This window comes from Streptomyces sp. NPDC002328, assembly GCF_042890065.1.
Classification (GTDB): domain Bacteria; phylum Actinomycetota; class Actinomycetes; order Streptomycetales; family Streptomycetaceae; genus Streptomyces.
In genome coordinates this window covers 57,672-114,601 of sequence record NZ_JBIARQ010000002.1, presented here as the reverse complement: position 1 = coordinate 114,601, position 56,930 = coordinate 57,672, and the positions used below count along the sequence as shown (strand labels likewise).

Below are 56,930 nucleotides of genomic sequence, written 5' to 3'. Positions count from 1 at the left end.
GCGAGCCGGTCCTCCAGCAGAAGACGGCGTGCGGTCGTCCAAGGGGCCTCGCCGCGCAGGTCCGCCGACTCCTGGACCGTCCGGCCGACGTACCCGCCGAGACCGGGGTCGCCGACGCCGGAGATCTCGATCGTGCCCCAGTCGACGGGCACGCCGTGGCAGCCGTCCGCGCCCACGACCTCCAGATCGTGGCGGATCCGGGCGGCGGTCCCCTCGTCCGCCAGCCGGGCGAGGACCGCCTCGGGGCCGCCCTCGCCCGCCCAGCTCGGCAGCAGGGCGGCCAGCGTCGTGCAGCCGGACGTGTAGGGGTAGGTGTCCAGGGTGATGTCGGCGCCGGCCGCCAGCGCCTCGTCCAGCAGGGACAGCAGTTGCGGGGCCCGGCCCTCGTTCACGCCGAAGTTCAGGGTGGCGTGGGCGAGATGGAGCGGACAGCCTGCTCGCCGCGCCAGCTCCACCGTCTCCCCGTACGCCCGCAGCGCGCCCGCGCCGTAGGAGCGGTGGTGCGGGCAGTAGAAGCCGCCGTACGACGCCACCACCCGGCACAGCTCGGTCAGTTCGGCGTCCCCGGCGTACATGCCGGGCGTGTAGGTCAGCCCGGACGACATCCCGACCGCGCCCTGCTCCAGGCCCTCCGCGACCAGTCGCCGCATCCGCTCCAGCTCCCGGGGCGTCGCCGCCCGGTCCTCCCAGCCGACGGCGAGCGCGCGCACGGTCCCCTGGGGGATCAGATAGGCCGCGTTGACCGCGATGCCCCGGCCGTCGAAACCGTGGTCCAGCCGGTCCAGGTACTCGCCCACCGAACGCCAGTCGAAGTCGACGTCGTCGCCGTGGCCGTTCCAGCCGCTGATCGCCCGGCGCACCCCGGCGAGCGTCCGGTCGTCGACCGGGGCGTACGACAGGCCGTCCTGGCCCAGGACTTCGAGGGTCACGCCCTGCGCGGCCTTGGCGCTGTGGTCGGGATCGCGCAGCAGCGCCAGATCGCTGTGGGCGTGCATGTCGACGAAGCCGGGGGAGAGCACGAGGCCCTCCGCATCCAACTCGCGCGTCGCCCGCGGCCGTTGGCAGCCGGCCGCCGCGGCCTCCTGGACGATCGCGACGATCCTGCCGTCGTCGACCACCACGTCGGCGCGGTACGAGGGACCGCCCGAGCCGTCGACGACGTCCGCGTCCCGGATGACGAGGTCCTCCACCCCGGCCCCCTCAGAAGAACGTGCGGATGTAGTCGACGACCGTGCCGTCCGCCTCGGCCAGCGGGATCAGCGGCCACTTGTCGAAGGACGTGCACGGATGGGACAGGCCGAGGCCCACCCAGTCGCCGACCTCCAGATCCGCCTCCGGCAGGGTGCGCAGCCAGGCGTGCTGGTCGGACAGGGCGGTGACGGAGACGCCCGTGGCGGGCCGCTCCACGCCGTCCCGGCGGATCACCTGGGCGAAGGGGAGGTCCAGGTCGTGGGCGGCGTCCCGCTTGCCCGCGTTCACGAACGCCTGCTCGGGGGAGGGGCGGGAGACCACCTGGGTCCACAGCCGGAACGCCGGCTCCAACGCGCCTTCCCCCGGGACCCGGTTGAACGGGGTGAGCTTGCGGTAGTGGCCGTCGTCGTGCGAGACGTACGCGCCCGAACGCAGCAACTTCAGCACGGGGAGCGAGAGTTCGGGGATCGTCGCGAAGACGTCGGCGACCGCGTCGAACCAGGCGCTGCCGCCCGCGCTGACCACGATCTCCTCCGCGCCCGCGCCCGCGAACCGGCCCGCCTCGTCGAAGCCGACGGCCAGGTCGACCAGACGCCGCAGCCAGGCGTGCACCCGCTCCGGGTCGGCCCGCGGCACCTCGCCCTCGTAGCCGGCCACGCCGACCAGCCGCAGGGTCGCCGTGGCGGCCACCGCGTCCGCCACCGCCGCGCACTCCGCCTCCGTCCGCACCCCGGTGCGGGCGCCCTCCCCGGCGGCCAGTTCGACGACGACGTCCAGGGGCCGGCGCGCCCCGCGCAGGGCCGCGTCCATCAGCTCCACCCCGCGCACCGAGTCGACGTAGCAGACGAGGCGGAAGGCGTCGTCGGCGTCGAGCTCGGCCGACAGCCAGCGCAGGGCGGCGGGGTCCACCACCTCGTTGGCGAGGAAGACCCGCTGGACTCCGAACTCCCTTGCCACGCGCACCTGGTGGGGGACGGCGAGGGTGATGCCCCAGGCGCCGTGGTCGATCTGGCGGCGGAAGAGCCGCGGGGCCATGGAAGTCTTGCCGTGCGGGGCGAAGGCGAGGCCGTGACGGGCCGCGTACGTCTCCATGAGGCGGAGGTTGTGCTCCAGACGCTCGGCGGACAGGGTCAGGACCGGGGTCGCGAAGCCGCCGGTGAAGAGGTTGCGGCGCTGGGCGGCCAGCTCGCCGACGGTCAGCCCGTCGGCGTCCGGAGGGAGGCCCTTGAAGCGGTGGTCGACACGTTCCTCGGCCAGACGGGCGAGGGCTTCGCTGCTCATGCGGAGCCTCCAGATCCGGAGCGTTGCACTCTCTGTAACGTTCATTGCGTATGTCGCTGACTGCTGTCTAACATCCCGCCCGACGCGGGGTCCACGAACACGGGGTCGTCTACCGCCAGTCCGACCAGCGCTACCGCATCGGCGTGCGCCTCTTCGCCCTCGCCCAGGAGGCGATGGAAAACCTTGACCTCCGCGAGATCGCCCACCCCATCTGGTGCGGCTAACGAGCGGTGCGGGCACACCGTGCAGGACCCTGAGTGAAACCCGTGCAGGACCCCGAGTGAAGCCCGATCAGGACCCCGAGTGAAAGGCGCGACCATGACCGAGAAGACCGCTCTCACCCCCGCGACCCACACCGCCCCGCCCGCGAAGTTCTCGCACGGGGTCAGGAAGGGCAACGTCCTCCAGGTCGCCGGCCAGGTCGGCTTCCTCCCCGCGGTCGAGGGGCAGCCCCCCACGCCCGCCGGCCCCACCCTGCGCGAGCAGACCCTCCAGACGCTGGCCAACGTCAAGGCCATCCTCGAAGAGGGCGGGGCGAGTTGGGACGACGCGATGATGATCCGCGTCTACCTCACCGACGTGGACCACTTCGCCGAGATGAACGAGATCTACAACGCCTACTTCGAGGCGCAGGGCCTCACCCGGCCCCCGGCCGCCCGCACGACGGTCTACGTCGGCCTTCCCGCCGGGCTTCTCATCGAGATCGACGCGCTCGCCGTGCTCGGCTGAGCGCCTGAAGTAGGCGTCTCATAACGAAGTTCGGGGCTGACTGTGTCCGGCACAGGATCGTCGACCATACTGCCCGGTGTGGAGCAGCGCATAGGTTCGAGCAGCCAGCCCCTGGAGGGCGCCGGATTCGACCCGGCATTCATCCCCGGGCTCACGTCGCCCGTGACCGCGGAGCCGGAGGACGGGAAGCCGGCGGAAGAGGAGCCGGAGGACGAGACGCCGGAAGGCACGAAGGCGAAGAAGGCCGACGGCGGGACGGACGGGGCCGACGAGTCCGACACGCCCGCGAAGGCCGGGAAGGCCGCGAAGGCCGGGTCGGCGGCGGACCGGGCCGATGAGGCCGATGAGAGCGCCGAAGCCGACGACGAGGCCGACGACGAGGAGGCGACGCCCGACGGGCCCGTCTTCGAGGCCTCCGACCGTCGGGCGCGGATCGTCGCCGACGCCAGGGGCGTCCGGCTCCGCCTCGACGAGGAGCAGTGCGAGTTCCGCTGGGACGAGATCGGCGCCGTCGAGACGGAGACGCCGCGCTTCGGCAAGCGGTACACCGTCACGGTGCACACCCCCGACCGCCGCTGGTACCCGATCGAGATCGAGGCGACGGCCAGGGGCCGCTTCACGGAGTGGGACGAACAGCTGGACGCGGTGCTGGACGCCTACTTCGACGACGACGCCGAAGAAGAAGAGCGCGAGGCCGACGCCCAGTAGCCCCGCCTAGGCGCAGTACTGGGCCTGCTTGCCGATGGACCGGTACATGCAGTCCGCGTTCTCCAGCAACTGCAGCACCGCGTCCTTGTTCCGCGCGGTCTCCCGCTCGATGACCTCGTCGGGCGGGTAGAACCCGCCGCCGCTCGCCGAACCCGGGTACATCTCGAAGGTGTACCCGAAGATCTTGTGCGTGCCCCAGAGGTAGTCGTCGATCGACCCGTCCGTGATGTACAGGTCGCTCGACTGCTCGGGCGTGTAGCCGTTGCTCGCGGCCATCGAACGGCCCACCGTGGCGAAGGCGTTGCGGTCGTCCGCCGTCATCCCGGTGGTGGTGTCCGAGTAGGTGTAGCCGAACGGCCACAGCACCAGCTCGCTGTACGTGTGGAAGTCGATGCCGGCCTTGATCTGCTGCACGCCGCCGACGACCCGGCCGCGCACGAAGTCGGAGACGACCTTCACCTCGGGCGCCGACTCGGCCGCCGTGCCCCGGTAGGTCTCGGAGGACGTCGACGTCGACGATCCGCCGCAGCAGCCCCACCGGTAGGCCCAGTTGCGGTTGAGGTCCGTACCGACGTACGAGGAACCGGAGTTGGGCTGGCGGTTCTTGCGCCACGAGCGGTAGGAGCCGGTGGCGACGTCGTACTCGCCGCCGTCCGGGTTGATGTCCGGGATGATCCAGATCTCGCGGTTGTTCACCATGTTGGTGACACGGGAGTCGGTGCCGTAGCCGGCGCCCAGCTCGCGGATCAGGTAGAGCGCCATCTCGACGGTGAGGTGCTCACGGGCGTGCTGGTGGTGGGTGAACAGCACCTCGGGCTCGGCCTCGTCGGCGGCGACGTTGTCGCTGATCTTGACGGCGACGATGTCCCGGCCCTGGTACGACTTCCCGATCACCCGCTTGCTGATGATGTTCGGGTAGGCCGCGATGCGCTGGTCGATCTCCGCGGTCATCTCGGCGTAGTTGTGGTAGCGGGAGTCGGCGGACGGGAAGTCGTACAGCCGCACCTCGCCCTCGGCGGTGCGGTCCGGGGCGGCCCCCACCGGCGCGACCTCGTAGCCCTGCGCGCGCAGCTTCTTGATCTGGTCGGCGCGGCCGGAGACGACGACGGTCTCTTCGTCGGCCTCGTCGACGCTCACCCCGGAGGCGGCGATCGCGGTGCGCGTCTGCGGGGTGCTGTGGTGGACGTGGATCTCGTACTGGCGGATGTCGTCGGCGGACGGGACCGCCTTCGGCGCGCTGCGGGCGGAGGCGTCGGTGGCGTTCGCCGAGAGGGGTGCGGCGAGCGCGAGGGCCATCAGGACGGCGAGAGCGGCGGACCGTCTGCCGCTGCGGGCGGGGCGGGGAGCGCCGGTTCCGGGGTCGGCGCCGGTGCCGGGGTCGGCGCCGTGCGCGCCTGAGCCGCGAATGCGGAGTCGCATGAGTTCTCCTCGGTTCTCCAGAAGTCCGGGGTCGCCGGACGCGTGGGGGAGTGGAGCGGGTGGTACCGCGTGCGACGTGCGTTCGTGCATGCACGCGTGTGTGTCTGCGTGCGTGCTGCCGTTGTGCGTTCGCTGTGTACGGCGTGCGGGGTGCCGCTCATGGTCGGGGTGTGACATGGTCAGGTCAAGAGTGGACGATGCGCCGACGGGGCCGCCGTGGCCGGAAACATGTGGCGTACAGCCCGCCGAACAGCCGCGCAGTGTACGGGGGAAGGGGCCGCTCGGCGGGTTCCTGGCCGAAGGTCACCCATGGGTGTGAAGCCCGCGTGCATATATGTACGGCCCGGGGAAGGCTGGGGATCCGCGCAAGGACAGGCCCCGGGGGAGTCGCACCCTCTGGCTCCTCGCACCACACCCCAAGGACAGGCTGATCATGGGCGGATCAGCGCCACGGCGGGACTGCCACCTGCCGGTGGAGACGACCAGCTTCGTCGACCGGCGCCGCGAACTGGTCGAAGGGCGCGAGCTGTTGGCCAGGGCCCGGCTGGTGACCCTGACCGGGCCCGGCGGCGTCGGCAAGACCCGCCTCGCCGGGCGGATCGCGGCCCGGGTGGCCCGCGCCTTCCCCGACGGTGTGCGCTTCGTGCAGCTCTCCGGGCTGTACGACCCGGCGCTCGTGCCGCTCGCCGTCGCGGACGCGCTCGGCCTGCGCGACCACTCCGACCGGCCGGCGCTGGATGCCCTGGTGGAGCGGGTGCGGGAGCGGAGGCTGCTGCTGGTCGTGGACAACTGCGAGCACCTGCGGTCGGCGTGCGCCGAGCTGGCGGCGGCGCTGCTGCACGGCGCCGCCGGGGTCCGGATCCTCGCCACGAGCCGTCATCGGCTGGGGCTCACCGAGGAACACCTCATGGACGTACGGCCGTTGCCCGTGCCCGATCCGGACGGGGACCTCTCAGCGGCCGACGGCTACCCGGCGCTGGCCCTGTTCGCCGACCGCGCCGCGGCCGTCGTCCCCGGCTTCCGGCTCACCGCCGCGAACCGGGCGTCCGTCGCCCGCCTGTGCCGCCGGCTGGACGGGCTGCCGCTCGCGATCGAACTGGCGGCGGTACGGATGCGGGTCCTGGACGTCGACCAGCTGCTGGCCCGCCTCGACGACCGCTATCGCCTGCTGACGGCCGGCGGCCCGACGGTCCCCGCCCGGCACCGGACGCTGCGGGCGGCGGTGGACTGGAGCCACGAACTCTGCGACGAGCGGGAGCAGTCGGCGTGGGCCCGGTTGTCCGTGCTGCGGGGAAGCTTCGACCTGGAGACGGCGGAGGCGGTGTGCGGGGCGGGCACGGAGGCCGGTGAAGGGGCCGGAAGAGCGGGAGGTGCCGGGAGAGGGGGAGGGGCCGGGGGAAGGGCCGGGCGAGGGGGAGGGGGAGCGCGGGCGGGACCCCTCAAGTCCTGTGCGGATCAGTCGTGTTCACCCCTGGACGAAGGCGGCTGCGGGGTTCTCGAAGCTGTCGCCGGGCTCGTCGACCAGTCCGTGCTGGCCCGCGAGGCCACCGGCGCCGGCGTCCGCTACCGCCTCCTCGACACCCTGCGCGAATACGGCCTGGAACGCCTCCGCGCGCACCCCGGCGAGGAGCGGGCCGCCCGTATCCGGCTCCGCGACCACATGCAGCGCCGCGCCGCCGCCTGCGAACGCGACTGGTTCGGCCCCGACCAGCCCGCCATCGCCGCCCGCCTCCACGCCGACCAGGACAACCTCCGCGCCGCCCTCGACTTCAGCCTCACCGCCCCCGGCGAGGCCCTCGCCGGGCTGCGGCTCGCCGGCACCCTGTGGTTCCACTGGCACGCCTGCGGCGCGCCCCGCGAGGGCCGCTACTGGCTCGACCGCGCCCTGGAGGCCCACCCCGAGGACGCTCCCGAGCGCGCCCGCGCCCTCTGGGTGGCCGGCCTCCTCGCCGGCTGCCCCGAGGACCTCACCCGCGGCCGCCGCCGCGCCGAACAGGCCCGCGCCCTCGCCCACCGCCTCGACGACGCCGCCGAAGCCGCCCACGCCGACTACGTCGTCGGCGTCATCCGCCTCTTCAGCGACGACCTCGACGGCGCCCTCGACCACTTCCGGACCGGCGTCGCCCGCGGCCCGGTCCCCGGCCAGCACTTCAGCCTCGTCGGCCTCGACCGCGTGGAACTCGCCTGCGCCCTCAACTTCCTGGGCCGCGCCGACGAGGCCATCGCCGTCTGCGAGGACACCCGCCGGCTGTGCGCCGAGCACGGCGAACGGTGGGTCCTGTCCTACGTGGAGCGCATGCTCGCCCTCGCCCACACCGTGAAGGGCGACTGGCGGCAGGCCGAACGGCACGGCCAGGAGGCGCTGCGGCTCAAGCTCGCCGTGCACGACGTCATCGGCATGGCCCTCACCCTCGACCTGCTGGCCCGCGTCGCGGCCGAACGCGGCGCCCACGAACGCGCCGCCCTCCTGCTCGGCGGCGCCGACAGCGCCTGGGCCGACGTCGACCGCAGCCGCTTCGGCTCCGCCGCCCTCAACTCCACCCGCCGCAGCAGCGAGGAACGCGCCAGCCAGGCACTGGGCGCGACCGCCTTCCGACGGGCCTACGACCGCGGCGCGGCCCTCCCCCTCGCGGACGTCGTCACCCACGCCCTGACCACGAGCCCGCCGACGCCCCCGACCTCGCCGTCGCCCCCGACCTCGCCGTCGCCCACGGCCCCGCCGTCACCCCACACCCCGCCGCCACCCCCGCGCCGCACCCCCTTCCCCGGCCACCCCCGCCCCCCGCACGGACGGCTCCCCATCGCCTCCCTCATGAGCCCCCCGGCCCCGTCCCTGCCCCCGTCCCCGCCCCCGCCCCTCACACCGGTCGTACGAGCCGCCCCCGACGGCGTCCGGCTCACCCGCCGCGAGGCCCAGGTCGCCGAACTCGTCGCCGAGGGGCTCGCCAACCAGCAGATCGCCGATCGGCTGGTCATCGCCCGCCGCACCGCCGAGGGCCATGTCGAACGCATCCTCAGCAAGCTCGGCTTCAGCAACCGCAGCCAGATCGCCGCCTGGGTGACGGCCCAACGCTGACCCCGGCCGCCGAGACTTCCCGTCCGCCCCCACCCACCTCAACCAACGCCAGATCGGGACCAGATGACCGCTCACCCCGCCGACCTCTCCCCACCCTCCCCGCCCCACGGCGAGTTCGACCACCGCATCGCCGCCCCCGCCACCGACGACGCCTTCCTGGCCGTCGCCCTGCCCTTCCTCGCCGAAGGCCTCGCCGCCCCGCAGGAACCCCCGCCCGTCGCCATCGCCGCCCCCGCCAAACTGGACCTCCTGCGCGACGCCCTCGGCGCCGACGCCAAGGACGTCGGCCTCGTCCCCCACACCGACTGGTACACCGGTTCCGCCGCCAACGCCGTGGCGCGCGCGGCAGGCCACCTCGCCGCGCACGCCGGCCCCGGCGGCCGCATCCACCTCCTCATGGAGCCGGTGTGGAACGGCCGCGCCGGACGCTCGCCGCGCGAGAGCGCCGAGTGGATCCGCTACGAGGCCCTCGCCAACCTCCTCTTCGCCCCGACCGCCACCACCGCCCTGTGCGTCTACGACACCCGCACCGCCGGCTCCGCCCTCCTCGCCGCCGCCCGCCGCGCCCACCCCGACACCGAGGTGTACGAGGACCCGCTGCGGCTCGCCGCCGAGCTGGACGCCGTACCGCTGCCCCCGCCGCCGCCCGACGCGCTCCGGCTGCCGGCCGAGCCCGCGCCGGACGCCGTACGGGCCTGGGCGGCCGGGCGCGGACTGGGAGACGCCGACGCCGGCCTGTTCGCGACGGCCGTCACCGAGGCGGCCTCGCTCGGCCCGGTCGCCGGCGCCCTGCTGTGGGGCGAGGCCCCCGGCTGCGTCTGCGAACTGGACCTGGCCCACCGCGTGGACGACCCGCTCGCCGGCTTCGTCCCGCCGCCCGCCGCCGCCCTGGAGGCGGGCCAGGGGCTGTGGTTCGCCCGCCAGGTGTGCGCCTACGTCGACCTCCGCGAGATCCCGGGAGGGGGGACGTCCGTACGCCTCCAGTACGGGCTCTCGAACGGGCCCCAGCACGGGCACCAGCACGGCCTCCGGTACGGGTGAGGAGCAGGTACGGAATCGGGTAGTCCTCCCCGTGTGCGGGCCGTCCGGGGCGGTCATCCTGTCCCCATGCTGGAACTCTCCGGGGGGCGCCTCCCGGATCCCGGTGCCGGGCCCGGTTCCGTACCCGGTTCCGAACCCGGTCCTCCGTACGGCGCCTGTCTGCAACCACCCCTGGGCGCGGGGGACATGAGCGTCGAGTACGACCCCCGGCCCTCCGCCGTCGGCGAGGCGCGCGCGGAAGTGCGCCGCCGGCTGGAGGGGTGGGGGCTGGGCGATCGCGACGAGCTGGTGGACACCGCCGTCCTTCTCGTCAGCGAACTCGCCACCAACGCCCTGCTGCACTCGGCGAGTCACTTCCGGCTCGCGCTGTCCGCCGCGCACGGCGTCCTGCGCTGCGAGGTGACCGACACCGGCCGCCGCACCCCGCAGGTGCTGGACGCGGGCTGCGCGGAGAGCGGCCGGGGGATGTTCCTGGTGGAGGCGTTCGCGCGGCGCTGGGGCTGCCACCAGGACGGGCCGGGCAAGACCGTCTGGTTCGAGCTCGGCACCTGCGGGTGCGGCGGCTGCGGCCGGCTCCAGCCGTAGGCCGACGCCGGCCGCAGCCGCCGGCCCCGACCCCCGTCCCGGCCGTCCGTGAGGGTTGCGTTCGCGCACGTCCTCTTGTGGCCGTGTCGCCTTTGAGGTTTCTTGACCTTCATGGCGGACACCACGGACACCAAGGAAATCACCCCTCCCCGCAAGTCCAGTTGGCGCTACATCGGGCCCGGCATCGTCGTCGCCGCGACCGGCGTCGGCGCCGGCGACCTCGTCGCCACCCTCATCGCCGGCAGCAACTTCGGCTACACCCTGCTGTGGGCGGCCGTCGCCGGCTGTCTGGTGAAGATCTCCCTCGCGGAGGCGGCCGGCCGCTGGCACCTGTCCACCGGGCGCACCCTCTTCGACGGCTGGGCCAGCCTCGGCCGCTGGACGACGTGGTTCTTCGTCGTCTACGTCGTCGTGTGGGGCTTCGTCTACGGGGCGGCGGCGATGTCGTCGAGCGCGCTGCCGCTCCAGGCGCTGTTCCCCGGCGTGATGGACCTGGAATGGTGGGCCATCGCCTGCGGGCTGGTCGGGCTGGTCTTCGTCTGGTTCAACAAGTACGCGGTCTTCGAGAAGGTCATGACGCTCCTGGTGGGCGTCATGTTCGCGGTGACGGTCTATCTGGCGATCCGCGTCACGCCCAACCTGCCCGAGGCCTTCGCCGGGTTGCTGCCGGTCCTGCCCGACGAGAAGGACTCCGTCCTCAACACCCTCGGCCTGATCGGCGGCGTAGGCGGCACCATCACGCTCGCCGCCTACGGCTACTGGGTCAACGCCAAGGGCTGGACCGACACCGGCTGGATGAAGGTGATGCGTCTGGACAACCGGGTCGCCTACGCCACCACCGGGATCTTCGTCATCGCCATGCTCTTCGTCGGGGCGGAGCTGCTGCACTCGGCGAACGTGGCGATCGCAAGCGGGGACAAGGGGCTGATCCAGCTCGGGGACATCCTGGCGGAGGAGTACGGTCCGGCCACCGCCAAGTTCTTCCTCGTCGGCTTCTTCGCCACCTCCTTCACCTCCCTGATCGGCGTCTGGCACGGCGTGAGCCTGATGTTCGCGGACTTCGTCGCCCGCTACCGCAAGCACGGCGGGACGACGGGCACGGCGGGGGCCACGGGCACGACCGGCGCGGAGGTGGCCTCCGGCGAACGGGAGCGCTCATGGCCGTTCCGCCTGTACCTGCTGTGGCTGACCTTCCCGCCGATCGTGCTCCTCTTCCAGGGCCAGCCCTTCCGGCTGATCATCCTGTACGGGGTGCTGGGCGCGGCGTTCCTGCCGTTCCTCGCGGCGACCCTGATCTGGCTGCTCAACTCCACGCGCACGCCCCGCGAATGGCGCAACGGGCCGCTGAGCAACGCGATGCTCGCGGCGGCCGGGCTGCTGTTCCTGGTGCTGTGCGTGAAGCAGGTCTGGGACCAGCCGTGGGCGGACTTCTTCTAGCGACCCGAGGGGACCGGTCCGCGGACCGGTCCCCTGACCGTGGCAGATCGTTCCCCGCGGTGCGGGTCAGCCCCTGACGATGTCCCACCTCTGGTCGAGCGCGATCTCCCGCAACTGCTCCATGCTCAGCGCGGGTTGCTTCCGGCTCGCGCCCGACCTCAGGTCGGCCGCGTTGTAGGCGCTGATCACCACGCGCCTGCCGTCCTTGCGCATGGTGTCGACGGTCCACGTGACGACACCCTCGCGGCCCTTCTCGTCCGGCTTCTGACGGATCGTCACAAGCGTGCCGTCGGGAAGTGTCTCCGCGCCGCCGTAGAGCTCGTCGGCGACGTCCTGCATGTTCAGCTGCACGTTGATCTCGACATAGCTCCTGCCCTTGCCGTCGTCGACGACGACGTACGCGTACTCCGGGGCCTGTCCGCCGCGCGCGACGACCTTCGAGCCGTCGGGCATCGAGGAGGTGAGGACGCCGATGAGCCGCTTGACCACCACGTCCGAATCCGCGCCCGGCGACGACGGCGGCGCGGACGGCGGCACGGGCATCGCGTCGATGATCCGCCGCCACTCCGTCGCCGAGGCGAGCTTCTTCAACGCCACCACGTCCAGCGGGGGTTCGGGACGGCTGACCGGCTTGTCCTTCTGCGCGGGGGCGTTCCACTCGGACACGCTCACCCGCTGCCCGGCCGGCGTGACCAGCTCCGCGCCCCACGACTTGGTGTCCACACGCCGGTCGGGATACTCGTACCCCTTGTAGACGGTGATCGCGGACCCGTCCGGCAGCTTGGCGGTCTCGCAGCTCTCGTCCGCGGACGGCGGCCCGGCCACGGTGTCCTGGCACGGCATCACCTCCTTCGCCGGGTCGAAGCCACCGGTCACCGGGAGCCGGTCCAGCCCCACGGAGACGGCCGCGGCGCCCTTGCCGTCGTCGTACACGACAGCGGCGTACGGTCCCGGCTGGTCGTGGGTGCCGCGGCCCTCCTGGCCGCTGAACGTGCCGTTCGGGAGCAGCTCCTCCAGGGTCCTGACCACCTCGCCGGCGGGGATCCCGCCCGCGCCGGGCGTGGCCGTGGCGCTCGCCGCGACGGAGGCGGTGTCGGACTCCGCGCCGGACGGTACGAGCAGGGCCCCGCCCACCCCCACGAGGGCGAGGCCTGCCGCACCTCCCGCGACGGCGGCCTGTCGCCGCAGCCGCAGCCGGCGGCCGTGCGCCCGGCCCGCGGCGGCGAGCGCCGCCCGGTCGGTGTCGAAGGTGCCGCCCGCCTGGCGCAGGGCGGCGGAGAGCTGGTCCTCGAAGGGGTCGTGGGAGTCGTCAACGGGCATGGCACACCACCGTTTTCCGTGGTTCGAAGTGATGAGGGAAGGTGTGGGGGTCGTGTGCGGGCGCGACACGGCTACGGTCGCGCGTACTCGCCGATGTCCTCGCCCAGCAGCTCGCGCAGCCGGCCGAGGGCCCGCACGCACCGCGTCCGTACGGCGGCGGAACTGGCGTTCATGGCGCCGGCCGTCTCCTCGACGGACCGGTCCTCCCAGTACCGCAGGACGAGCACGGCCCGGTCCTTGGCGGGCAGCCGGCCGAGGGCCTGCATCAGCGTCAGCCGCAGCGTGACGTCGGCGCCCGCGCAGGCGGCGCGTTCGGGGACGACGTCCACGGCGCGCTCACCGCTGCTGCGCCGGCGCTGATGGGCGAGGAAGGTGCGAGTGAGGACCGTCTGGGCGTACGCGGCGGGGTTGTCGGCGCGGGAGACGCGCCCCCAGCGGACGTACAGCCTGCCGAGGGTCTCCTGAACCAGATCCTCGGCGAGGTGCGTGTCCCCCGCGGCGAGCAGACAGGCGGACCGGTACAACTGCCCCGCCCGCGCCGCAGCGAACTCCGCGTACTCGTCCGCGCGGGCCTGTCTCATGTGCTCCCCCAGCTCCGTGGTCCGTCCGTGCCGTCCTCACCCTCATCGATGCGACGGGCCCCGGAAATGTTTCAGAGGGAACGCCGGTTTTCCGTGCGCCCGTGCCGCGGGCCGCAGTTGCCGCGCTCCAAGGGTGAGGGGAGACTGAGGAGAGAGGGGGATTTCCTCAGGCTGCGGGCCGCGGGCGGCGGCACCGGAGGACGCCGCCAGGCCGTGTCGTCACCGGCCAGGGCGCTCGCGCCGTACGAGAAGGGGCGAGTGCCATGTCACGTCGGTACTACATGCGTGGCAATCTGGTCGAGGTCGAGCAGCTCGACGACGTCGTGGCGGTGAGGATGGGCGCGGACGCCCGGCGCGGAACCGGCGCCGAGGCGGAGGAATCCCTCGGGACCAGCGCGCGAGGGGCCATGCGCGCGGCCGGGATCGACGAGGAGACCGCCGACGCCTTCAACCGCGCGGACTGGGTGTTCGTCCGGCCCAACCGGGAGACCAGGGAAGCCTTCACGGCGCACGAGGCCCTCCCCGAGGCGGACGCCGCCGGCACGGTCGTTGTGCGGCCCGGCGGCAGGATCGGCATCGCGACCGACGTGCTGAACGTCCAGCTGTCGCCGACGCTTTCGCGGGAGGAGGCCGAGCGCGAGCTCGAGGCGGCCGGCCTGAGCGTGATCCAGCGGCTCGGTTTCGCGAAGAACCTGTACGAGGTGCGCGCCACGGCGGCCGAGGACTCCCTCGCGGCCTCCGTCGACCTGCACGACAACGACCTCTTCGTCTTCGCCGAGCCGTCGTTCGTCGAGCACGTCCCGGGGCGGTTCCACCCCAACGCGCCCCGCTACGCCGAGCAGTGGCAGTGGAACAACGCCGGCGCCGACGGCGGGACGCCGGGAGCCGACGTCCACGTCGAAGCGGCGTGGGACCGCACCTTCGGGACCGGGATCCGCGTCGCCGTGATCGACAACGGCTTCGACGCGGGGCACGAGGACCTCGCCGACGGCGTGGGCGCGATGTCCGGCTTCTACGACGACGGCGTGCCGAAGGCGACGTTCGTCCAGGGCGCCTCGGGCATGCCCGACAGCGGCCACGGCACGTTCTGCGCCGGCATGGCCGGAGCCCGGATCGGCAACGGGGTGGGCGGTGTCGGCGCGGCCCCCGAGTGCGAGCTGATGCTGGTGGCCTGTCTGAACGACCAGGTCGGCCCGCAGACGACGCTGGCGCGCGCCGTCGCCTACGCGGCCGACCCGTCCCTGGAGGTCCCGGGCGCCGACCCGCAGGACGGGGCGGACATCCTGGTGTGCAGCCTGGGGCCGAACGGCGCGGAGTGGGAGCTGAGCAGCACGCTGGACCTCGCCCTGGAGGCCGCCGCCGCGAACGGCCGGGCGGGCAAGGGGCTGCCGATCTTCTGGGCGGCGAGCAACGGCACGGACGTCGACGTCTCCAAGGACGAGGTCGTCTCCCACCCCGATGTGATCGCGGTGGTGCGGTCCACCAACCGGGACCTGGAGGACCACGCGGCCCGCGGCCCCGAGGTGGAGCTGATCGCCCCCGGCGTCGACGTCCTGAGCACCAGGTCCGGCGGCGGCTACGGCACCAGCACCGGCACCAGCTTCGCCGCCCCCTGCGCGGCGGGCTGCGCCGCCCTGGCGATCGCCGTCAATCCCGAGCTGACGCGCGACCAGCTGCGGGCCGTCATGCACGAGTCGGCCGACAAGATCGGCGGCAGCGGAGTGCTCTACGACGCGGACGGCCACAACGACGACTACGGCTTCGGCCGGGTCAACGCCGCCCAGGCCGTGGACCTCGCCAGGGAGTTGGCGTGATGGGCACGGAACCGGCGGTCGTCCGCTGTCACGTGGTCGCGGAGAACACCGAGGCGCTCCGGGAGTTCCTCCGGGAGACCGGGGCCGACGTGGGGTGCCACGCCGTCGCGCGCGGCACCCGGGGCGGCGTCGGGCTGGACGTCTACTTCCGGGAGGACCGGCTCGACCGGGCGCGGGCGGCCAGGTCGGCCCCGCTGGTGGACATCACGCCGGTCGAGAACGTCACGGAGAACTGGCTCGCCCGCAGGGAAGAGGTCGGCGGCGGCGACCGCTTCGCCGCCCGGGACGCCCGCCCGCACGGCCTCGGCCGCAAGGAGTGACCATGTACCTCAACGTGACCGAGATCGAATCGGCGATCACCGCCCTGCACGCCGCCCACCCCGGCGCGACGGAGGTCCTCGTCCCGCCCCACACCACCCATGAGGGCCGTACGACACGGCTGCTGCGGATCGGGACCCGCGAGGCGGGGGAGGCGGACGGGATCCTGGTGCTGGGCGGGATGCACGCCCGGGAATGGGTGCCGCCCGACGCGCTGATCTCGCTGGCGGCCGACCTGCTGGAGGCGCACAGCCTGGGCACCGGGCTCGGCTACGGCGCCACGTCGTTCACGGCGGCGCAGGTCGCGCGGGTCGTGGAGCACACCGGGCTGTTCCTCTTCCCCTGTGTGAACCCCGACGGCCGGGCGTTCAGCCAGACCGTGTCGCCGATGTGGCGCAAGAACCGCCGGCCGGCCCCTCCCGGGCACGCGGGCGCCTCGTGCACCGGGGTGGATCTCAACCGCAACTTCGACTTCCTCTGGGACCACACGGCGAAGTTCGCGCCGGACGCGGAGGTCCGCACCTCGGACGACCCGTGCGATCCGCAGGTCTACCGAGGGCCCGCGCCCGCCTCCGAGCCCGAGACGCGGAACGTGGTGTGGGCGCTCGACACCTTCCCCCGGATCCGCTGGATGGTCGACGTGCACAGCGCGGTGCCGGTGTTCCTGCACAACTGGGGCTCGGACCGCAACCAGTCGCTCACCCCGTCCGACAACTTCCGCAACCCCGCGCTCGACGGGGTGCGGGGGCGGCCGGACGACGGCATCGGCGAGTTCATCCCCGAGCAGGACCTGAAGACCGCGGTCGAGCTCGGGGAGCACATGAACGGCGCGGCGCGCGGGGTGCGCGGAGCCGACTACGGGGTCGAGGCGGCGTACGGGCTGTACGCCACCTCGGGGACGAGCGACGACTACGCCTACAGCCGGCACTTCACCACGCCGGGCGCCACGAAGGTGATCGGCTGGACGATCGAGTGCGGCACCTCCTTCCAGCCGGCGTTCAGCGAGGCCGAGCAGGTCATCCGGGAGGTGTCGGCGGCGCTGCTGGCGCTCGCCGCCGACGCCCCCTCGGTGACGGACGACCTCATGGGCTGAGCCCCGCGGCCCCGCCGCGCCGGGTCACGGCAGCGCGTGTGTCACGGCAGCGCGTGCACGTGCGGTCCCACCGCGCCGGACCACGCGTTGCCCGCCGTCGCGTCCCAGTTCGTCGACCAGGTCATCGCGCCGCGCAGGTCGGGATAGGTCCGCGGCGGCTTGAAGGAGCCGCAGTCGGTGCCCCTCGTCAGACAGTCCAGCGCGCTGTTGACGACGCTCGGCGGGACGTAGCCGCTGCCCGCGCCCCGGGTCGAGGCCGGCACGCCCAGGCCGACCTGGGAGGGGGCGAGGCCGTTCTCCAACTGGATGCAGGCGAGCGCGGTGAGGAAGTCCACGGAGCCCTGGCTGTAGACCTTGCCGTCGCAGCCGAGCATCGAACCGCTGTTGTAGTACTGCATGTTGACGACCGTGAGGATGTCCTTCACGTTCAGCGCGGTCTGGAAGTAGGAGTTCGACGGCGACTGCATGTCGATGGTCTGCGGTGCCATGGTGAGGACGAGCGAGGGGCCCGCCTTCGCCGACAGCGCGCGCAACGCCTGGGTCATATAAGTGGCGTTGAGGCCGTTCTCCAGGTCGATGTCGACACCGTCGAAGCCGTACGTGCGCATCAGCGCGTACACCGAGTTCGCGAACTCGGCGGCGGACGCCGCGTCGTCGACCCTCACCCTGCCGGTCTCGCCGCCGACCGACACGACGACCTTCTTGCCGGCGGCCTGCTTGGCCCGGACGTCGGCCTTGAACTGGTCGACGGTGTAGCCCTTCAGGCCGGCGGAGTCCAGGGTGAAGTCCACCGCGCCCGGGGTGGCCGTGGCGTCCGCGAAGGCCACGGCGATGATGTCGTACTGGGCGGAGACGTCGGAGATCCGCTGGACCGTCGCGCCGTTGTCGAAGTTCTGCCAGTAGCCGGTCACGGCGTGCCGGGGCACCGAGCCGCCGCCTTGGCCGGGCGGGGCCGTCCGGCCCGTCACCGCCGCCGACCTCACCGACTCGCCGGCCGCGTTCGTCGCCGTGACCTGGAAGGCGTAGGAGGTGGCGGCGGCGAGGCCGGTCACGGTCGCCGAGGTCCCGGTCACCGCCGTGACCTTGGTGCCGTCGCGGTAGACGGAGTAGCCGGTCGCGCCGGACACCGCGGCCCAGGACAGGGACACGGACGACGACGTCGTGCCGGAGACCGCGAGGCCGGTCGGCGCGGCCGGGACCGCCGGGCCGGGGTCGCCGCCCCCGCCGCCGTCGGGGCCGTACACCGAGACGTCGTCGGCGAGGTAGGCGGCCTGGCCGTACCAGCCGTGCAGGTACACGGTGACGGACGTGGTCGAGGGCCCGGTCGTGAACCTCGTCGTCAGCTGCTTCCAGACGGCGGAGTCCGGGGTCCAGGCGGACACGTCCGTCGTGCCGGTGCCGGTGGCGCCCAGGTAGGCGTAACCGCCGCGGACCCAGGCGCTCAGGGTGTAGGCGGAGCCGGGCCTGACCGCGACCGTCTGTGCGCAACGGGCGTTGTCCTGGCCGGCCGGGGTCGCCTTCAGGGCGGCGGCGCCGCCGTGGACGGGGGCGGATACGGTCGTTCCGCTTCCCGCGGAACAGTTCCAGTGGGTGAGGCCGGACTCGAAGCCGGCGTTCCTCGCGTTGTCGACGTCCGCGGCGGACGCCTGAGCCGCGCCCGCCAGGGTCAGGGCGAGAGCGGCGGTCACCGCTGCCGACCAGAACCGCGTCGATGTTTTATGTGGGGACATGACAACAAGTTGGTCCAGACCAATTCTGTTGTCAAGGGGTCCGGTCGTGGAGAGCCGGTGTGCGCAACCTGCCCCGATTTGCCGCCACTTGCGCCGAAGACAGTTCTCGAGCAGCCGCTGAAAGCTGTTCACCCGCCACAAGTGCGTGGTTACAGTGCTGAGGTAGTCACGCAATGAAGTCACCCCGGTGCACCGGAGTAACGCCCGGTGGACCGGAGAGCGGGAACTCGGGGAGCTGCGCGTGCCAACTGCCATTGCCGTGACCGGCGCCGATCTGGCGCTGCCGCCACAGGACGAACGGACCCTGCCCGCCGCCGTCCTCGACGGGCTCGACCGCCGCCCCCTCGACGAGGCCGTGGCCGCCGTGCAGAGCCTGATCGACCAGCACGGCCATGTGGTCGTCCTGTACTCGCGGGCCACGCCCCCGGCCGTCGAACAGCGGCTGCACACCGTCCGCTCCCTGCTGGAGAGCGACCGCGTCGCCCTGTTCCGCCCCGAACTGCCCCCGCTCGCGGTCGCCGTCCTCGCCCGCCAGCTGCGCCAGCTCGCCTCCTGCGACCTCGGCCCCGGCGTCCTCGCCTCGGCGGGCCGGCTGCTCACCCACTACCTCCACGCCGGCGCGCTCCTCGCCTCCGTCGCCCGCCTCGACCGCGTCCCCGTCGGCCTGAAGTCGCACGCCAGGTCCTGGATGCCGGGCAGCCAGTTCGGCGTCCTCGCCCACCCCCAGCCGCAGTTGGTCAAGGCCGGTCCCGAAACCGTCCTGCCCGGACCGGAGTTCGGCACCTGGATGCTGGTCGGCCGCGGACAGCTCCAGTCCGACTGGGTCAGCGGCGTCCTCGCCCCCGCCTGGCACGCCCAGGGGCTGCGCGAGACGGAACTGCCCGCCGAGTCCGCGCGCTGGTGGGGCACCGGCCGGCTGATCGAGTTCTGCGCCTACCTGCCCGACCTGTCGGTCCTCTACCAACTGGTCGCCTCCGTACGGCAGACCGTCTGCCACTGGTGCGGCATCGACGTCATCGGCGACCGCTGCGTCTTCTGCTCCGCCACCCCGCCGCCCGCCTCCGAGATCACCGCCCGCCCCGTCCGAGCGCTCACCGCGGGCGGCTGAACCAGCCCCACCGCCCCGACCGTGTGTCCGTCCCGCTCGACCCGACCCCCAACGAGGTTGCACGGCTCATGAACTCCCGTCAGCGCCGCGGCGTGATCCTCCTGCTCCTGTCGGTGTTGTGCGCCCTCGGCGCCTTCGCCGGCGTCCTCTCCGTCATCGACGACGTGCAGTCCAAGGTCGGCCCGGAGGTCGCGGCGTACCGGCTCCGGACGAACATCGCGCCCTACACCCCGCTCACCGCGTCCCAGTTCGAGAAGATCGAGATGCCCGAGCGCTGGCTCTCCGAGAACGCCGTCACCGATCTCGCCGCCATCCGCGGCAAGATCGCCGTGACGACCCTGAAGAAGGGCTCCCTGCTCCAGAGCGACATGGTCGTCGACCAGCCCGCCCTCCAGGCCGGCCAGCAGGAGGTCGCCATCATGATCGACGCGGCCACCGGCGTCGCCGGCAAGATCACCCCGGGCTCCTCGGTCAACGTCTACGCCACCTTCGAGGGCGCCAAGGAGAGCGACCCCGACCAGTCGAAGATCATCGTCACCAACGCCCGCGTCCTCGACGTCGGCGAGCTCACCGCGCTCCGGCCCGACGCCGACGACCGCGGGCGGCAGCCCACCGACGCCGTCCCCATCACCTTCGCGCTGTCCACCCTCGACGCCCAGCGCATCACGTACGCCGAGTCGTTCGCCAAGCGCGTCCGGCTCGCCCTGGTGGCGCCCGGCACCCCCGCCACGGTCCCCGAACAGGACCGGACGTACGAACTCGCCACGGACAAGTGAGAGGCCGCCGCCATGCCCACGAGGATCCTCCCGGCCGTCGGCGACGCGGACGCGGTCCGCTCCCTCACCACCCTGCTCAGCCAGCTCCCGGACGCCGAACCCGTCACCCCGGTCGCCGACTCCACCCAGCTCGTCGACACCCTCGCCCGCCTGGCCGCCGAGTCCGTCGACGAACTCCCCGAGGTCGTCGTCGTCCACGAGCGCATCGGCCCGGTCCCGGCACTGGAACTCGTCCGCGAGGTCGCCCTGCGCTTCCCCGCCGTCGGCGTCATCCTCGTCACCACCGACGCGAGCCCCGGCCTCTTCCAGGCCGCCATGGACGCCGGCGCGCGCGGCCTGGTCACCCTCCCGCTGAGCTACGAGGAACTCGCCAGCCGCGTCCAGGCCGTCGCCCAGTGGTCGGTCGGCGTACGGCGCCATCTCGGCCACGGCGGCGACGTGTTCACCGGCGTCGGCGGCACCGTCGTCACCGTCGGCGGGGCCAAGGGCGGGGTCGGCGCGACCCTGACCGCCGTCCAGATCGCCCTGGCGGCCCAGGCCTCCGGCCGGTCCACGGCCCTCGTCGACATGGACCTCCAGACCGGCGACGTCGCCTCCTACCTGGACGTGCAGTTCCGCCGCTCGGTCGTCGACCTCGCCGCCATCGCCGACATCTCGCCCCGCATCCTCGCCGAGGCCGTCTTCCGCCACGACAGCGGCGTCGCCCTGCTGCTCGCCCCCGGCGAGGGCGAACGCGGCGAGGAGGTCACCGACCGCGCCGCCCGCCAGATCGTCAGCGCCCTGCGCTCCCGCTACGAGGTCGTCGTCGTCGACTGCGGCGCGCAGCTCGGCGGGGCCGGGGCCGCGGTCGTCGAGATGGCCGACCTGGCCCTGCTCGTCACCACCCCCGACGTGGTGGCGGTCCGCGGCGCCAAACGCGCCGTCCGCATGTGGGACCGGCTCCAGATCCGCAAGGCGGAGGAGACCACCGTCGTCGTCAACCGCCTCAGCCGCGGTACGGAGATCCAGCCCGCGCTGATCCAGCGGATCACCGGCACGCCCGTCGCCGCGACCGCGATCCCGGCGAACTTCAAGGAACTCCAGGCGGCGGTGGACGCCGGCCGCGTCGACGCCCTCGACGCCAAGGGCGCCGTACGCCAGGCGATGTGGGCGCTCGCGGGCGAACTGGGCCTGGTCAAGGCACCGGAGGCCACGCTCGCGCGCCGGGGCGACGGCCGGACGCGCGGCACGGACAAGGCGCGCGGCGGGGACAAGGCGCGCGGCGGCGACCGGGGGGCGGCGGGCTTTCGGCGGCGGAGGGGGTGAGGGCGATGGCGGCGGGGGCGGCGATGGCGGCGGAGTCGGCGGAGGTGGCGACGGCGGCGGGGTCGGCGGAGGTGGCGATGAGGGCGGCGGCGCGGCCGAGGGCGACGGCGCGAGCGCGAGCGATGGTGCGGGCTCGGGCGGCGGCGCGGGCGCGTTTCGCGCGCGACCGGGGTCAGGTCACGATCGAGTTCCTCGGCATGGCCCCGCTGATCATCGTGACCTTGGTGGTGGTGTGGCAGTTCGTGCTGGTGGGGTACACCTACACGCTCGCTGGGCATGCTGCCGACGAGGGAGTGCGGGCGGCGACGGCGGCGGCTCCGGGGGAGCGGTCGGCGGTGTGCGAACAGGCGGCACTGAAGAACCTGCCGCAGGCGTGGAAGGGGAGCGCCGTGGTGAGCTGTGGCGGCAGCGGCTTCGTGACGGCCGACGTCACCCTGCGCGTCCCCGTCCTCTTCCCCGGCGCGATCGACTTCCCGTTCGAGGTGCGCGGCCACGCGGGCGCCGTCGAGGAGGACGACGGTGACTGACACGCCGAACGCACGCCGCGCGCACCGAGTCCGCGACCGAGGCCAAGTCGCCCTGGAGTACCTCGGGTTCCTCCCGATCCTGCTGCTGATCGCCCTGGCCGCCGTGCAACTCGGCCTGATCGCCTACGCCGCCCAGCAGGCCGGCACCGCGGCCCGCGCGGGCGCCCGCAGCGCCTCCCTCGACAACGACGCACAGGGCGACTGCGCGCGGGCGGTGAGCAGTTGGCTGAACCCCCGCTGCGCGCCCTCCTACTCCGGCGACGAGGTCAAGGTCACCGCCGAGGTCACCATCCCGTCCGTCATCCCCGGCATCGGGGACTTCGGCACCGCAAGCAAGTCGGCCACCATGCCGGTCGACCACTGAAGCAAGGCAGGAGGACCGACAGATGAGCCTTCGGGCCCGCATCACCTCCCCCGAGGAGAGCGGCGGCCGGGGCGAGGACGGCCACCTGGTCTCCTCGTACCGGGCGAAGCTGCTGGAGGAGATCGACCTCGCCGAGATGAGCTCGCTGGCGGCGGCCGAGCGCCGGGCGCGCCTGGAGCGGGTCCTCGGGCACATCATCAGCCGTGAGGGCCCGGTGCTGTCCACGGTCGAACGCTCGCAGCTGATCCGCCGGGTGGTCGACGAGGCGCTGGGCCTCGGCATCCTGGAGCCCCTCCTCGAGGACGCGTCGATCACCGAGATCATGGTCAACGGACCGGACGCGATCTTCGTGGAGCGGGCCGGCCGGGTCGAGCAGCTCCCGATCCGCTTCGCCTCCGACGATCAGCTGATGCAGACGATCGAACGGATCGTCTCGACCGTCAACCGCCGCGTGGACGAGACGAATCCGATGGTCGACGCCCGTCTGCCGTCCGGTGAACGCGTCAACGTCATCATCCCGCCGCTGTCGCTCACCGGCCCCACCCTCACCATCCGCCGCTTCCCGCGCTCCTTCACCCTCCACGAGCTGATCGGCTTCGGTTCGCTGGACGAGCCCATGCTGTACCTGCTGGCGGGCCTGGTGCAGGCGAAGTTCAACGTGATCGTGTCCGGTGCCACCGGCACCGGCAAGACCACCCTGCTCAACGCCCTGTCCGGGCTGATCCCGGACGGCGAACGCATCATCACCATCGAGGACTCGGCGGAGCTCCAGCTCCAGCAGTCGCACGTGATCCGTCTGGAGTCACGGCCCCCCAATGTCGAGGGCAAGGGCCGTATCACCATCCGCGACCTGGTCCGCAACTCGCTGCGGATGCGCCCCGACCGGATCGTGGTCGGCGAGGTCCGCGGCGGCGAATCGCTCGACATGCTCCAGGCCATGTCCACGGGCCACGACGGCTCCCTGGCCACCGTCCACGCCAACAGCGCCGAGGACGCGCTGATGCGGCTCCAGACCCTGGCGTCCATGTCCGACGTCGAGATCCCCTTCGTCGCGCTGCACGACCAGATCAACAGCGCCGTCGACGTCGTCATCCAGCTCACCCGCTTCGCCGACGGCGCGCGCCGCATCACCGAGATCGCCCTGCTGGAGAGCCACGGGGGAGAGCCGTACCGGCTGGCGACCATCGCCCGCTTCGACGCCCGGCCGATGTCGGCGGACGGCCGCGTCCACGGCGTCTTCCAGTACTTCCCGCTGCCGCGCCGCACCGCCGACCGCCTCTACATGGCGAGCCAGCCCATCCCGCAGGCCTTCGGAGTGGCCCGCACCCTCGACGAACTGACGACCAGGGAAGCCCGGTAGCCGCCATGGACCTCGACACCCTCATCTCCCTCACCACCGGCGCCGCCCTGCTGACCTGCGCCCTGGCCGTCGCGGGCGTGCACGTCTACGCCCGGGGCCGCGCCCAGCGCGCCGAACTCGTGGAACGGCTCTCCTACACCGGGCAGATCGCCACGACGGGACGGCGACGCCGCTTCCGCGACCTGGACCGGCGGCTGCGCCGGACGAAGGCGGGCCGCAGGCTGGAACTGAAGCTGGCGGCGACCGGGCTGGACGTGACGCCCGCGGAGTTCTTCGTCTGCATGCTGGCGGCGGTGGCCGGGCTGTGGCTGATCGGCCAGGCCACCCTGGCTCCCTTCTTCGGGCCGCTGGCGGGACTGCTCGGCGTCTGGGCGGCGTGGCAGTTCCTCAACTGGCAGCGTCAGAAACGCATCGAGCGCTTCATCAACCAACTCCCCGAACTGGCCCGCATCCTGGCCAACGCGACCAACGCGGGCCTCGCCCTGCGCACCGCGATCGGCATGGCGGCGGAGGAGCTGGAGGCCCCGGCCGGCGAGGAACTCGCCAAGGTCGCCAACCAGTTGGCGGTCGGCCACTCCCTGGACGACGCCCTCGGTGAACTGGCCGACCGCCTGCCCTCCCGCGAACTCGTCGTCCTCGTCACCACGTTGGTCCTCTCCAACCGAGCCGGCGGCCAGGTCGTCGGAGCCCTCCGCAACCTGACGGAGACCCTGGAGGAACGCAAGGAGACCCGACGCGAGGTGCGGACACAGCTGTCACAGGTGAGCATGACGTCATATGCGGTGCCGGCGTTGGGGGTCGGGGCGCTGTTCCTCATGAACAGTGTCGAGGACGGCACGCTGGACCGCATGACGGGCTCGGCCGTCGGCCAGGCCTGCGTGATCATCGCCTTCGCCCTTTACGCCGTCGGCTTCGTCCTCATCCGCCGTATGTCCCGCATCGACGTCTGAGGGGGCCCACGGTATGGAACTCCTGCTCGCACTCCTCATGGGCATCGCCGTCTGGGGCGTCTTCGCCGGGATCCGCATGTACCGGGCCGAGGCGAAACTCCCCAGCGACCTGGCGCTGGCCCTGGAGGTCGGCTCGACCCGCACCGGCGCGGTGGGCTCGCTCGTCGACCGCCTCGGCATCCGGTACGCGCCCGCGGTGCTCCGGCTCATGGGCCCCCGGCAGGTCGCCCGCTACCGGCGGCGCATCGACCTCGCCGGCAACCCCGGCGGTCTGACCATCGACCGCTACGCGGCCCGCCGCGCGGTCTACGGCGCGATCGGCGGCCTCGGCGCGCTCGCCGCCCTCCTCCAGGGCAGCTTCTTCGTCGCCCTCGTCATGCTCGCCTTCGCGGCCTTCTGGTCCGAGGTCGGCATCTGGTCCGCGATCCGGGTCCGCAAGGACGCCATCGAACGGACCCTGCCGGACTTCCTCGACGTGCTCGCCGTCGTGGTGAGCGCGGGCCTCGGCTTCCGCCAGGCCCTGGACCGGGTGGCGTCCCGCTACGAGGGCCCCTGGGCGGACGAGATCCGCATCACCCTGCGCCAGATGGACCTCGGCGTGAGCCGCCGCGAGGCCTTCGCCGAACTGCGCCGCCGCAACGACTCCGAGCAGGTCGCCATGTTCGTCACCGCGCTCCAGCAGGGCGAGGAACTGGGTGCCCCGATCGTCGAAACGCTCGTCTCCATCGCCAAGGACATGCGCCGCACGGACGCGCAGAACGCCCGCCGCAAGGCGGCCCGCGCCGTCCCCAAGGCCACCCTGATGATCACGACGTTCATGGTCCCGGCCACGATGCTCCTCCTCGGCGCGGGCATGCTGCTCGGCTCCGGCACCGACTTCAGCTCGATCACGGGCGAGTAGGGGGACCGGGCGATGGCCGTGACGGCGACGACGAGGGGGCGCGGAGGGCTGTTGCGGGCGCGGCTGAAGCCGGGGCCGGGGCTGGGGCTGGGGCTGCGATGGCGGCCGGGTCAGCGGTCGTGGCCGGGGCGATCCGGCGACGACGTGCGCGAGCAGACCCCGAAGACCGCGTTCGGAGAGGCTGAGGGAGCCGGGCAGACCGCTCCACCCCTCCCCCTCCAGATCAACGCCCTCCAGGCGATGTGCCGGCAGGTCGCCGGCTTCCGTCTCGCCATGATCGCGCTGGCCGCCCCCGCGGCCCTCCTCAACGCCTCCCCGGGCCTGGGCGCCCGCCTGGTGGGCGCGGCCGTCGTCGTCACCTTCATGGGCTCCTACGTCCTCTTCCGCGACTGGGAACGCTTCGGCCCCCTCCTCCTGCGCCACCCCACCCTCCTGGCCGTGGACACCCTCTTCGGCACCCTGCTGCTGATCTCCGCCGGCCCCGACACCACCCTCGCTTACGTCAGCGTCTGCACCCCGCTGCTCGCCGGCATCCTTTACGGCTGGCGCGGCGCGGCCTGCTTCGCCTCCCTCCAGTCGCTGATCCTGCTGCTCGTCCACGCGACGCTGGAGCGGGAATCGGGCGCCGGCCTCGCCGAGAGACTGGTGCTGCCCGGCTTCTGCCTCATCACCGGCGCGGTGGGCTCCAGCCTGCGCGGCCTGATGTTCCGCTTCGGCACGGCGACCCAGGCGCTGACCGCCGTCAAGGCCCGTCTGGCCGTCACCGAGGCGGTCGCCGCCGAACGGGCCCGGCTCGCCCGCGAGCTGCACGACTCCGTCGCCAAGACCCTGCACGGCGTGGCCCTCGCGGCGGACGGCCTGGCCCGCTCGGCGGGGTCGGCGCACCTGGACCCGGACCGGGTACGGCAGCAGGCCGAACTCGTCGCCCGCGCCGCCCGCCGGGCCGCCGCCGAGTCCCGTGAACTCCTCACCGACCTGCGCCGGGAGTCCGATCCGGACCACGGCATCGACGTCCTGCCCGAACTCGCCGCGTGGACCCGTGATTTCGCCGAACGCACCGACCTGCCGGCCACGTACCACTCCACGGGCGAGCGCGCGTCGCAGCCCGTCCCGCCCGCCGTCGCCCGCCACCTCCTCACGATCGCCTCGGAAGCCATGGAGAACGCCCACCGCCACGCCCACCCGACCCGCGTCCAGGTACGCGCGGGCGTGCACGGCGATCTGCTCCGCGTGAGCGTCCTCGACGACGGCTGCGGCCTGCCGGCCGGCACCACCCTCGAACAGTTGCGCCGCACCGGTCACTTCGGCTTGGTCGGCATGGCCGAGCGGGCCGCCTCCGTCGGCGCCCGCCTCACCGTCGGCCGCGGTCCGGACGCCCGCGGCACCGAAGTCCTCCTGGAACTCCCGCTCGACGCCCTGACATCGTCACCGCCCTGACCGATGTCACCCACCCCTGACCCGCCCCTGCGCACGCCCACTTCACGAGAGGAGGCCACCCCGATGCCGGACCAGCCGCCGCCTTCCGCGCCGCTCGCGCCCGAGGCCTTCCCGACGCCGCCCCGGCCCGCGCCCGTACGGGTGATCGTGGCCGACGACAACCCGGTGGTCCGCGCGGGCCTGACCGCGCTGCTCTCCGACCGCGAGGACATACACGTCGTCGCGGAGGCCGCCGACGGCCGCCAGGCCTACGAGGCGGCCCTGCACCACCGGCCCGACGTCGTCCTCCTCGACGTCCGCATGCCCGGCGTGGACGGCCTCTCCGCCCTTCCCCACCTGGTGCCGATCGCCCCAGTGGTGATGCTCACCTACAGCGACGAGTCGGAGATCGTCCAGGAGGCCCTGCGCCGAGGGGCGGGCGGCTACCTGGTCCACGGGGAGTTCACCGTGGAGGAACTGCTCTCCGCCGTGCGGGACGTCCGACGGGGCCGGGCCCACTTCACGCCGACGGCGGCCACGGCCGTCCTCGCCCAACTCCGCGCCGGTGCGACTGCACATGCTGACGTAACCTCAGCAGCCCCATTTATGGGAACTTCTACGGAACCGCTTTCGCAACTGCAATCGCCTGTGGGACAGTCACGCAGAGGGTTCCGACTCAGCGCGAGGGAGGCGGAGATCATGGACCTGATCGCATCGGGCGTGAACAACCAGCAGATCGCCGCCATCTGCTTCATCAGTGAGAAAACGGTCAAGAACCACATCAACCGCATCTTCGCCAAGCTGCACAGCAGCAGTCGCGCCGAGGCGGCCGCCAAATGGCTGGGGACGGCGGTGACGAGGTGAAGGCACGCCGTGAATCATCGACTTGGGCCCGACCTTGGGCCCTGGGACCCTCCCCGCTCTCCCTCCTCACGTCCTACGTTCCTTGTGCCGGCAACGCCGCAAACGGAGAGGAACGCCATGAGCGACCTGATGCTGAAGACCGCCGTCGTGGCCAGGGCCCGGGTGAGCGGCTGGGCCGACACGACGGCACAGGCGCTGCGCCGACGCGGCGACCGGGGGCAGACGGCGGTCGAGTACCTGGGCATCATCGCAGTGGTGGTGGCGATCGTGGTGCTGATCGCGAACACGAACCTGGGCCAGACGATCGTGGACAAGCTCAGGACACAGATCTCCAAGGTGGCCCCCTGATCCCACCGCGCGGGCACGGCGATTCAGGGCAGGTCTTCCCCATCTACATCACGGTGGTGGCGGGCCTGCTCTTTCTCGCGTTCGCCTTCTTCGCGGTCGGCCAGGCGGCGGTGAACCGCAACAGCGCGCAGACCGCCGCCGACGCGGCTGCGCTGGCGGCCGCTCAGGAGACCAGGGACGAGCTTGCCGATCTGTGGGTGCTGGCCGTTCTCGATCCGACGAAGTGGCAGAGCATCTTCGACGGCTACGGTGGAAGCAACGCGTGTGACCGAGCGATGCAGTTGGCCGCGATGAACGATGCGACGGCCCAGTGTTCCCCTGACGGCCGTCTGGGATACCGGGTCAGGGCTGAGGCGAACAAGCCCATCGGGGAGTCGGTCGTGCCGGGAACCGCGGGCAGGCACGCGCACGCCGACGCGGTCGCCGTGATCGAGCCGCTGTGCCAGCCGACCGACGACGTACTGCCGACGCTCACCTGCGACGACGGCGACGACTGGGTGCTGGACCCGGACGACCTGACCGAACTGCCCGGACCCGAGGACCTGTTCCACGTCCACTTGGTCAGCGGCTGACGAAGGAAGCAGATGATGAACATGCGATGCACGGCGAAGGCCCGCAGGGGGTTGGTCGCGCTGGCGGCGGTGGCCGGGCTTGCCCTCGGCTCGGTCGCGTGCGGGAGCGGAGGCGACGGCGACGACAAGGAGCCCCGGAGCTCGTCGTCCGCCTCCAAGCCCGGAGGATCGCAGCCCGGCCCGCAGGAAGGACAGTCCGATGCGCCCCTCGCCGAGTTGAAGGGCCCCAGCGGGCTCCTTCTCCGGGTCACGTCCGTGGTGCGTGACTCCGGTGGCTTCGTCACGGTGAACGGCGCCCTGAAGAACGACAGCGGTACCGAGGCCGTCATCCCGTCCGCGCTGAGCGGCAATGAGACCGAGATCATCAACAACGGACTGTCCCTCGGCGGAGCCACCCTCGTCGACTCCAAGAGCAAGAAGCGCTACTACGTCCTCCGCGACACCGAAGGCCGCCCCCTCACCACCACCGGCTTCTCGACGCTCAAGGCCGGTGAATCCATCGACGTCTTCCTCCAGTTCCCGGCCCCGCCCGCCGACACCACCGACGTCTCCTTCCAGCTCCCGCTGTTCCCCAGCGCGGTCGTCAAGATCTCCGGGTGAGGCCGCCATGTCCCCACGTCTCACCCTCGCGGCGGTCACGGCCACCCTCGTGATCGTCGGCACGGTCCCCGCCGCGCACGCCGACACCGCTCCCAGCGTCCCCCCGGGCACCGAACCGACCGCCTCCGCCCCCGTGCAGGTCGACCCCAACGACCCGGACCTCAAGCTTCCCGAGGGCGGCACTCTCGCCGAGCCCAAGGTGCTGGACATCAAGCAGGTCGTCGAGGACGAGTCCGGCGACGAGCGCCGCGAGGACACCAACGCGGACGTGACGTTCGCCCTCCAGGCCGAAGTCCTCTTCGGCAAGGACAGCGCGAAGCTCGGCCCCGAGGCCAAGGCCCGCGTCGCCGCGATCGCGGCGGAGATCAAGAAGCAGAACACCGCCCTGGTCCGCGTCTTCGGCTTCACCGACAACCTCGGATCCTCCGCCCACGGCGACGTCCTCTCGAAGCACCGCGCCGACGCCGTCCAGGCGGCGCTCGCCGGTGATCTCAACAACCCCGGCATCACCTTCGAGGTCCGCGGCTACGGCGAGCAGTACCCCATCGCGGACAACTCCACCGAAGAGGGCCGCAAGAAGAACCGCCGAGTAGAGGTCACTTTCCCGCGCACCGCGAGCTGACGACGGCCCACTGCCCGACGAGCCGAACGAGGCTGTCCCATGCCGCCGAAGCTCCTGAAGAATCGTCAAGCTACTGTGCCCCGATGCGCTACTTGGCGGAGCCTTTCATCATCGGGACCTTGAGGCGGGGCCGTTCGGTCGAGCAGTTCCTCGGGCCGGTCGGCTCGTCCGATCGCCCCGGTGTGAGGTATGCCGAGGTCCGGGCGGCGAGGACGTCGTACGAGGTCTGGGTCCATGCCGTCGAAGATGCCGGGCACGAGGGCTTCCTCGACCTGGACGCCTTCCCGCCGTTCGATCAGGACGCCGAGGAAGAGGACTTCGGTCAACTCCTGGGCAGGGCTGAGGACCCGCAGGTCGCGCTGGTTCTTGCTGAGGAGCGCACGGGGGCTGTTCGCGGGCGATGGGTCAGCCCGGGTGTCGTGCAGGACGAGTACCGCGACTTCGTCCGGGCCGGTCGTCCGTCCGGTACGTCGCCGGACGGGCATCCCTGGGCCTGACCTGCGGTCGAGGCGGAACGGCAGTGGGAGTACGACTACTCCGACCACGACCAGCACTCGACTCCGGTGCAAGCGCGCTGTCAGGCACCAGGTTCGTCCCCGTCGGCGGAGATCGCTTGCCGGTGTGAGAGCGTGATGCGGCGCTGAACCAGGTCGATGTCCAGAATCTTGACGGGTAGTGCGTCACCGACGTTGACGACCGGCTGCGGATGGTCCGGATGCCCCTCGCCCAGTTCGGAGTTGTGCACCAGCCCCTCGAAACCGTTCTCCGCCTCTTCGATGCGAACGAACGCACCGAACGGTACGAGCTTGGTGACGCGGCCGACGACGGTCTGGCCGATCTGTCCGGTCAGCAGGGGCATCGGATCTTCGTGCAGGGCCTTGAGCGACAGTGACACGCGTTCGCGGACCGGGTCGACGTCGAGGATTGTGGCGCGGATCTCCTGACCGACGGCAACGACGTCGGAGGGGTGCTTGACGGGACGCCATGACAACTCAGGGATATTGATCATCGCCTCGAAGCCGCCGATGTCCACGAAAGTGACGCCGAAGGCAGCGATCTGGGTCACGGTGCCGGTGACGATCTCACCTTGGTGGAGGGTCTTGAGGAGGGCCCAGTTCCGGTCGCTCGGCGTCGGCTCGGTCCGCCAGCGAGCCCGTACCACTCCGTCGCTGTCGGGCATGACGGCGGTGAACAGAGGCACACGCTCATCGGCGTACATGGGGAGAAGCGCTGCGGCGCCGGCACCGGACATCCGGGCGGTCAGCTCCGGGAACCCGTCCTCGTCGACTATGGCACTCTGCAACCGCCCGTCCTCGTTCTGCCAGACGCATTCCACCAGGCCCTCGGCGGGGAGGGCGCCGAGGACCGCGTCGATGTCGGAAGACAGGTCCGGCCAGACGGCCAGCCGAGCGCGCGGAGCGAGGCCGGCACGCACCGTGTCGACGGTGTCACGGGTGAGGCGGTGCCACCGCGAGGCGCCTTCGACGGGTGTCTCCTCCAGGATTCCGGCCCGGCGCACGGCGACGGCCCAACGCAGACCGGCCCAGAATTCGTCGTCGCCGGGCCGCTGGACGTCTTCGCCATCGGTTTCCATGGTGTAGGGAGACGCATCCACGCGTTCCGGGAACAGCCCGAGCGCGCGAGTCCGGGACAGTGCCTCCTCGCAGGGCCGGCTGCTGCCGATGTAGAGGTACTGGTCCCAACCCACGTGCACCGCGAAGGCATCCTCCGCCTCCAGCCGACACCAGGCTCCGCTGTCGCGCAGCATGCCCCTCACCAGTGCCAGCCCGATGTCGAGCGGTACCTCCGCCCCGTCGTGGAAGCCGGACAGGCCTGTCGGGAAGAGTCCGTCCAGCCCGAATCCCTCCAGTGGCGGCTCGACACCGAAGTGCACGAGGGACGAGACGTACGGCTCGCGAACGGCCAAGTGATCGATTCCGGTGCTCACCGCGAAGGCCTCGACCGCTTGAAGGTAGGCCGCTTCGACCTGGCCGTGATCGCTGATCGTGTCCTCGGCGCCGACGTAGTGGCCGTGTTCGTCGCGGTCGGCGGGGTCGTACTTGGTGACGCGATAGACGTAGGGCAGCACATCCTCATCTTCCTGCATGGGTCGGATGCGGAGTGCGCCATGCCGCGAGCCGCGAGATTCCACGTCACAGCTCCCCCTCGATCACCTCCACCCGCACCCCCGCCCGCACCCCCCACCCCGCCATGACCCCCGCCTCCGCCTCCAGCACGTGTCGTGAGCGCAGGCGGGGCAGGCCCAGGCGGTTCGGGTGCATGGTGCGGACGGCGATGACGGTGAAGCGGCGGTTCAGGTAGGCGACGTCGATGGGGATGCGCATGCCGAAGGTGTGCACGCCGCCGGCGGGGGAGAGCAGCAGCGCCCCCTCGACCCTGTTTCGCCCCAGCAGTCCCTTCGTCCGGGCCCGGTAGGACGCGGCGATCTCCAGCGGGATCGTCCTCGCGTCCCCGTTCACGTCGGTCCCGTCGTTCACGTCGTTCGCGTCCTTCACGACGAGCGTGCCCCGTCCGTCCCGCAACCGCCGTCCCGGTCCCAGTCCCCGTCCCAGCCCTGGTCCCTGGCCGAACCTCTTCGCCGGTTCCGATCCCATCCCCGCCCCCTCCCTGCGCCGCCCAGCCCGACCGCGGCGCGGCTCCGCGGCACGAACCGACCGTATCCCCGCCGCCTCCCCGTCACGGCGTGTTCCCGTGGGACGGTGGTTCTCAGACGCCACGGACATCGCGAGGAGCACCTCCCATGCGCAACGTCGTCCTGACCACATCCGTCTCCCTCGACGGCTTCATCGAGGCCCCCGGCCGCGACATCTCCTGGCACCGTGTCGACGAGGAACTGCACCAGCACTTCAACGACTTCCTCCGCGATACGGGCGCCTTCCTGAGCGGCCGGGTGACGCACCAACTGATGGTCGACTACTGGCCGACGGCCGACCAGGGCCCCGATGTCTCCGCCGTCGAGGCCGACTTCGCCGCAATCTGGCGCGAGAAGCGGAAGCTGGTCTACTCCCGGACCCTGGAACGGGCCGACTGGAACACCACGATCGTGCGGGACGTCGTCCCCGAGGAGGTCAGAGCGCTCAAGGAGGAGCCCGGCGGCGACCTGATCCTCGGCGGCGCGCACCTCGCCGCGGCCTTCCTGCGGCAGGGGCTCGTCGACGCGTTCCGGATCTACGTCCACCCTGTTCTCGTCGGCGCCGGCACCCCCCTCTTCACCGAGGCCGCCCCCGCCGATCTCCGGCTCGTCGAGACCCGGACCTTCGGCAACGGCGTCGTCCTCCTCCACCACGAGCGCACCACGAGCGGGCCGCCGGCGGAAGCAACACCTCCGGCTGAGACGGAAGTTGCCGGGCGTTAAAGGAGTTGTCGTGGGGGCGGACGCCGGATAGGAAGAAGTCATGACCGCACTCGGAGCCGTGTTCCGCCCCCAGTTGCCCCCCGAGCGCCTGCGCGCGATCGCCCGGCTCGCCGACGGCACCGGACTGGACGAACTCTGGCTCTGGGAGGACTGCTTCCGGGAGGCCGGGATCTCCTCGGCGGCGGCCGCGCTCGCCTGGACCGAGCGGATCCGGATCGGCGTCGGTCTGATGCCCGTCCCGCTGCGCAACGTCGCGCTCACCGCGATGGAGGCGGCCACCCTGCACCGGATGTTCCCCGGCCGTGTCGTCCTCGGCGTCGGCCACGGCGTCCAGGACTGGATGGGCCAGGTCGGCGCCCGCGCCGCCTCCCCGCTGACCCTGCTGCGCGAGTACACCGGCGCCCTGCGCGGCCTGCTGAACGGCGAGCGGCTCACCACCGAGGGCCGGTACGTGACGCTGCACGACGTCGCCCTGGACTGGCCGCCGGAGGGCGGCGCCGAAGTGCTCGTGGGCGGTATCGGCCCCCGCACCCTGCGGCTGTCCGGCGAGGTCGCGGACGGCACCGTCCTCAACGAGTCCTTCTCGCCCGACGGCGTGCGCGAGGCCCGCCGGATCGTCGAGGAGGGCCGGGCGGCGGCCGGCCGCGACCCCGGGCCCCACCGGATCGTCGTCTACCTCTTCGCCGCGACCGGCCCCGACGCCTCCGCCCGCCTCGACCGCGAACTGGCCGCGAGCGGCCTCACCGGGGTCGCCGGACTCGGCGTCGCCGGCGACGCCGCCCGGGTCGCCGAGACCGTCCAGCGGTTCGCCGACGCCGGCGCCGACACCGTCGTCCTCCTCCCGACGGCCGACGAACCCGATCCCGAGGGCTTCGTGCGGTTCGCCGGGGACGCCGTGCGACCGCTGGTCAAGTGAGACGACGAATCCCAGGTGAAGACGGACACCGCTGGTGAGTGAGATGACAGACGCAGACGACCGCGACAACAAGCGCACCTTCGAGGACCTCGTCGCCGAAGGCGCCGCCGTGCCCACCGAAGGATGGGACTTCTCCTGGTTCGAGGGGCGGGCCACCGAGGCGCGGCCCTCCTGGGGGTACGCCGTCTCGCTGGCCGGGCGGCTGGCCGTCGCGAGCGCCGCGCTCGACGTGCAGACCGGGGGCGGGGAGGTCCTGGACTTCGCCCTCGGCCGCGCCGCCCCGCGCGCCCCGGTCCTCACCGTGGCCACCGAGGGTTGGCCGGCGAACGTGGCCAAGGCCACCGCCCTGCTCCGGCCGCGCGGCATCGCGGTCGTCGCCGCCGCCGAGGACGCGCCCCTGCCCTTCGCCGACGACACCTTCGACCTCGTCTCCAGCCGGCACCCGGTCCGGCCGCCGTGGGCGGAGATCACCCGGGTCCTGCGGCCGGGCGGCACGTACTTCGCCCAGCACGTGGGCCCGCGCAGCGTCTTCGAGCTCGTCGAGTACTTCCTCGGCCCCCTGCCGGACGAGATCAGCGCCGCCCGCCGTCCCGAGCGCGAGCGCGCCGACGCCGAGGCCGCCGGCCTGGAGATCGTCGACGTGCGGGCGGAACGGCTCCGCGTCGAGTTCCACGACATCGCCGCCGTCGTCCACTTCCTGCGCAAGGTGGTGTGGATGGTGCCGGGCTTCACCGTGACCGGCTACGAGTCCCGGCTGCGCGCCCTGCACGAGCGGATCCAGGCCGAGGGCCCGTTCGTCGCCCACAGCACCCGCCATCTCGTCGAGGCCCGCAAAACGTCCCACTGACCGGGCGGACGGCGGCCGCGCCTCAACACCCTTTTGCCCGCAGGGGAGTTGGCCGCAAGGGAGTTCACGAACGGGAAGCGGGCGCACGATCGCGCACCCGCGGGGCGCGCACGCCGCCTTCCGCCCCTCCCGGACGCCCCCGCAGACGCCCCCGCCGACGCTCCTGGACGGCCCGCCCACCGCGCTCCTCGCCGTCCCGCGCCGCCCGCGCCGAATTGGCCGGGAACCGCCGCACGCGCCCCCGCCCCTTCGCTGCACCCCGGATGATCGGCAAGGTCACACCACTCGCGTTCCGACAGCGAAGGGAGTGACCCCGGCACCCCGGAACCGGCCGCGGAATCGGACATTCACGGTCACTTCACAGCAGAGCGACCCTTCATCTCCACGCGGTTTCCACATCGTTATCGCGAACGGCTCGCATCAGCCTCCGGCCTCACGTAAGTTCAAGGTCAGGCAATTCGCGTGAGCAAAGCTGCGCGGGCGTCACCGCGCAGAGGAGGGGGCTGCGCGGTGCCGTCCGCGTCAAGGGGACGCATGCGCCCGGGTAGCCCGTCGGGGGGACCCGGGCGCGGCGACCCGCCCGGAGGTGAAGTGGCCCTGAAGCCTCCACTTCCACCGCCTACGGCCTGATTCGCCTGTGAATCCGCTGTATTCCGGCCATGAATCACCCGAAAACCTGCCTGCGACGACCACCGCGCCGTCGCCGCGCGACTTCGGAGAGTAATTGTGGCGCGCTGATGCACGCACCATCCCTCACGAAGGGTTATGGTGGAACCCCCCCCTCGGGCCGGTCCGTCTCCCCCCCACGGACCGGCCCGTTTTTCTGCCCGTCTCCGGGTGACTCGTCAAGCGGCGCCAACCGCTTACACCGATCCCACCCCCACCCGCGGCGCCACCCCCGGAGGGGTAGGCTTCCGCCTCGCGGGGACCGCCACCGCACAGAGGGGCTGACAATCACGTGAACCTGCGCGACAAGCTGCGCGGCCTGTTGGTGAGGCTGTACGCACGCCGGGTGGAAGGTCACCTGGACCACGCTCAGGTGCCCAAGCACATCGGCGTCATCATGGACGGCAACCGCCGCTGGGCGAAGGCCGCCGGCTCCACGACCGTGCACGGCCACCGGGCCGGGGCCGAGAAGATCGAGGAGTTCCTCGGCTGGTGCTCCGAGACGGACGTCGAGGTGGTCACCCTCTGGCTGCTGTCGACGGACAACTTCGACCGGGCCAAGGAAGAACTCGTCCCGCTCCTCGGCATCATCGAGGACGTGGTCCGCACCCTCGCCGCCGACGGCCGCTGGCGCGTGCACCACGTCGGCACCCTGGACCTCCTCCCGGCCGGCATGCAGCGCACGCTGAAGGAGGCCGAGGAGACCACCGCCGACATCGACGGGATAACGGTCAACGTCGCCATCGGCTACGGCGGACGCCAGGAGATCGCCGACGCCGTGCGCTCCATGATCGTCGACGCCAAGGACAAGGGCGTCCCCATGGAGGAGCTCGCCGACTCCGTCACCGTGGACATGATCGGCCGCCACCTCTACACCAAGGCCCAGCCCGACCCCGATCTGGTGATCCGCACCAGCGGTGAGCAGCGGCTCTCCGGATTCATGCTGTGGCAGACGGCCCACTCGGAGTACTACTTCTGCGAGGTCTTCTGGCCGGCCTTCCGCAAGGTCGACTTCCTGCGCGCCCTACGCGACTACGCGGCCCGAGGCCGCCGCTACGGCGGCTGACGACCACCCGACGGCCGACGACGCCCGGGACGGCATCGGGACGGCCGGAACGACGGCGGTCGCCAAGGCCGGCACGACGGTCGCCACGGCGGCTGACGACCACTCGCGCCGACCGGGACGGCGTCGCGCCGGCGGGGACGACGGTTGCCTCGGTCGGAACGACGCTAGCCGCAGGCGGAACGCTGGTCGCCACGGTGGCTGACGACTGCCCGCGATGGCCGGGACGGCGTCGGCTAGGCCGGGACGACGGCCGCGACGGCGGCTGACGACTGCCCGCGCCGGCCGGGACGGCGTCGCGCCGCCCGGAACGACGTTCGCCGCGGCTGGGGCGGCGGTCACGAGCTGGGACGACGTTCGCCGCGGCTGGGGCGGCGGTCACGAGCTGGGACGACGTTCGCCGCGGCTGGGATGACGGTCGCGGCGGCCGGAACGACGGCTGACGACTGCCCGCGCCGGCCGGGACGGCGTCGCGCCGGGATGACGGTCGCTGCGGCGGGGACGACGGTCGCCGCCGGCCAAAGAGACGGTCGCGTCGGCGGGACGACGGTAGACACGGCCGGGATGACGGTAGCCGCGGCCCGAGGGGCGGTCGTCTCGGTCGGGAAGAACGGGTGCCGCGGCAGGCCCGGGGTTCCGGTGTCGGGGGCGACTATCGGCCGGGGTGGTCGGCAATGGGGCGTTCGAATACCCCGCCCGGGGGCGGAAGTAACACGGAGTTCACCGGCGCGCCGTCATATGCCGTGGCATGGCGGCGCGTGTTCGAGGGCATAAGGCAAGCAGGTCGACGCCCGAACCACGGGTGTCGGATCTCAGCGGACGGCACGGGGCCGTCCGCCCGGGAGGCCCTTTGCACCAGCCGATCGTGCGGTCAGCACGGACGCAGCGGAGGGCCGGTTTTCGGCCCGCGCAGGGGCGCCGAACTCCGGTCCAGCTCCACTCCGTCGCTCCCCGACCTCATCCGAGGGGGTACGTCCTTCCGTGGTGACCAGCACAAAGCGCCACAAGCCCGACCGGCGCACCTATGTTCTCGACACCAGCGTCCTGCTGGCCGACCCGAACGCCCTGACCCGCTTCGACGAGCACGAGGTCGTGCTCCCCATCGTCGTGGTCACGGAGCTGGAGGCCAAGCGGCATCATCCCGAACTCGGGTACTTCGCCCGGCAGGCCCTGCGTCTGCTCGACGACTACCGGGTGAAGCACGGACGCCTAGACGCGCCCATCCCGATCGGGGAACTGGGCGGTACCGTCCGTGTCGAGCTCAACCACTCGGACCCCAGCGTGCTGCCCACCGGCTACCGCCTGGGGGACAACGACTCACGCATCCTCGCGGTGGCCCGCAATCTCCAGGCCGAGGGGTTCGACGTCACCGTCGTGTCGAAGGACCTCCCGCTCAGGATCAAGGCGTCGTCGGTCGGCCTCCTGGCGGAGGAGTACCGCGCCGAGCTCGCCATCACGGATTCCTCCGGCTGGACCGGAATGTCCGAACTGAGCCTGTCCGGCGAGCAGGTGGACATCCTCTTCGAGGAAGGGCACGTGTACGTCCCGGAGGCCGCGGACCTCCCCGTGCACACCGGGCTGACCATCCAGTCCGAGCGCGGCAAGGCGCTCGGCCGGGTGTCGCCCGAGGGCAACATCCGTCTGGTGCGCGGCGACCGGGAGGTCTTCGGCATCAAGGGCCGTAGCGCCGAGCAGCGGATCGCGCTGGACCTGCTGCTCGACCCGGACGTCGGGATCGTGTCGATGGGCGGCCGGGCCGGCACCGGCAAGTCGGCGCTGGCGCTGTGCGCGGGCCTGGAAGCGGTCCTGGAGCGCCGTCAGCACCAGAAGGTGATGGTCTTCCGCCCGCTGTACGCGGTGGGCGGGCAGGAGCTGGGCTATCTGCCGGGCTCCGAGGCCGAGAAGATGAGCCCCTGGGCGCAGGCGGTGTTCGACACGCTGTCGGCGGTCACGTCCCGCGAGGTCATCGAGGAGATCACCGCCCGCGGCATGCTGGAGGTCCTCCCGCTGACCCACATCCGCGGCCGCTCGCTCCACGACGCGTTCGTCATCGTGGACGAGGCGCAGTCGCTGGAACGGAATGTACTGCTGACCGTTCTGTCCCGGATCGGCGCGAATTCACGGGTCGTTCTGACCCACGATGTGGCGCAAAGGGACAATCTGCGGGTCGGACGCTACGACGGTGTCGTCGCCGTCGTGGAGAAACTGAAGGGGCATCCGCTTTTCGCGCACGTCACCCTGAACCGGTCCGAGAGGTCCCAGATCGCCGCCCTTGTGACCGAATTGCTGGAGGACGTTCAGATCTGACCGGGACACCCCGGTTCGCGGAGGCCATACGGTAGTTGGCGCCGTCCGGCAAAGGCTGTGAGCCTAGCCGGGCGGCGCCTTCGTGTGGGGGCGAACCACGAAATCACCAGGGCCAAACGGGATGTGAGCTTTCACACGCAACTCGGAATTGCCTAGCGGCGTCCGGTTACGGCAAAGTCTCATTCCTGTCAGGCCCCGCATACGACACACGTGTACCCCCAGCGGTACGCAGCACAGCAGCACCGTCAACTCCATACCTACGTCGTATGCCGCCCGAGCATCACACGGCTCTCCCTTGCCGGGAGTTGCCCACCGGGCCCGCGCCTCCGTGACCCCGCAGTTGGAGGCCAGCGCCAAGGGGCACGATCGCGTCCGCCAGGGTCACCGAGGCGGGCGATGCTGGAAGGAAAACCGTGTGAGCCGGATCTCGGTCCGGGGATTCGCAGTGGCCTCGGCCACGGCGGTCACCGCTGTCGGAAGCGTCGTCGGCGTTGCCTCGGGCAGCACCGCGCAGCCCAACGACGCAGAAACGACGGCCGGCGACTCGACTCTCCTCGCGGACATACCGGTCGGCCAGCAGGCGCAGGTCCAGACCGCGTCCCTGACGCAGCAGGCCAGCGTCCAGGCGATCGCCGCCGACGAGAGCGCCAAGAAGGGCGCCGAGGAAGCCGCTCGCAAGGCCGCGGCCAAGACCGCCGTCGCCAAGAAGGAGGCCGCCGAGAAGGCGGCCAAGGAGGCGAAGGAGCGCGCCGAGGCCAAGTCCGCGGCGAGCCGCAGCTCGGCCGACTTCCCGATCCAGGACTCCTACACCGTCGCGCAGATCCAGGCGATGGCACGGCAGATGGTCCCCAGCGGGCAGTTCCAGTGCTTCAGCAACATCGTGGACCACGAGTCCGACTGGCGGATCGACGCGGTCAACCCCTCCTCGGGCGCCTACGGCCTCTTCCAGGCCCTGCCGGCCGGCAAGTACTCCTCCGCGGGCGCCGACTGGCGGACCAACCCGGCCACGCAGATCAAGTGGGGCCTGAACTACATGAACGACCGCTACGGCAGCCCCTGTGACGCCTGGTCGTTCTGGCAGGCCAACAACTGGTACTGAGCTCTCGCGGCTCCGGCCGCGCGCACCCTTCCATCTGACGACGCAGCAGTAAGGAAACCGTGTGAGCCGGATACCGGCCAGAGGATTCGCCGTGGTGTCGGCCACCGCGGTCACCACTGTCGGCGCGGTCATGGGCGTGGCCCAGGCCGGCACCGGACAGCCCGGCAACGAGGCCGAGACGAAGGCGAGCGACTCCACCCTCCTCGCCGACTTACCGGTAGGACAGCAGGCCCAGGTGCAGACGGCCTCGCTGACCCAGCAGGCCGACGCCCAGGCCATCGCCGCGGACTTCACCGCCCGCAAGTCGGCGGAGGAGTCGGCCCGCAAGCAGGCCGCCAAGGACGCGGTGGCCAAGCAGAAGGCCGCCGTGGCCAAGGAGAAGGCGGCCCAGGACGCCAAGGACCTCGCCGAGGCGCAGGCCAAGTCCGCCAAGGCCGCGGCCGACGACTCCGCCTCCTCGGGGACCTCGGGGAGCACCGGCAGCTTCCCGCAGCAGGCGTCGTACACCGTCTCCGAGGTCAAGGCCATCGCCCGGCAGATCGTGCCGAGCGGGCAGTTCCAGTGCTTCAGCAACATCGTGGACCACGAGTCCACTTGGAACTACCGGGCCGTCAACCCCTCCTCGGGCGCCTACGGTCTCGTCCAGGCCTACCCCGGGTCGAAGATGTCGTCCGTCGGCGCGGACTGGCGGACCAACCCGGCCACGCAGATCAAGTGGGGCCTGAACTACATGAACGACCGCTACGGCAGTCCCTGCGAGGCCTGGGACTTCTGGCTGGCCAACGGCTCCTACTGAGCCCCGCCCCGCCCTGGCGCTCCATCGGCGAAGAGCCCCTCCCCGTCCCCGGGTGAGGGGCTTTCGCACTGTACGGTCGGAGCCGAGGACTCCAGGGCGACTGGAGGGGGGGACCGGTGGGGAGAGACGGGGGAAGAGGACGGACATGTCGAGACTGCCAGGGTGGCTCGGTCGGCTGGGCGCCGGTCTGAGCGAGATGGGTGAGCGGCTCGACAAGCGCCGCGCCGAGGCCGAGCGGGAGGTCGAGGAGGCGGGACCGCCGCCGGAGCGCGGCGCCGAGACCTACGCCGAGGTCCTCCCCGAGGAACTGCCGCCGCGCGTCCCGCGCCCCGACCCCGCGCAGGTCGTGCCGTGGGGGGTGCGGGTCGCCGCCGAGGCGGGCTGGCGGCTGCTGGTGCTGGCGGGGACCGTCTGGGTCCTGATGAAGATCATCAGCGCGGTCCAACTCGTCGTGCTGGCCTTCGTGGTGTCGCTGCTGCTGACGGCGCTCCTGGAGCCCACCGTCGCCCGGCTCCGCCGGCGCGGGGTGCCCCAGGGGCTCGCGACCGCGCTGACGGGCATCCTCGGGTTCGTCGTCATCGGCCTGATGGGCTGGTTCGTGACCTGGCAGGTCATGGAGAACATCGACAACCTCTCCGACCAGGTCCAGGACGGCATCGAGGATCTGCGCCGCTGGCTGCTCAACAGCCCCTTCCACGTCACCGACAAGCAGATCAACGGCATCGCCCAGAACCTGCGCGAAGCGGTCGGAGCCAACACCGAGCAGATCACCTCGGCGGGCCTGGAGGGCGTCACCGTCGTCGTCGAGGCGCTCACCGGCATCCTGCTGGCGTTCTTCTCGACGCTGTTCCTGCTCTACGACGGCAAGCGGATCTGGGAGTGGACGCTGAAGCTGGTGCCCGCAGCGGCGCGGCCGGGCGTCGCCGGCGCGGGCCCGCGCGCGTGGGCGACGCTGACGGCGTACGTCCGCGGCACGGTGGTGGTCGCGCTCATCGACGCCATCTTCATCGGCCTCGGCATCTACTTCCTCGACGTGCCCATGGCGGTGCCGCTCGCCGTCTTCATCTTCCTGTTCTCCTTCATCCCGCTGGTCGGCGCGGTCGCCTCCGGCGCGCTCGCGGTGGTGGTGGCGCTGGTGACGCAGGGCGTGTTCACCGCGGTGATGACGCTGGCGGTGGTGCTGGCGGTGCAGCAGATCGAGGGGCACATCCTCCAGCCGTTCATCCTGGGGCGGGCGGTGCGGGTGCATCCGCTGGCCGTGGTGCTGGCGGTGGCCTGTGGTGGGTTGGTGGCGGGGATCGGGGGAGCGGTGGTGGCCGTGCCGCTGGTGGCCGTCACGAACACGGTGGTGGGGTATTTGCACGCGTATTCGCGGGAGGCGGCGGTGCGGCAGGCGCCGCGGCCTCGGGGGGCCACGGCTACGTCGGTGGCCCCGGTGAGCGCGCCGCCGGCGGAGGACCTACCTCCGGCTGCCCCGCCTTCGTGATACCGAGGTGTTCCCGTCCCTGGGGGCTCCGCCCCCAGACCCCCGGCCTATGCCCACCCACCGCCCGACTCGGTTGGGAAAAGGGTGAGGACATCCAGCCCGTCCGGCGTCTGAGGACGAGGCCCGTTCAGGGCCGAAGCGGGGGGTCTGGGGGGCGGCAGCCCCCCAGGCACGGGACGGGTAGGGGCGGCGGGGGCGACAAACGGGCGGGCCCCGCTCACCATCAAGTGAACGGGGCCCGCGGCACGTCGCACGGTTACTCGGAGAGGATCGACTCCGCGTCCAGCGTGACGCCGACCGCCTGGATCACCGAGGCGATCTTGAACGCCTCCTGGATCACCTCACGCTCGACGCCCGCCTTGCGCAGCACCTGCTCGTGCGAGTCGAGGCACATCCCGCAGCCGTTGATCGCGGAGACGGCGAACGACCACAGCTCGAAGTCGACCTTGTCGACCCCGGGGTTGCCGATGACGTTCATCCGCAGACCGGCCCGCAGATTGCCGTACTCGTGGTCGGACAGCAGATGCCGCGTCCGGTAGAACACGTTGTTCATCGCCATCACCGCGGCGGCGGACTTCGCGGCCGTGTACGCCTCCGGCGACAGGTTCGCCTTCGCCTCCGGCTCCAGCTCCCGCAGGACGATGGGGGAGCGCGAGGCGATCGCGGTCGCCAGCACCGTGCCCCACAGCTGCTGCGCGGGAAGGTCGGAGTTGCCGATGACCGAGCCCAGGTTGAGCTTCAGGTCCTTGGCGTAGTCAGGTATCCGCGCCTTCAGGGTGTCGAGGGCCATCTCAGATCACTCCCCGGCCAGCAGCGCGACCGCGTCGAGGGTGTCCTCGCCCTTGGTCCAGTTGCAGGGGCACAGCTCGTCGGTCTGGAGGGCGTCCAGGACCCGCAGGACCTCCTTGGGGTTCCGGCCGACGGAGCCCGCGGTGACCATCGTGAACTGGATCTCGCGGTTCGGGTCCACGACGAACACGGCGCGCTGCGCGAAGCCGTCCTCGCCCTCGATGCCGAGGTCGCGCATCAGCTCGTGCCGGGAGTCGGCGAGCATCGGGAACGGCAGGTCGGTCAGGTCCGGGTGGTCCTTGCGCCAGGCGTGGTGGACGAACTCGGAGTCACCGGAGAAGCCGAGGATCTGGGCGTCGCGGTCGGCGAACTCGTCGTTCAGCTTGCCGAACGCGGCGATCTCGGTCGGGCAGACGAAGGTGAAGTCCTTGGGCCATGCGAAGACCACCAGCCACTTGCCCTCGTAGGACTTGTGGTGGATCTGCTCGAACTCCTTGCCCTTCTCCAGCGAGACACAGGCCGTCAGCTCGAACTCGGGGAACTTGTCACCAACAGTGAGCACACGCTCTCCTTGCAGCGAAGAAGCGTCCGGATTGCGGACGCTTCCCATGGGTCGGACGAGTGCGACTCTGGCACAGGGTGCATTGATTAGAGAAATCGCTACACTCAGTCGGGTTGATCGGAGGTGGCTATCAGTGACCGTAGGTGAAGTGAGCCCCAACAGCCCCAGCAGCCCGAACGGACCGAACGGCCCGAAGGGGGTCGGCGTGGGCGCGGGCGCCAAGCGTCGCCTCCCCAGTCTCGCCCAGCTGCGCGCCTTCGCCGCCGTCGCCGAGCATCTGCACTTCCGGGACGCCGCCGCCGCCATCGGCGTGAGCCAGCCCGCCCTGTCCGGCGCCGTCTCCGCGCTGGAGGAGGCGCTCGGCGTGACCCTCCTCGAGCGTACGACCCGCAAGGTGCTGCTCTCACCGGCCGGCGAGCGGCTCGCCGTACGGGCCAAGGCGGTGCTGGAGGAGGTCGGCGCGCTGCTGGAGGAGGCCGAGGCGGTACGGGCGCCCTTCACCGGGGCCCTGCGCCTCGGGGTCATCCCCACCGTCGCGCCGTACCTGCTGCCCACCGTCCTGCGCCTGGTCCACGACCGCTATCCGCACCTCGACCTCCAGGTCCACGAGGAGCAGACCGCCAGCCTCGTCGACGGTCTGCACACCGGTCGGCTCGACCTGCTGCTCCTCGCCGTGCCCCTCGGCGTCCCCGGCACCGTCGAACTCCCCCTCTTCGACGAGGACTTCGTGCTCGTCACGCCCCTCGGCCACCCGCTCGGCGACCGTGACGGCATCCCGCGCGAGGCGCTCAGGGAGCTCAACCTGCTCCTCCTGGACGAGGGCCACTGCCTGCGCGACCAGGCGCTCGACATCTGCCGCGAGGCCGGGCGGGAGGACGCGCCGGTCACCACGACCGCCGCCGGGCTCTCCACGCTCGTCCAGCTCGTCGCCGGCGGCCTGGGCTGCACCCTGCTCCCGCGCACCGCCGTCACGGTCGAGACCAGCCGCAGCACCCAGCTCCTCACCGGCCGTTTCGCCGCGCCCGCGCCCACCCGGCGCATCGCCCTCGCCATGCGCGCGGGCTCCGCGCGCCGGGCGGAGTACACCGAGCTGGCCGACGCCCTGCGCGAGGCGCTGCGGCCACTGCCCGTGCGCGTTCTCGGGGCGACGCCCGGCCCATCACACTCGGTCAAATGAGCGCCGTACGAGGCGAATTGGAATTCCCCGGGAGAACCTGAAAGGGCAACTTCCGTCAGCTGAGGGCAGGTCGGAAATCCCTCGCTGGAATATGCGCCCCGGCTGATACACCTTCCCTCCTCAGTGCTACGCGTCAGGCGTATGTGCGACATGCCAAGGGGAGTGATGTCGGGCTACGAGCTGCTGGCACGCGAACTGGCCGCGTGCGGGCGTGACGGCTTCACCGGTGAGGTGCGGGTGTCCGGCTCGCCCGGCGGCGCGGTCCATCTGCGCGGCGGACTGGTCGTCGCCTTCGAGTCGCCGGGCGCGCCCGGAGCGGAGGCCCTGCTGCTGCGCTCCGGGCGGATCGGCGGCGAGGAGTGGGCCGGCCTGGTGCGCGAGTCCGGCGGATCGCGCTGGCCGGCCGCCGGGCTCGTCGCCAACGGCTACACGGGGGCCGCCCAGCTCCGGGTCGTCTGTGCGATGGCCCTCCAGGACGCCGCGTTCGCGGTCGTCGCGGGCAGCGTCGACGGCTGCGAACGCGGTCCGGGCGACGGCAGCCCGCCGGCCGCCGCCGTGGTGGGCGAACCGCCCACCCGGCTGCTCCAGGACGCGGCCCGCAAGGTCAACGCGCTGCTGGCACTGCCGTGCCCGGTCCGCCCGGAGCGCGAACGCCCGGTCCCCGCCTCGCTGTCCCGCGTCGCCGCCGGGCTGGGCGACCTCCGGCGGGAGCTGCTCCTGCACGCCGACGGTCGGCGCACCGCCCGTGACCTGGCCTTCCTCACCGGGCGCGGGGTCTACACGGTCACGGTGGAGGTGGCCCGGATGCTCGGGGAGGGGCTGCTGGAGTGCCCGGAGTCGCCCGCGCCGATCCCGGTCCGGCTCCCGCCCGACGGACAGCCGGTCCGCCCTCGCGAACCCGCGCCGCCCCCGCCCCTGCCCCCGCCTCCGCCCGCCCATGTCCCTTCCCCCGAACCGGCCGCGCTGCCCCGCCGCAGCCCCGGCGCCAGCGGCATCACCGAGGCGATCGACGGCGAACGGAACGGGACCGGCTGGAAGGAGTTCTTCCGACTGCGCAATCCGACGACGAGATAGCCCCGCCCACCAGCAAGCACCAGAACAGCCAACAGACAGACCAAGACAGAAAAAAGACAAAAAAAGACAGACAGTAGACGGTCATATGCGAAAAGAAATAAGGGAGTTCCATTCATGGACCACAAAGCCCTCACGCGGGAGATGCGCGGCCTGCGTGAGCAGGTGAGCGGCATCACCGACACCGCGGTCGCGGCGGCCGACGGCCTGCTCATCGCCGCCGACACCGCCGACTCCATCGACCCGGAGGGCCTCGCCGCCCTCGCCGCGGCCGGACTCGGCCTCGCCCGCCGCACCGCCGAGGCCACCTCCCGCGGCGCCCTGCACCGCACGGTCGCGTACGGCAGCCACGGCTGCGCAGCCTTCTACGCGGTCGGCGACACCGCGCTCATGGTCGTGCTCGGCGACGAGGGCATGGACGTGGAACGCCTGCACCGGGCGACCCAGCCGACCCTGCGCCGCATCGACCTGATCCTCACCGACCGGGCCGAGTGGCCCGTACACGCCGAGCAGTCCGTACACGCCGAGCAGTCCGTACACGCCGCGCGGCCCGAGAGGGCCGCCGAAGGAGTCTGAAAGGATGGCGACGAAGCGTATGACCCCCGGTTTTTCCGACCAGGTGATGGGCCTGGTCAAGTCGTTGCGCACGGATGCCCCCGACTGCGTCGCCTCCGGCGTCGTCGACATGTCGACCGGCATGCTCCTGTCCTACGAGACCGTCGACAACCACCCGCCCGAGGTCCTCGACCTGCTCGCGGGCGCGACCCTCGACCTGTTCCAGGGACGGACGGTCGTGATGATCGAGGACGTCTTCAAGGAGCGCCGCGGGATCGCCAGCGACAACCACTTCTTCCAGGAGATCCTCGTCAACAGCGAGAACCTCACCCACCTGTTCGTGAGGATGACCGAGCAGCAGGACGTCGTCGCGGTGGTCGTCTGCCGCAAGTCGGTCAATGTGGGCATGCTGTTCGCCCAGGTCCGCAGGGTGGTGAAGGAGTACCGGCTCTGAGCGGCCGGTCCGGACCGGCCGAAGGCCCCTCCCCGGACAGGGAGGGGCCTTCGGCCGGTGCGGGCCCGCACCGGTGCGGGCTACTCCGTGCGCAGCCCGTCCGGCCGCATCAGCCGCAGCAGCGGCGGCAGGCTCAGCAGCGTCACCACCAGGACGACCGCGGCGCCGGCGCCGGTCATCGCCGCCACGCTCGCCCAGTCCACGCTGACCGGTGTCTCGGTCATCTTCAGCAGCACCGTGCCCAGCGTGATCCCCACCAGCGCGGCCAGCAGCAGGCCCAGCCCGATCGGGATCGCCGTCTGCCACAGCACCGACAGGCTCAGCGTGCGGCGCCGGGTGCCGAAGGCGACCAGCGAGGACAGCAGCTTGCGGCGCTCGCGCAACTGCTCCAGCTGCGACACCAGCAGGCTCGCGCCGATCAGCGCCAGGACGCAGATCGCGCCGACGAACAGGCCGGAGCGGATCGAGGTGAACGTCTCGTCCTGCCGGGTGGCGTACCAGTTCAGCGGGTCGGACAGCGGATCCACCCGGAACGCCGTGTTGCGGGCGTACTCGAACGCGTCGGGCACGGACTCGTCGATCGAGAGGTAGATCTCCCCGTGGACCAGCTTCTCGGCCGCCTTGGGCAGCGCGCTCGGCGTCATCAGGAAGCCGCCGCGCTCCCAGCCGGTCAGGCCCTTCATCGACTGGGCCGGTACGACGCCCTGGGGGACGGTCCAGACGACCTCCGTACCGTTCTCGGGATCGGAGTCGTCGAGATACAGCTTCTTGCCGGGCCGGTTCAGCTTCACCCCGTCGCTGCCGTCTTCGGTGCCGTCGAGAACGAACAGGTCGCCGTCCTTGCACGAGGGCAGCTTCGCCAGCTCGCGCAGGGCCGGGCAGTCGCCCACGGTCAGCTGGGCGACCGACTCCGGGCCGTTCCCGCCCTTCCAGGAGGCGTCGCCCAGATATCCCTCCCACAGGGCCGTGACCTTGCGGACGGCCTTGGTGTCGGCGAAGCTCTGGGCGGTCGCGGCGACCGGGGCGCCGTCCGGCACGCTGACCTGCATCTGCGCCTGGCTGACGTCCTTGCCGGTGTCCTCGGTGTAGTCGCTCTCCACACCCGCGAACAGCATCTGGAGCGCGATCGCCCCGGCCACCGCCACCGCGATGCCGTTGACCGTACGAGCCGCCGTGCCACTGCTCAACTGGAGCCTTCGCACGGCGAGTTGCCAGGCGACACCGCCCGATCCGAGCCGGGCGACGACCGTCTCCACCAGCCAGGGCAGCAGTGCGGTGATCCCGACGAGGAGCAGCAGGACGCCGCCCATCACCAGGTACTCGTTGAAGGTGCCGTTGCCGCGCCCCTGTCCGATCATCGGGTAGAGCATCGCGAGACCGGCCAGCGGCAGCAGCAGCCGCCACCACAGCCGACGCCGCGTGGGCTTCGCCGTACGCACCACGCCGAGCGGTTCGATCACCACACCGCGCAGCGCGAAGAGCGTCACCAGGACAGCGGCCCCCGGCACCGCCAGCGCGACCAGCGCGGCCAGCGTGGGGGAGGGGTCGAGGTAGCTGGGCCACACGCTCACGCCCATCACCTCGACGGAGCCCGCCACCTGACGGCCGATCAGGAAGAAGACCGTGCCGAAGACCAGGCCGAGCAGCGCGCCCGCCATCGCCTCGCCCGCCGCTGTGCGCCGGGTCATCCAGCCGTCCGAACCGATCAGCCTCAGGGCCGCGAGCCTGCGGTCCCGCCGCTCGCCGCCGAACCGCACGGCCGCCGCGATGAACACGGCCACCGGCATCAGCAGCACGATGATCATGACGAGGACCAGCAGGACCAGCACCGGGTCGGTTTCCTCGGTCGTCGGGTTCGGGTTTCCGAACTCCTTCAGCCGGGTCGCCCCCGCGCCGTCGACGCGCGCGGCGAGCCCGGAACCGCCCGTGTAGTAGGCGAGTTCCTGGGAGCCCACCAGCCCGCTCTCCCCGATGGTCCCGACGACGCGGTACGGCACCCGCTTCCGCAGCAGCGCCCCACCGTCGGAGTCGAGCAGCTCCTTCAACGCGGGCGAGACCACCATGTCGCCCTTCGCCGGGAACCGGCTCAGGCCGGGCGGCAGCGGGGCGCGCGGCCCTTCCGGCTCCACCAGCCGGCCGCGTACCTGCTTCTCGCGGAACGTCGTGTCGGCCTCCGCGACCAGCAGGGTGTCGTCGGCCTTGGGCAGCGACTCATCGGTGAACTGCCAGTCCAGCCGGGACTGTTCACGGTCGTCTCGTACCGACAGCGCGTTCGGTACCGCCGTCGTCAGCAGCAGGACCGCCACGCCCAGCCCGACCCCGACCGCGGTCAGCAGGGCCCGTATCCATCCCTCCCGCCCTCCGCCGAAGGCGAACCGGACCCCCTGGCCCAGGTCTCTGCCCCACTGGCGTGGGTTCATACGACCCGCTCCATGTCCCGCGACTTGCCGTCCCGTACGACGATCTCGCGGTCGGAGTAGGCGGCCACCCGCGCCTCGTGCGTCACCAGCACCACGGCCGCGTTGGTCGAGCGGGCCGCCTCGGTGAGCAGTTCCATCACGCGTTCGCCGTTGAGCGAGTCCAGCGCGCCGGTCGGCTCGTCGGCGAACACCACCCGCGGGCTGGTCACCAGCGAGCGCGCCACCGCCACCCGCTGCCCCTGTCCGCCGGATACCTCTCCGGGCCGCTTCTTGGCGAGGCCGTCGACCTCCAGCCGCTCCATCCAGGCCAGCGCGGTCCGTTCGGCCTGCTTGCGCGCGGTGCCGTTCAGCCGCAGCGGCAGCGCCACGTTCTCCACACAGGTCAGCTCCGGCACCAACTGGCCGAACTGGAACACGAACCCGAACTCGGTCCGGCGCAACGCACTGCGCCGGGCGTCGTTCATCGTGGCCAGATCCTGCCCGTCGTAGAGGATCGACCCGGAGTCGGGCGGGACGATCCCGGCGAGGCAGTGCAGCAGTGTGGACTTGCCGGACCCGGAGGGGCCCATCACGGCGACGACCTCGCCGGGGTGGATGGAGAACTCGGCGCCGTCCAGCGCCATCGTCGGCCCGTACGCCTTGCGCAGGTCGTGTGCGGCCAACAGGGATCCCGCGGGAGCCTTCACGCGGTCACCGCCTCTCGGAGCTTGTCGAGGCGCGCGGCGGTCAGTTCCAGCCAGCGCAGATCGGCCTCCAGGTGGAACAGGGCGTGGTCGCAGATCAGCTGGTCGGCGAGGTCGCCCCGGCGTTTGCGGTCGGTCAGGATGCGCATGCTGCGCAGATGCTCGGAACGCTGGGTGTCCAGGATGTCGGCCGCGTCGCGGTGGGTGAGCAGCGCCAGGACGACCTTGGTGTAGAGCGTCGACTGGAGGTACAGCTCGGGCTTCTCCGGCGTCGCGAGCCAGCGGGCGACGTCGGTGACCCCGGCGTCGGTGATCGCGTACCGCTTGCGCTCGGGACCGCCGCCCGCCTCGACGGCGTCGACTTCGACGAGTCCGTTCTTCAGCAGCCGGGACATCGTCGAGTAGACCTGGCCGTAGTGCAGCGGCCGGTCGTGACCGAACTTCTCGTCGAAGGCCCGCTTCAGGTCGTAACCGTGGCGGGGCCCGGACTCCAGGAGGCCGAGCAGAGTGTGACCGATGGACATGCCAAGGACTGTACATGCGGTGTATACCCGGGGTGTATACGACGCGTGCGTAGACGGTGGCGAAGAGTGCGAGAGCGCAGGTCGGCTGTGATTGTCACCGTTTCGCTACAGCGCCGGCGGGGGTCCCGACGGAGGCTTGGGGGGCGTCTCCCCGGACGGCCGTCCGCGCCGGGGGATCGGCCCGGTGTCGCGGGGCAGTCTCCCGGCTTCCGCGAGAGCGCGCCGCAGCAGGAACTCGATCTGCGCGTTGGCGGACCGCAGCTCTTCCCCGGCCCACCGGGCGAGCGCCTCGTACACCAGCGGGTCGAGCCGCAGCAGCACCTGCTTGCGCTGCTGCGGCCGACGCCGAGGGGCAGACCCCTCCTCGGGCGGGGTCACTGGTAGAGCGTCCCGGTGTTGAGCACCGGCTGGGGCGCCCGGTCCCCGCAGAGCACCACCATCAGGTTGGACACCATCGCCGCCTTCCGCTCCTCGTCCAGTTCCACGATGTCCTGCTCGGCGATCCGCTGGAGCGCCGCCTCCACCATGCCGACCGCGCCGTCCACGATCTCGCGCCGGGCCGCGACCACCGCGCCCGCCTGCTGCCGCTGGAGCATCGCGGAGGCGATCTCCGGGGCGTAGGCGAGGTGGGTGAAGCGGGACTCGATGATCTGCACCCCGGCCGCCTCCACGCGCGCGTGGAGCTCGACGGCGAGCTTCTCGGTGATCTCCTCGGCGTTGCCGCGCAGTGAGAGCTCGCCCTCGTCATGGGCGTCGTAGGGGTACTCGATGGCGATGTGCCGGACCGCGGCCTCGGTCTGGGTGGCGACGAACTCCAGGAAGTCGTCCACCTCGAAGCTGGCCTGGGCGGTGTCCTGCACCTTCCACACCACGACCGCGGCGAGCTCGATCGGGTTGCCGTAGGCGTCGTTGACCTTCAGCACCGAGGTCTCGTGGTTGCGCACACGCGTGGAGATCTTCTCGCGGGACGTCAGCGGGTTCACCCAGCGCAGCCCGTCCTCGCGGATGGTCCCCCGGTAGCGGCCGAAGAGCTGCACCACGCGGGCCTCGCCCGGCGCGACCATGTTCAGCCCGCACATCGCGAGGAAGGCGGCCACGGCCACCACGATGCCGCCGACGATCAGCGAGGCCTTGACGGCGTCCGCGGTCGCCGCCGCGCCGGCCAGGATCAGCCCGGTGCCGGCCAGCAGCCCCGTGAGGCCGCTCAGCAGGGCGAGTCCGCCGCCCACGCTGCGCGCCGGGAACTCGTGCACGTGCGGGGTGGGCATCTCGGGTGTGTCGACGGTGGCCGACGGGTCGTGCGCGGACATGGGGGTCCCCCGTTTCTCGAACTCAGCTTCGTTCTAGCTAAGTGATATCACTTTACCTCCCGGCAGCAACCCTGAACCCCTCTCGCACGTCGAATTCCTATGAACGGTGGGCCGGTTCCACCGAGCGGGGTGCTGATTCTCACCCCCGCCCCGGGCCGGATCGAGAGCCCTTTGTCATAGAGAGCGGTGTTAGCTTTCTGAGCTGACCAGTCTCCGGGCACTGGTGTGACAGCCGAGTAGGAAGCGGAGCGAGCGGACTCATGGGACGAGCGGACGACAGACGAGCGCGCCAGCGCGGTGGCCGCCGCGCGGCGCCCAAGAACCGTTCGTCACGGACGGACGCCCCGCCGACGCGCAGCGAGACCGTGTCGCCGGCCGAGAGCGCGCCGGCCGCCGCCGGCGCCGCCACGGGTGCCGCCGCGGGCGCCGCCGCGACCGGCGGACGCGCGGCCGCCCGCCGGGGCGCCAAGAAGGGCGCGAAGGCCGGCCAGGCGGGCGAGGCGGGCAAGGCCGACCGCAGCCTCATACGCCGCATGTTCACCTGGAAGAAGGTGCTCGGCACGTTCCTCGCCGTGTGTGTGCTCACCATCGGCGCCTTCATCCTGCTGTACATGACGACGCCGATCCCCGACACGGCGAACGCGGACGCCCAACTGCAGAGCAACGTCTACAAGTACAGCGACGGCACGCTCCTCACCCGCGAGGGCAAGCTCAACCGCGAGAACGTCGACCTCGCCGACGTCCCCAAGGCCGTCCAGCGCACGTTCGTCGCCGCCGAGAACAAGTCCTTCTACGACGACGCCGGCGTCGACCTGCGCGGCACCGCGCGCGGTGTGCTCAACACGGTCATGGGCAAGGGCGCGCAGGGCGGTTCGACGATCACCCAGCAGTACGTCAAGAACTACTACCTGACCCAGGAACAGACCGTCACGCGCAAGCTGAAGGAACTGGTCATCTCCCTGAAGCTGGACCGGGAGGAGTCCAAGGAGTACATCCTGGCGGGCTACATCAACACCAGCTACTACGGCCGCGGCGCCTACGGCATCCAGGCCGCCGCCCAGGCGTACTACCGCGTCGACGCCGACAAGCTCACCGTTCCGCAGGGCGCCTACCTCGCCGCGCTGCTCCAGGCCCCCAGCCAGTACGACTGGCACGCCGCCTCCGACACCGGCAAGAGGCTGGTCCAGCAGCGCTGGAACTACGTCCTGAACAACATGGTCGAGCAGAAGTGGCTCGACAAGACCGAGCGCGCCGGCATGACGTTCCCGGTGCCGAAGGAGCCCAAGGCCGCCCCCGGCATGCAGGGCCAGGTCGGCTACCTGGTGGACGCGGCCAACGGCGAGCTGGAGAAGCAGCTCGTCTCCCAGGGCGTCGCGTCGAACGCCAAGGAGGCCGAGGCGATGGTCAACGCCGGCGGCTGGAACATCACGCTCAACATCGACAAGAAGAAGCAGCAGGCGCTGGAGGCCTCCGTCAAGGACCAGCTCACCAGCAAGCTGGACCCGAAGGAGCGCTCGGTCGATGCCGACGTCCAGGCCGGCGCCGCGTCGGTGGACCCGAAGACGGGCGCGGTCGTGGCGATGTACGGCGGCGTGGACTACATCAAGCACTACGTCAACAACGCCACCCGCACCGACTACCAGCCCGCCTCCACCTTCAAGCCGGTGATCCTGGCCGCGGCCCTGGACAAGGCCGCCAAGACCCAGGACGGCGACGAGATCACCGCGAACTCCGTCTACGACGGCACCAGCAAGCGCCCGGTCGAGGGCAGCGACATCGGCTTCGCCCCGGAGAACGAGGACGACGTCGACTACGGCGACGTCACCGTCCAGACCGCGATGAACAAGTCCATCAACTCCGTCTTCGCGCAGATGGGCGTCGACGTCGGCATGGACGAGGTGCTGAAGACCGCGAGCGACCTCGGCATGGACACCGAGGACCTGAAGGCGGTGCCCGCCCAGACCCTCGGCACCATGGGCGCGAGCCCCCTCCAGATGGCCGGCGTCTACGCCACCCTCGACAACCACGGCAAGAAGGTCACCCCGACCCTCATCAAGTCGGCCGAGAACAGCGCCCATTCGGTGAAGGCGGCCGACGCGATCGGCGAGTCGGTCATCAGCCGCGAGGCCGCCGACTCGGTCACCTCGGTCCTCACGGGCGTGGTCGACGACGGCACGGCCAAGAAGTCGGTGCGGGACAACGCCCTGCGCAAGGGACAGAAGGTCGCGGGCAAGACGGGCACCTCCGACAACAACAAGTCGGCCTGGTTCACCGGCTACACCCCCGACCTGGTCACCTCGGTCGGCCTGTTCGGCGAGTCCGCCAAGCCCCCGCACCCCCAGGTCCCGCTGACCGGCGCGACGAACGGCCTGAAGTCCGACGAGGGCCGCGTCAACGGCGGCGGCTTCCCGGCGCAGATCTGGGCGGCGTACACCTTCGGCGTCTCCACCAAGGTCAGCAAGTTCGACCTGGAGACCGACCAGGGCGCGGCGGTCCAGACCTCGTCGCCGTCCCCGAGCGCGTCCTCGTCGCCGTCGGAGAAGCCCTCGCAGTCGCCGAGCAGCTCGCCGTCGCCGAGCAGCTCGCCGTCCCGGAGCCCCTCGCCGTCCCAGACGCCGACCACGCAGGAGCCGTCGGAGTCGCCCACGACGAGCGAGCCGTCCGAGTCGCCCACGACGGGCGGGCCGTCGACGGAGCCCCCGGAGAACCCGCTGGATCCCCAACTGGGGCAAGGGGAGCAGTAAGGCGGCAGCAGGCAGCAGGCAGCAGGCAGCAGGCACAGGAAAGGGCGCCCGGTGATCACCGGGCGCCCTTCGCCGTTCAGCGCGGTCGCGCGAAGCGTCCGCTCACTGCCCCTGGTTCAGCTCGAACCAGACGACCTTCCCGGTGCTCAGCCGGGTGGCTCCCCAGCGCCGGGCCAGCCGGTTCACCAGGTACAGCCCGCGCCCGCCCTCGTCCGTGGCCCGCGCCTGCCGCAGCCGCGGCAGCTGCGGCACGTCGTCGCCGACCTCGCAGCGCAGCACATCGGTCCGCAGCAGCCGCAGCGTCACCGGCCGCGAGGCGTAGCGCACCGCGTTGGTGACCACCTCGCTCACCAGCAGCTCGACCGAGTCGGTCAGCTCCTCCAGGCCCCAGCGGGACAGCGCCCGCCGGGCCAGCTTCCGCGCCTTCCCCGGCGCGGCGTCCTCCGGTTCCAGGAACCAGTACGCGACGTCGCTCGGCGCGATCCCGTCGAAGCGCGCCGCGAGCAGCGCGATGTCGTCGTCCCGGTCGCCCGGCCCGAGCATGTCGAGCACCTCGTCGCACAGCGCCTCCAGCGGCGGCGGGTGATCGGGCCCGGTGAGCTGCGCGGTCGCCGCGAGCTTCTCCCGCAGCTGCTCTATGCCGGTCGCCACGTCCCGCAGCCGGGACTCCACCAGGCCGTCCGTGTACAGCAGCAGCGTCGCCCCGGCGGGCGCGTCCAGCTCCACCGCCTCGAAGTCGACGCCGCCCACGCCGATCGGCGCGCCCGGCGGCACCCGCAGCACCTCGGCCCGGCCGCCCAGATGCAGCAGCACGGGCGGCGGGTGGCCGGCGTTGGCGATGGTGATGCGGTGCGAGACCGGGTCGTACACCGCGTAGAGGCAGGTCGCCATGCGGTCGGTGCCCAGCCGCTGGGCCTGCTCGTCGAGGTGGTGCAGCACCTCCTGCGGCGGCAGGTCGAGCCCGGCGAGGGTCTGCGCGGTCGTGCGGAGCTGGCCCATGATGGCCGCGCTGGTCATGGAGTGCCCCATGACGTCGCCCACCACCAGCGCCACCCGGCTGCCCGGCAGCGGGATCGCGTCGTACCAGTCGCCGCCGACCCGGGCGGTCTCGGCGGCCGGCAGATAGCGGGAGGCGAGCCGTACGCCCGTGGGGCGCGGCAGGGTCTCCGGGAGCATCGTGCGCTGGAGCTCGTCGGCGATGTACGCCTCACGGTCGTACAGCACGGCCTTGTCGATGCCGAGGGCGCTGTGCGTGGCGAGCTGGGCGGCGACCAACAGGTCGTCGTTCTCGAACGGGATGCGGTCCGGGCGGCGGATGAAGACCGCCGCGCCGATCACCCGGCGCCGGCCGCGCAGCGGGGCCAGAATCGCGCGCTGATGGCCAGGGACCTCCAACTGGCTGTCTTCGCCCAGGAGTTCGGGCAGCGCGGCGCGGGCGGCCGGGTTGTCCGCGAACACCGGACGCACCCCGCGCAGCACCTCCGCGAGCGCCCCGCCGGGCCGTACCTCGCACAGCTCGGCGATCGCCGCCGCCAGCCCCGACAGCTCGGCCAGCTCCGGCGCCTCCGGCGGCGCGGCCAGCGCCGCGAAGCCGCTCTCGGTGTCCCGTTCCTCCGGGATCCGGTCGGTGCGGCGCAGCCGCAGCACCACCCGGTCCGCGGCCGGCCGCTCGTCGCCCACCGGGAGCGGGTCGCGCAGATAGACGAGGATCGCGTCGGAGAAGGTCGGCACGGTCGCCCGGCACAACCCCATCACGATCTCGTCCAGGTCGAGGCCGCGGGCGATCCGCCGGGTCGCGGCGCCCACGAAGCGCAGCCGGTCCCCGTCCCGCCGCATCGGCGTCGGCCGGCCCGGCGGCGGGATCTGCCCGGTACGGCGCTCCTGGCCGTCGGGGGCCTCGTCCAGCACCCGGTCCAGACTCCGGTCAGCGCGGCGCTCGGGGACCCGCTCGGGCCGCGCCTCGGCGCCCGGCTGCACCGGGATGGACTCGGGCGCGGGGCGCGGCCGGTGGGTGTCCGTCTCGGCGGTCGCCGGCTGGGAGTGCTCAGG

At 71.9% G+C, this 56,930-nt stretch carries 53 protein-coding genes and 1 pseudogene (2 of these 54 cut by a window edge); 38 read left to right on the top strand and 16 right to left on the bottom strand.

Annotation, left to right across the window (positions count from 1 at the left end):
• Positions 1–1,190, bottom strand: the 5' portion of a protein-coding gene (locus ACFYX4_RS06895) for an amidohydrolase family protein (protein WP_389327136.1). The gene continues 436 nt to the left of window position 1, outside the view; 1,190 of the gene's 1,626 nt are visible here — the first part of the coding sequence; the start codon lies at positions 1,188–1,190; its stop codon lies beyond the left edge, outside the window.
• Positions 1,191–1,200: 10 nt separating this feature from the next.
• Positions 1,201–2,472, bottom strand: a complete 1,272-nt coding sequence (locus tag ACFYX4_RS06890; RefSeq protein WP_389327133.1) for an amino acid deaminase — start codon at positions 2,470–2,472, stop codon at positions 1,201–1,203.
• A gap of 83 nt (positions 2,473–2,555) precedes the next feature.
• Between ACFYX4_RS06890 and ACFYX4_RS06885 the strand changes: the two are divergent.
• The 3 genes and pseudogenes from ACFYX4_RS06885 to ACFYX4_RS06875 all read left to right on the top strand — a co-directional run.
• Positions 2,556–2,718: pseudogene (locus ACFYX4_RS06885) on the top strand (IclR family transcriptional regulator); the annotation flags it as partial.
• A gap of 72 nt (positions 2,719–2,790) precedes the next feature.
• On the top strand, positions 2,791–3,201 hold the full coding sequence (locus ACFYX4_RS06880) for a RidA family protein (RefSeq protein WP_389327131.1): 411 nt from the start codon (positions 2,791–2,793) through the stop codon (positions 3,199–3,201).
• Positions 3,202–3,279: 78 nt separating this feature from the next.
• Positions 3,280–3,909, top strand: a complete 630-nt coding sequence (locus tag ACFYX4_RS06875) for a hypothetical protein (protein ID WP_389327128.1) — start codon at positions 3,280–3,282, stop codon at positions 3,907–3,909.
• A gap of 6 nt (positions 3,910–3,915) precedes the next feature.
• Here the strand turns inward: ACFYX4_RS06875 and ACFYX4_RS06870 are convergent, their stop codons facing one another.
• Positions 3,916–5,328: a M14 family metallopeptidase gene (locus tag ACFYX4_RS06870; protein WP_389327125.1), complete on the bottom strand. Its 1,413-nt coding sequence runs from the start codon at positions 5,326–5,328 to the stop codon at positions 3,916–3,918.
• Between the two features lie 433 nt (positions 5,329–5,761).
• Here ACFYX4_RS06870 and ACFYX4_RS06865 point away from each other — a divergent pair, with 433 nt between their 5' ends.
• The 4 genes from ACFYX4_RS06865 (at position 5,762) to ACFYX4_RS06850 (ending at position 11,467) form a co-directional block, all read left to right on the top strand.
• Positions 5,762–8,404 carry a LuxR C-terminal-related transcriptional regulator gene (locus ACFYX4_RS06865; RefSeq protein ID WP_389327121.1) on the top strand — a complete coding sequence of 881 codons (2,643 nt, stop codon included), beginning with the start codon at positions 5,762–5,764 and terminating at the stop codon, positions 8,402–8,404.
• Between the two features lie 63 nt (positions 8,405–8,467).
• On the top strand, positions 8,468–9,445 hold the full coding sequence (locus ACFYX4_RS06860) for an anti-sigma factor RsbA family regulatory protein (RefSeq protein WP_389327118.1): 978 nt from the start codon (positions 8,468–8,470) through the stop codon (positions 9,443–9,445).
• Between the two features lie 186 nt (positions 9,446–9,631).
• Entirely contained in the window at positions 9,632–10,030 is a 399-nt protein-coding gene (locus ACFYX4_RS06855) for an ATP-binding protein (protein ID WP_389327115.1), read from the top strand.
• Positions 10,031–10,141: 111 nt separating this feature from the next.
• A complete protein-coding gene (locus ACFYX4_RS06850) occupies positions 10,142–11,467 on the top strand; it encodes an Nramp family divalent metal transporter (protein WP_389327112.1) in 1,326 nt (441 codons plus the stop codon).
• Between the two features lie 66 nt (positions 11,468–11,533).
• On the opposite strand, the gene ACFYX4_RS06845 is transcribed toward ACFYX4_RS06850, so the two are convergent.
• Positions 11,534–12,787, bottom strand: coding sequence for a hypothetical protein (locus ACFYX4_RS06845; protein ID WP_389327109.1), 1,254 nt, complete (start codon positions 12,785–12,787; stop codon positions 11,534–11,536).
• A 71-nt stretch (positions 12,788–12,858) separates the two neighbouring features.
• A complete protein-coding gene (locus ACFYX4_RS06840) occupies positions 12,859–13,368 on the bottom strand; it encodes a SigE family RNA polymerase sigma factor (RefSeq protein WP_389327106.1) in 510 nt (169 codons plus the stop codon).
• A 263-nt stretch (positions 13,369–13,631) separates the two neighbouring features.
• Between ACFYX4_RS06840 and ACFYX4_RS06835 the strand changes: the two genes are divergently transcribed.
• From ACFYX4_RS06835 to ACFYX4_RS06825, 3 genes are read left to right on the top strand one after another with little or no spacing between them, the layout of a single operon-like run.
• Complete coding sequence (locus tag ACFYX4_RS06835) at positions 13,632–15,182, top strand: S8 family serine peptidase (RefSeq protein WP_389327103.1); 1,551 nt, start codon at positions 13,632–13,634, stop codon at positions 15,180–15,182.
• Positions 15,182–15,502: a hypothetical protein gene (locus tag ACFYX4_RS06830; RefSeq protein WP_389327100.1), complete on the top strand. Its 321-nt coding sequence runs from the start codon at positions 15,182–15,184 to the stop codon at positions 15,500–15,502. The genes ACFYX4_RS06835 and ACFYX4_RS06830 overlap by 1 nt, the downstream gene beginning before the upstream one ends.
• 2 nt (positions 15,503–15,504) lie before the next feature.
• Positions 15,505–16,593 carry a M14 family metallopeptidase gene (locus ACFYX4_RS06825; protein ID WP_389327097.1) on the top strand — a complete coding sequence of 363 codons (1,089 nt, stop codon included), beginning with the start codon at positions 15,505–15,507 and terminating at the stop codon, positions 16,591–16,593.
• 41 nt (positions 16,594–16,634) lie between these two features.
• Here ACFYX4_RS06825 and ACFYX4_RS06820 read toward each other — a convergent pair whose 3' ends face one another.
• Positions 16,635–18,323 carry a chitinase gene (locus tag ACFYX4_RS06820; RefSeq protein WP_389327094.1) on the bottom strand — a complete coding sequence of 563 codons (1,689 nt, stop codon included), beginning with the start codon at positions 18,321–18,323 and terminating at the stop codon, positions 16,635–16,637.
• A gap of 241 nt (positions 18,324–18,564) precedes the next feature.
• Here ACFYX4_RS06820 and ACFYX4_RS06815 point away from each other — a divergent pair, with 241 nt between their 5' ends.
• The 15 genes from ACFYX4_RS06815 to ACFYX4_RS06745 all read left to right on the top strand — a co-directional run bounded on the left by ACFYX4_RS06815 (position 18,565) and on the right by ACFYX4_RS06745 (position 30,533).
• Positions 18,565–19,431, top strand: coding sequence for a hypothetical protein (locus tag ACFYX4_RS06815; protein ID WP_389327091.1), 867 nt, complete (start codon positions 18,565–18,567; stop codon positions 19,429–19,431).
• Positions 19,432–19,499: 68 nt separating this feature from the next.
• Entirely contained in the window at positions 19,500–20,207 is a 708-nt protein-coding gene (gene cpaB, locus ACFYX4_RS06810) for a Flp pilus assembly protein CpaB (protein ID WP_389327088.1), read from the top strand.
• Between the two features lie 12 nt (positions 20,208–20,219).
• Positions 20,220–21,512, top strand: a complete 1,293-nt coding sequence (locus ACFYX4_RS06805) for an AAA family ATPase (protein ID WP_389327085.1) — start codon at positions 20,220–20,222, stop codon at positions 21,510–21,512.
• A gap of 122 nt (positions 21,513–21,634) precedes the next feature.
• Entirely contained in the window at positions 21,635–22,039 is a 405-nt protein-coding gene (locus tag ACFYX4_RS06800; protein WP_389328605.1) for a TadE family protein, read from the top strand.
• Positions 22,032–22,403: a TadE/TadG family type IV pilus assembly protein gene (locus ACFYX4_RS06795; protein ID WP_389327082.1), complete on the top strand. Its 372-nt coding sequence runs from the start codon at positions 22,032–22,034 to the stop codon at positions 22,401–22,403. The genes ACFYX4_RS06800 and ACFYX4_RS06795 overlap by 8 nt, the downstream gene beginning before the upstream one ends.
• A 22-nt stretch (positions 22,404–22,425) precedes the next feature.
• Positions 22,426–23,763, top strand: a complete 1,338-nt coding sequence (locus ACFYX4_RS06790) for a CpaF family protein (protein ID WP_389327079.1) — start codon at positions 22,426–22,428, stop codon at positions 23,761–23,763.
• 5 nt (positions 23,764–23,768) lie between these two features.
• Positions 23,769–24,713: a type II secretion system F family protein gene (locus tag ACFYX4_RS06785; RefSeq protein ID WP_389327076.1), complete on the top strand. Its 945-nt coding sequence runs from the start codon at positions 23,769–23,771 to the stop codon at positions 24,711–24,713.
• Positions 24,714–24,726: 13 nt separating this feature from the next.
• The gene (locus ACFYX4_RS06780; RefSeq protein ID WP_389327073.1) at positions 24,727–25,614 is read left to right on the top strand and encodes a DUF5936 domain-containing protein; all 888 of its coding nucleotides are present in this window, start codon (positions 24,727–24,729) and stop codon (positions 25,612–25,614) included.
• Positions 25,615–25,626: 12 nt separating this feature from the next.
• A complete protein-coding gene (locus tag ACFYX4_RS06775; RefSeq protein WP_389327070.1) occupies positions 25,627–27,051 on the top strand; it encodes a sensor histidine kinase in 1,425 nt (474 codons plus the stop codon).
• A 63-nt stretch (positions 27,052–27,114) separates the two neighbouring features.
• Entirely contained in the window at positions 27,115–27,894 is a 780-nt protein-coding gene (locus ACFYX4_RS06770; RefSeq protein ID WP_389327067.1) for a response regulator, read from the top strand.
• Between the two features lie 117 nt (positions 27,895–28,011).
• Positions 28,012–28,242 carry a Flp family type IVb pilin gene (locus ACFYX4_RS06765; RefSeq protein WP_389327064.1) on the top strand — a complete coding sequence of 77 codons (231 nt, stop codon included), beginning with the start codon at positions 28,012–28,014 and terminating at the stop codon, positions 28,240–28,242.
• Positions 28,242–28,814, top strand: a complete 573-nt coding sequence (locus tag ACFYX4_RS06760; RefSeq protein WP_389328602.1) for a pilus assembly protein TadG-related protein — start codon at positions 28,242–28,244, stop codon at positions 28,812–28,814. The genes ACFYX4_RS06765 and ACFYX4_RS06760 overlap by 1 nt, the downstream gene beginning before the upstream one ends.
• 15 nt (positions 28,815–28,829) lie before the next feature.
• Positions 28,830–29,414: a hypothetical protein gene (locus ACFYX4_RS06755; RefSeq protein WP_389327061.1), complete on the top strand. Its 585-nt coding sequence runs from the start codon at positions 28,830–28,832 to the stop codon at positions 29,412–29,414.
• 7 nt (positions 29,415–29,421) lie between these two features.
• Positions 29,422–30,036, top strand: a complete 615-nt coding sequence (locus tag ACFYX4_RS06750; protein WP_389327057.1) for an OmpA family protein — start codon at positions 29,422–29,424, stop codon at positions 30,034–30,036.
• 119 nt (positions 30,037–30,155) lie between these two features.
• Positions 30,156–30,533: a hypothetical protein gene (locus tag ACFYX4_RS06745; RefSeq protein ID WP_389327054.1), complete on the top strand. Its 378-nt coding sequence runs from the start codon at positions 30,156–30,158 to the stop codon at positions 30,531–30,533.
• Between the two features lie 80 nt (positions 30,534–30,613).
• On the opposite strand, the gene ACFYX4_RS06740 is transcribed toward ACFYX4_RS06745, so the two are convergent.
• Complete coding sequence (locus tag ACFYX4_RS06740) at positions 30,614–32,143, bottom strand: S1 RNA-binding domain-containing protein (RefSeq protein WP_389327051.1); 1,530 nt, start codon at positions 32,141–32,143, stop codon at positions 30,614–30,616.
• A gap of 46 nt (positions 32,144–32,189) precedes the next feature.
• Positions 32,190–32,534 carry a DUF192 domain-containing protein gene (locus ACFYX4_RS06735; protein ID WP_389327048.1) on the bottom strand — a complete coding sequence of 115 codons (345 nt, stop codon included), beginning with the start codon at positions 32,532–32,534 and terminating at the stop codon, positions 32,190–32,192.
• 263 nt (positions 32,535–32,797) lie between these two features.
• On the opposite strand from ACFYX4_RS06735, the gene ACFYX4_RS06730 reads away from it, so the two are divergent.
• The 8 genes from ACFYX4_RS06730 (at position 32,798) to ACFYX4_RS06695 (ending at position 42,592) form a co-directional block, all read left to right on the top strand.
• Positions 32,798–33,412: a dihydrofolate reductase family protein gene (locus ACFYX4_RS06730; RefSeq protein ID WP_389327045.1), complete on the top strand. Its 615-nt coding sequence runs from the start codon at positions 32,798–32,800 to the stop codon at positions 33,410–33,412.
• Positions 33,413–33,452: 40 nt separating this feature from the next.
• A complete protein-coding gene (locus ACFYX4_RS06725) occupies positions 33,453–34,328 on the top strand; it encodes an LLM class flavin-dependent oxidoreductase (RefSeq protein ID WP_389327042.1) in 876 nt (291 codons plus the stop codon).
• A gap of 43 nt (positions 34,329–34,371) precedes the next feature.
• The gene (locus ACFYX4_RS06720) at positions 34,372–35,175 is read left to right on the top strand and encodes a class I SAM-dependent methyltransferase (RefSeq protein WP_389327039.1); all 804 of its coding nucleotides are present in this window, start codon (positions 34,372–34,374) and stop codon (positions 35,173–35,175) included.
• Between the two features lie 958 nt (positions 35,176–36,133).
• Positions 36,134–36,907, top strand: coding sequence for an isoprenyl transferase (locus tag ACFYX4_RS06715; RefSeq protein ID WP_389327036.1), 774 nt, complete (start codon positions 36,134–36,136; stop codon positions 36,905–36,907).
• Positions 36,908–37,885: 978 nt separating this feature from the next.
• Entirely contained in the window at positions 37,886–39,211 is a 1,326-nt protein-coding gene (locus ACFYX4_RS06710; RefSeq protein WP_389327033.1) for a PhoH family protein, read from the top strand.
• Positions 39,212–39,626: 415 nt separating this feature from the next.
• Positions 39,627–40,310: a transglycosylase SLT domain-containing protein gene (locus ACFYX4_RS06705; RefSeq protein WP_389327029.1), complete on the top strand. Its 684-nt coding sequence runs from the start codon at positions 39,627–39,629 to the stop codon at positions 40,308–40,310.
• Positions 40,311–40,371: 61 nt separating this feature from the next.
• The gene (locus tag ACFYX4_RS06700) at positions 40,372–41,106 is read left to right on the top strand and encodes a transglycosylase SLT domain-containing protein (protein WP_389327025.1); all 735 of its coding nucleotides are present in this window, start codon (positions 40,372–40,374) and stop codon (positions 41,104–41,106) included.
• Positions 41,107–41,251: 145 nt separating this feature from the next.
• Complete coding sequence (locus ACFYX4_RS06695; RefSeq protein ID WP_389327022.1) at positions 41,252–42,592, top strand: AI-2E family transporter; 1,341 nt, start codon at positions 41,252–41,254, stop codon at positions 42,590–42,592.
• Between the two features lie 256 nt (positions 42,593–42,848).
• On the opposite strand, the gene ACFYX4_RS06690 is transcribed toward ACFYX4_RS06695, so the two are convergent.
• On the bottom strand, positions 42,849–43,382 hold the full coding sequence (locus tag ACFYX4_RS06690; RefSeq protein ID WP_389327019.1) for an alkyl hydroperoxide reductase: 534 nt from the start codon (positions 43,380–43,382) through the stop codon (positions 42,849–42,851).
• A 6-nt stretch (positions 43,383–43,388) separates the two neighbouring features.
• Positions 43,389–43,943 (bottom strand): peroxiredoxin, encoded by a 555-nt coding sequence (locus ACFYX4_RS06685; protein WP_389327015.1) that lies wholly within the window; start codon positions 43,941–43,943, stop codon positions 43,389–43,391.
• Between the two features lie 205 nt (positions 43,944–44,148).
• Here ACFYX4_RS06685 and ACFYX4_RS06680 point away from each other — a divergent pair, with 205 nt between their 5' ends.
• From ACFYX4_RS06680 to ACFYX4_RS06665, 4 genes are all read left to right on the top strand, one after another.
• A complete protein-coding gene (locus tag ACFYX4_RS06680) occupies positions 44,149–45,120 on the top strand; it encodes a LysR substrate-binding domain-containing protein (RefSeq protein ID WP_389328599.1) in 972 nt (323 codons plus the stop codon).
• Positions 45,121–45,285: 165 nt separating this feature from the next.
• The gene (locus tag ACFYX4_RS06675; protein WP_389327012.1) at positions 45,286–46,194 is read left to right on the top strand and encodes a MarR family transcriptional regulator; all 909 of its coding nucleotides are present in this window, start codon (positions 45,286–45,288) and stop codon (positions 46,192–46,194) included.
• Positions 46,195–46,308: 114 nt separating this feature from the next.
• Positions 46,309–46,767 carry a roadblock/LC7 domain-containing protein gene (locus ACFYX4_RS06670; RefSeq protein WP_389327009.1) on the top strand — a complete coding sequence of 153 codons (459 nt, stop codon included), beginning with the start codon at positions 46,309–46,311 and terminating at the stop codon, positions 46,765–46,767.
• A 4-nt stretch (positions 46,768–46,771) separates the two neighbouring features.
• On the top strand, positions 46,772–47,200 hold the full coding sequence (locus ACFYX4_RS06665) for a hypothetical protein (protein WP_389327006.1): 429 nt from the start codon (positions 46,772–46,774) through the stop codon (positions 47,198–47,200).
• Positions 47,201–47,280: 80 nt separating this feature from the next.
• On the opposite strand, the gene ACFYX4_RS06660 is transcribed toward ACFYX4_RS06665, so the two are convergent.
• From ACFYX4_RS06660 to ACFYX4_RS06640, 5 genes are all read right to left on the bottom strand, one after another.
• Positions 47,281–49,620 carry an ABC transporter permease gene (locus ACFYX4_RS06660; RefSeq protein ID WP_389327003.1) on the bottom strand — a complete coding sequence of 780 codons (2,340 nt, stop codon included), beginning with the start codon at positions 49,618–49,620 and terminating at the stop codon, positions 47,281–47,283.
• A complete protein-coding gene (locus ACFYX4_RS06655) occupies positions 49,617–50,306 on the bottom strand; it encodes an ABC transporter ATP-binding protein (RefSeq protein ID WP_389327000.1) in 690 nt (229 codons plus the stop codon). Before ACFYX4_RS06655 ends, ACFYX4_RS06660 begins: the two co-directional genes overlap by 4 nt.
• Positions 50,303–50,827, bottom strand: a complete 525-nt coding sequence (locus ACFYX4_RS06650; protein WP_389326997.1) for a PadR family transcriptional regulator — start codon at positions 50,825–50,827, stop codon at positions 50,303–50,305. The genes ACFYX4_RS06655 and ACFYX4_RS06650 overlap by 4 nt, the downstream gene beginning before the upstream one ends.
• A 105-nt stretch (positions 50,828–50,932) precedes the next feature.
• Positions 50,933–51,205, bottom strand: a complete 273-nt coding sequence (locus ACFYX4_RS06645) for a hypothetical protein (protein ID WP_389326994.1) — start codon at positions 51,203–51,205, stop codon at positions 50,933–50,935.
• Entirely contained in the window at positions 51,202–52,137 is a 936-nt protein-coding gene (locus ACFYX4_RS06640) for an SPFH domain-containing protein (RefSeq protein WP_389326991.1), read from the bottom strand. Before ACFYX4_RS06640 ends, ACFYX4_RS06645 begins: the two co-directional genes overlap by 4 nt.
• A gap of 260 nt (positions 52,138–52,397) precedes the next feature.
• Here ACFYX4_RS06640 and ACFYX4_RS06635 point away from each other — a divergent pair, with 260 nt between their 5' ends.
• Entirely contained in the window at positions 52,398–54,881 is a 2,484-nt protein-coding gene (locus tag ACFYX4_RS06635; protein WP_389326988.1) for a transglycosylase domain-containing protein, read from the top strand.
• 102 nt (positions 54,882–54,983) lie between these two features.
• Here the strand turns inward: ACFYX4_RS06635 and ACFYX4_RS06630 are convergent, their stop codons facing one another.
• Positions 54,984–56,930: the 3' portion of a SpoIIE family protein phosphatase gene (locus tag ACFYX4_RS06630; RefSeq protein WP_389326985.1), read on the bottom strand. It continues 285 nt past the right edge of the window; only the last 1,947 of its 2,232 coding nucleotides appear in the window; its start codon lies off the right edge, out of view; the stop codon is at positions 54,984–54,986.

Coding starts and splice junctions, on each gene's coding strand:
- ACFYX4_RS06740 (WP_389327051.1), bottom strand. CDS start 32,143: ATGCAGGAAGATGAGGATGTGCTGCCCTACGTCTATCGCGTCACCAAG.
- ACFYX4_RS06635 (WP_389326988.1), top strand. CDS start 52,398: ATGGGACGAGCGGACGACAGACGAGCGCGCCAGCGCGGTGGCCGCCGC.
- ACFYX4_RS06800 (WP_389328605.1), top strand. CDS start 21,635: ATGGTGCGGGCTCGGGCGGCGGCGCGGGCGCGTTTCGCGCGCGACCGG.
- ACFYX4_RS06775 (WP_389327070.1), top strand. CDS start 25,627: ATGGCCGTGACGGCGACGACGAGGGGGCGCGGAGGGCTGTTGCGGGCG.
- ACFYX4_RS06665 (WP_389327006.1), top strand. CDS start 46,772: ATGGCGACGAAGCGTATGACCCCCGGTTTTTCCGACCAGGTGATGGGC.
- ACFYX4_RS06860 (WP_389327118.1), top strand. CDS start 8,468: ATGACCGCTCACCCCGCCGACCTCTCCCCACCCTCCCCGCCCCACGGC.
- ACFYX4_RS06870 (WP_389327125.1), bottom strand. CDS start 5,328: ATGCGACTCCGCATTCGCGGCTCAGGCGCGCACGGCGCCGACCCCGGC.
- ACFYX4_RS06880 (WP_389327131.1), top strand. CDS start 2,791: ATGACCGAGAAGACCGCTCTCACCCCCGCGACCCACACCGCCCCGCCC.
- ACFYX4_RS06670 (WP_389327009.1), top strand. CDS start 46,309: ATGGACCACAAAGCCCTCACGCGGGAGATGCGCGGCCTGCGTGAGCAG.
- cpaB (WP_389327088.1), top strand. CDS start 19,500: ATGAACTCCCGTCAGCGCCGCGGCGTGATCCTCCTGCTCCTGTCGGTG.
- ACFYX4_RS06890 (WP_389327133.1), bottom strand. CDS start 2,472: ATGAGCAGCGAAGCCCTCGCCCGTCTGGCCGAGGAACGTGTCGACCAC.
- ACFYX4_RS06640 (WP_389326991.1), bottom strand. CDS start 52,137: ATGTCCGCGCACGACCCGTCGGCCACCGTCGACACACCCGAGATGCCC.
- ACFYX4_RS06770 (WP_389327067.1), top strand. CDS start 27,115: ATGCCGGACCAGCCGCCGCCTTCCGCGCCGCTCGCGCCCGAGGCCTTC.
- ACFYX4_RS06690 (WP_389327019.1), bottom strand. CDS start 43,382: ATGGCCCTCGACACCCTGAAGGCGCGGATACCTGACTACGCCAAGGAC.
- ACFYX4_RS06675 (WP_389327012.1), top strand. CDS start 45,286: ATGTCGGGCTACGAGCTGCTGGCACGCGAACTGGCCGCGTGCGGGCGT.
- ACFYX4_RS06660 (WP_389327003.1), bottom strand. CDS start 49,620: ATGAACCCACGCCAGTGGGGCAGAGACCTGGGCCAGGGGGTCCGGTTC.
- ACFYX4_RS06850 (WP_389327112.1), top strand. CDS start 10,142: ATGGCGGACACCACGGACACCAAGGAAATCACCCCTCCCCGCAAGTCC.
- ACFYX4_RS06825 (WP_389327097.1), top strand. CDS start 15,505: ATGTACCTCAACGTGACCGAGATCGAATCGGCGATCACCGCCCTGCAC.
- ACFYX4_RS06790 (WP_389327079.1), top strand. CDS start 22,426: ATGAGCCTTCGGGCCCGCATCACCTCCCCCGAGGAGAGCGGCGGCCGG.
- ACFYX4_RS06695 (WP_389327022.1), top strand. CDS start 41,252: ATGTCGAGACTGCCAGGGTGGCTCGGTCGGCTGGGCGCCGGTCTGAGC.
- ACFYX4_RS06755 (WP_389327061.1), top strand. CDS start 28,830: ATGAACATGCGATGCACGGCGAAGGCCCGCAGGGGGTTGGTCGCGCTG.
- ACFYX4_RS06780 (WP_389327073.1), top strand. CDS start 24,727: ATGGAACTCCTGCTCGCACTCCTCATGGGCATCGCCGTCTGGGGCGTC.
- ACFYX4_RS06805 (WP_389327085.1), top strand. CDS start 20,220: ATGCCCACGAGGATCCTCCCGGCCGTCGGCGACGCGGACGCGGTCCGC.
- ACFYX4_RS06855 (WP_389327115.1), top strand. CDS start 9,632: ATGAGCGTCGAGTACGACCCCCGGCCCTCCGCCGTCGGCGAGGCGCGC.
- ACFYX4_RS06845 (WP_389327109.1), bottom strand. CDS start 12,787: ATGCCCGTTGACGACTCCCACGACCCCTTCGAGGACCAGCTCTCCGCC.
- ACFYX4_RS06865 (WP_389327121.1), top strand. CDS start 5,762: ATGGGCGGATCAGCGCCACGGCGGGACTGCCACCTGCCGGTGGAGACG.
- ACFYX4_RS06835 (WP_389327103.1), top strand. CDS start 13,632: ATGTCACGTCGGTACTACATGCGTGGCAATCTGGTCGAGGTCGAGCAG.
- ACFYX4_RS06840 (WP_389327106.1), bottom strand. CDS start 13,368: ATGAGACAGGCCCGCGCGGACGAGTACGCGGAGTTCGCTGCGGCGCGG.
- ACFYX4_RS06730 (WP_389327045.1), top strand. CDS start 32,798: ATGCGCAACGTCGTCCTGACCACATCCGTCTCCCTCGACGGCTTCATC.
- ACFYX4_RS06750 (WP_389327057.1), top strand. CDS start 29,422: ATGTCCCCACGTCTCACCCTCGCGGCGGTCACGGCCACCCTCGTGATC.
- ACFYX4_RS06820 (WP_389327094.1), bottom strand. CDS start 18,323: ATGTCCCCACATAAAACATCGACGCGGTTCTGGTCGGCAGCGGTGACC.
- ACFYX4_RS06830 (WP_389327100.1), top strand. CDS start 15,182: ATGGGCACGGAACCGGCGGTCGTCCGCTGTCACGTGGTCGCGGAGAAC.
- ACFYX4_RS06765 (WP_389327064.1), top strand. CDS start 28,012: ATGAGCGACCTGATGCTGAAGACCGCCGTCGTGGCCAGGGCCCGGGTG.
- ACFYX4_RS06725 (WP_389327042.1), top strand. CDS start 33,453: ATGACCGCACTCGGAGCCGTGTTCCGCCCCCAGTTGCCCCCCGAGCGC.
- ACFYX4_RS06720 (WP_389327039.1), top strand. CDS start 34,372: ATGACAGACGCAGACGACCGCGACAACAAGCGCACCTTCGAGGACCTC.
- ACFYX4_RS06785 (WP_389327076.1), top strand. CDS start 23,769: ATGGACCTCGACACCCTCATCTCCCTCACCACCGGCGCCGCCCTGCTG.
- ACFYX4_RS06650 (WP_389326997.1), bottom strand. CDS start 50,827: ATGTCCATCGGTCACACTCTGCTCGGCCTCCTGGAGTCCGGGCCCCGC.